The sequence below is a fragment of the Mesobacillus sp. MER 48 genome, assembly GCF_023714225.1.
GTDB lineage: Bacteria > Bacillota > Bacilli > Bacillales > Cytobacillaceae > Mesobacillus > Mesobacillus oceanisediminis_A.
The window spans coordinates 1-57,509 of record NZ_JAMAUR010000010.1; the positions used below are offsets into that span (position 1 = coordinate 1).

Annotated in this window: 57 protein-coding genes, 9 tRNA genes and 2 riboswitches (1 of these 68 running past the window's edge); of the genes, 12 read left to right on the plus strand and 54 right to left on the minus strand. The window is 44.0% G+C overall.

Features of this window, described 5'->3' with window-relative positions; genetic code table 11:
* Window positions 1–47: 47 nt before the first annotated feature.
* The 10 genes from M3593_RS21300 to M3593_RS21345 form a co-directional block, all read right to left on the minus strand.
* Window positions 48–124, minus strand: a tRNA-Arg gene (locus tag M3593_RS21300).
* A 63-nt stretch (window positions 125–187) separates the two neighbouring features.
* Window positions 188–273, minus strand: a tRNA-Leu gene (locus M3593_RS21305).
* A 58-nt stretch (window positions 274–331) separates the two neighbouring features.
* Window positions 332–416, minus strand: a tRNA-Leu gene (locus tag M3593_RS21310).
* Window positions 417–479: 63 nt separating this feature from the next.
* Window positions 480–555 (minus strand) — tRNA-Lys (locus M3593_RS21315).
* A gap of 157 nt (window positions 556–712) precedes the next feature.
* Window positions 713–787 (minus strand) — tRNA-Gln (locus M3593_RS21320).
* Window positions 788–794: 7 nt separating this feature from the next.
* Window positions 795–870: transfer RNA gene (locus M3593_RS21325), tRNA-Asp, on the minus strand.
* A 29-nt stretch (window positions 871–899) separates the two neighbouring features.
* A tRNA-Glu gene (locus tag M3593_RS21330) sits at window positions 900–974 on the minus strand.
* A gap of 15 nt (window positions 975–989) precedes the next feature.
* Window positions 990–1,080 (minus strand) — tRNA-Ser (locus M3593_RS21335).
* 18 nt (window positions 1,081–1,098) lie between these two features.
* Window positions 1,099–1,173, minus strand: a tRNA-Asn gene (locus tag M3593_RS21340).
* A 130-nt stretch (window positions 1,174–1,303) separates the two neighbouring features.
* The gene (locus M3593_RS21345) at window positions 1,304–1,780 is read right to left on the minus strand and encodes a SprT family protein (RefSeq protein ID WP_251544788.1); all 477 of its coding nucleotides are present in this window, start codon (window positions 1,778–1,780) and stop codon (window positions 1,304–1,306) included.
* A 93-nt stretch (window positions 1,781–1,873) separates the two neighbouring features.
* On the opposite strand from M3593_RS21345, the gene cmpA reads away from it, so the two are divergent.
* Entirely contained in the window at window positions 1,874–1,984 is a 111-nt protein-coding gene (gene cmpA / locus M3593_RS21350) for a cortex morphogenetic protein CmpA (protein ID WP_139378277.1), read from the plus strand.
* 36 nt (window positions 1,985–2,020) lie between these two features.
* Here the strand turns inward: cmpA and M3593_RS21355 are convergent, their stop codons facing one another.
* The 14 genes from M3593_RS21355 to acpS form a co-directional block, all read right to left on the minus strand.
* The gene (locus M3593_RS21355; RefSeq protein WP_483308940.1) at window positions 2,021–4,216 is read right to left on the minus strand and encodes a Tex family protein; all 2,196 of its coding nucleotides are present in this window, start codon (window positions 4,214–4,216) and stop codon (window positions 2,021–2,023) included.
* A 122-nt stretch (window positions 4,217–4,338) separates the two neighbouring features.
* Window positions 4,339–4,935, minus strand: a complete 597-nt coding sequence (locus tag M3593_RS21360) for a PP2C family serine/threonine-protein phosphatase (protein ID WP_251544790.1) — start codon at window positions 4,933–4,935, stop codon at window positions 4,339–4,341.
* Window positions 4,932–5,726, minus strand: a complete 795-nt coding sequence (gene sigB, locus M3593_RS21365) for an RNA polymerase sigma factor SigB (RefSeq protein ID WP_144481156.1) — start codon at window positions 5,724–5,726, stop codon at window positions 4,932–4,934. Before sigB ends, M3593_RS21360 begins: the two co-directional genes overlap by 4 nt.
* Entirely contained in the window at window positions 5,704–6,177 is a 474-nt protein-coding gene (gene rsbW / locus M3593_RS21370; protein WP_079504369.1) for an anti-sigma B factor RsbW, read from the minus strand. The genes sigB and rsbW overlap by 23 nt, the downstream gene beginning before the upstream one ends.
* Window positions 6,174–6,506, minus strand: coding sequence for an anti-sigma factor antagonist (locus M3593_RS21375; protein ID WP_251544791.1), 333 nt, complete (start codon window positions 6,504–6,506; stop codon window positions 6,174–6,176). Before M3593_RS21375 ends, rsbW begins: the two co-directional genes overlap by 4 nt.
* Before the next feature lie 58 nt (window positions 6,507–6,564).
* Window positions 6,565–7,575, minus strand: coding sequence for a PP2C family protein-serine/threonine phosphatase (locus M3593_RS21380; protein ID WP_144481160.1), 1,011 nt, complete (start codon window positions 7,573–7,575; stop codon window positions 6,565–6,567).
* A gap of 11 nt (window positions 7,576–7,586) precedes the next feature.
* Window positions 7,587–7,988: an anti-sigma regulatory factor gene (locus tag M3593_RS21385; RefSeq protein WP_144481162.1), complete on the minus strand. Its 402-nt coding sequence runs from the start codon at window positions 7,986–7,988 to the stop codon at window positions 7,587–7,589.
* Window positions 7,989–7,992: 4 nt separating this feature from the next.
* On the minus strand, window positions 7,993–8,349 hold the full coding sequence (locus M3593_RS21390; RefSeq protein ID WP_041967776.1) for an STAS domain-containing protein: 357 nt from the start codon (window positions 8,347–8,349) through the stop codon (window positions 7,993–7,995).
* Window positions 8,346–9,179 carry an RsbT co-antagonist protein RsbRA gene (locus tag M3593_RS21395; RefSeq protein WP_144481164.1) on the minus strand — a complete coding sequence of 278 codons (834 nt, stop codon included), beginning with the start codon at window positions 9,177–9,179 and terminating at the stop codon, window positions 8,346–8,348. Before M3593_RS21395 ends, M3593_RS21390 begins: the two co-directional genes overlap by 4 nt.
* Window positions 9,180–9,657: 478 nt before the next feature.
* Window positions 9,658–10,008 carry a type II toxin-antitoxin system endoribonuclease NdoA gene (ndoA, locus tag M3593_RS21400; RefSeq protein WP_041967053.1) on the minus strand — a complete coding sequence of 117 codons (351 nt, stop codon included), beginning with the start codon at window positions 10,006–10,008 and terminating at the stop codon, window positions 9,658–9,660.
* Between the two features lie 4 nt (window positions 10,009–10,012).
* Window positions 10,013–10,294 (minus strand): CopG family ribbon-helix-helix protein, encoded by a 282-nt coding sequence (locus M3593_RS21405; RefSeq protein ID WP_031308192.1) that lies wholly within the window; start codon window positions 10,292–10,294, stop codon window positions 10,013–10,015.
* Between the two features lie 193 nt (window positions 10,295–10,487).
* The gene (gene alr, locus M3593_RS21410) at window positions 10,488–11,645 is read right to left on the minus strand and encodes an alanine racemase (RefSeq protein ID WP_251544792.1); all 1,158 of its coding nucleotides are present in this window, start codon (window positions 11,643–11,645) and stop codon (window positions 10,488–10,490) included.
* 307 nt (window positions 11,646–11,952) lie between these two features.
* On the minus strand, window positions 11,953–12,966 hold the full coding sequence (locus M3593_RS21415) for a LolA family protein (RefSeq protein ID WP_144481168.1): 1,014 nt from the start codon (window positions 12,964–12,966) through the stop codon (window positions 11,953–11,955).
* Window positions 12,967–13,157: 191 nt separating this feature from the next.
* A complete protein-coding gene (gene acpS, locus M3593_RS21420) occupies window positions 13,158–13,511 on the minus strand; it encodes a holo-ACP synthase (RefSeq protein ID WP_251544793.1) in 354 nt (117 codons plus the stop codon).
* A 147-nt stretch (window positions 13,512–13,658) separates the two neighbouring features.
* Here acpS and M3593_RS21425 point away from each other — a divergent pair, with 147 nt between their 5' ends.
* Window positions 13,659–14,243, plus strand: a complete 585-nt coding sequence (locus tag M3593_RS21425) for a rhomboid family intramembrane serine protease (RefSeq protein WP_144481172.1) — start codon at window positions 13,659–13,661, stop codon at window positions 14,241–14,243.
* A gap of 154 nt (window positions 14,244–14,397) precedes the next feature.
* Here the strand turns inward: M3593_RS21425 and M3593_RS21430 are convergent, their stop codons facing one another.
* The 14 genes from M3593_RS21430 to M3593_RS21495 all read right to left on the minus strand — a co-directional run bounded on the left by M3593_RS21430 (window position 14,398) and on the right by M3593_RS21495 (window position 31,308).
* A complete protein-coding gene (locus M3593_RS21430; RefSeq protein ID WP_251544794.1) occupies window positions 14,398–15,846 on the minus strand; it encodes a PH domain-containing protein in 1,449 nt (482 codons plus the stop codon).
* Window positions 15,839–16,321, minus strand: a complete 483-nt coding sequence (locus M3593_RS21435) for a PH domain-containing protein (protein WP_251544795.1) — start codon at window positions 16,319–16,321, stop codon at window positions 15,839–15,841. The genes M3593_RS21430 and M3593_RS21435 overlap by 8 nt, the downstream gene beginning before the upstream one ends.
* 184 nt (window positions 16,322–16,505) lie before the next feature.
* Window positions 16,506–17,471 carry a UV DNA damage repair endonuclease UvsE gene (gene uvsE / locus M3593_RS21440; protein ID WP_251544796.1) on the minus strand — a complete coding sequence of 322 codons (966 nt, stop codon included), beginning with the start codon at window positions 17,469–17,471 and terminating at the stop codon, window positions 16,506–16,508.
* Between the two features lie 460 nt (window positions 17,472–17,931).
* On the minus strand, window positions 17,932–19,410 hold the full coding sequence (gene cshA / locus M3593_RS21445; RefSeq protein WP_285848157.1) for a degradosome RNA helicase CshA: 1,479 nt from the start codon (window positions 19,408–19,410) through the stop codon (window positions 17,932–17,934).
* Between the two features lie 329 nt (window positions 19,411–19,739).
* The gene (locus M3593_RS21450; protein ID WP_144481180.1) at window positions 19,740–20,450 is read right to left on the minus strand and encodes an alpha/beta hydrolase; all 711 of its coding nucleotides are present in this window, start codon (window positions 20,448–20,450) and stop codon (window positions 19,740–19,742) included.
* 133 nt (window positions 20,451–20,583) lie between these two features.
* The gene (locus M3593_RS21455) at window positions 20,584–21,963 is read right to left on the minus strand and encodes a UDP-N-acetylmuramoyl-tripeptide--D-alanyl-D-alanine ligase (protein WP_251544797.1); all 1,380 of its coding nucleotides are present in this window, start codon (window positions 21,961–21,963) and stop codon (window positions 20,584–20,586) included.
* 72 nt (window positions 21,964–22,035) lie between these two features.
* Window positions 22,036–23,118 (minus strand): D-alanine--D-alanine ligase, encoded by a 1,083-nt coding sequence (locus tag M3593_RS21460; RefSeq protein ID WP_251544798.1) that lies wholly within the window; start codon window positions 23,116–23,118, stop codon window positions 22,036–22,038.
* Between the two features lie 506 nt (window positions 23,119–23,624).
* A complete protein-coding gene (locus tag M3593_RS21465; RefSeq protein WP_144481186.1) occupies window positions 23,625–24,044 on the minus strand; it encodes a universal stress protein in 420 nt (139 codons plus the stop codon).
* Between the two features lie 77 nt (window positions 24,045–24,121).
* Complete coding sequence (locus M3593_RS21470) at window positions 24,122–25,594, minus strand: SulP family inorganic anion transporter (protein ID WP_251544799.1); 1,473 nt, start codon at window positions 25,592–25,594, stop codon at window positions 24,122–24,124.
* A gap of 712 nt (window positions 25,595–26,306) precedes the next feature.
* Window positions 26,307–26,690 carry a VOC family protein gene (locus M3593_RS21475; protein ID WP_251544800.1) on the minus strand — a complete coding sequence of 128 codons (384 nt, stop codon included), beginning with the start codon at window positions 26,688–26,690 and terminating at the stop codon, window positions 26,307–26,309.
* A 5-nt stretch (window positions 26,691–26,695) separates the two neighbouring features.
* On the minus strand, window positions 26,696–28,174 hold the full coding sequence (locus M3593_RS21480) for a heme ABC transporter ATP-binding protein (RefSeq protein WP_251544801.1): 1,479 nt from the start codon (window positions 28,172–28,174) through the stop codon (window positions 26,696–26,698).
* Window positions 28,171–29,232, minus strand: a complete 1,062-nt coding sequence (locus tag M3593_RS21485; protein WP_251544802.1) for a FecCD family ABC transporter permease — start codon at window positions 29,230–29,232, stop codon at window positions 28,171–28,173. The genes M3593_RS21480 and M3593_RS21485 overlap by 4 nt, the downstream gene beginning before the upstream one ends.
* Window positions 29,198–30,154 (minus strand): ABC transporter substrate-binding protein, encoded by a 957-nt coding sequence (locus tag M3593_RS21490; RefSeq protein ID WP_251544803.1) that lies wholly within the window; start codon window positions 30,152–30,154, stop codon window positions 29,198–29,200. The genes M3593_RS21485 and M3593_RS21490 overlap by 35 nt, the downstream gene beginning before the upstream one ends.
* Window positions 30,155–30,283: 129 nt before the next feature.
* Window positions 30,284–30,465: riboswitch (cobalamin riboswitch) on the minus strand.
* A 66-nt stretch (window positions 30,466–30,531) separates the two neighbouring features.
* A complete protein-coding gene (locus M3593_RS21495; RefSeq protein WP_144481198.1) occupies window positions 30,532–31,308 on the minus strand; it encodes a hypothetical protein in 777 nt (258 codons plus the stop codon).
* A gap of 331 nt (window positions 31,309–31,639) precedes the next feature.
* Here M3593_RS21495 and M3593_RS21500 point away from each other — a divergent pair, with 331 nt between their 5' ends.
* Together M3593_RS21500 and M3593_RS21505 are read left to right on the plus strand one after the other, a co-directional pair.
* Window positions 31,640–32,827, plus strand: a complete 1,188-nt coding sequence (locus M3593_RS21500) for an FtsW/RodA/SpoVE family cell cycle protein (RefSeq protein ID WP_251544804.1) — start codon at window positions 31,640–31,642, stop codon at window positions 32,825–32,827.
* Window positions 32,824–33,669, plus strand: a complete 846-nt coding sequence (locus M3593_RS21505) for a GNAT family N-acetyltransferase (RefSeq protein ID WP_251544805.1) — start codon at window positions 32,824–32,826, stop codon at window positions 33,667–33,669. Before M3593_RS21500 ends, M3593_RS21505 begins: the two co-directional genes overlap by 4 nt.
* 206 nt (window positions 33,670–33,875) lie before the next feature.
* Here the strand turns inward: M3593_RS21505 and M3593_RS21510 are convergent, their stop codons facing one another.
* Both M3593_RS21510 and M3593_RS21515 read right to left on the minus strand, forming a co-directional pair.
* Complete coding sequence (locus M3593_RS21510; RefSeq protein ID WP_251544806.1) at window positions 33,876–34,445, minus strand: GNAT family N-acetyltransferase; 570 nt, start codon at window positions 34,443–34,445, stop codon at window positions 33,876–33,878.
* A 272-nt stretch (window positions 34,446–34,717) separates the two neighbouring features.
* Entirely contained in the window at window positions 34,718–35,578 is an 861-nt protein-coding gene (locus M3593_RS21515) for a sulfite exporter TauE/SafE family protein (RefSeq protein WP_251544807.1), read from the minus strand.
* Between the two features lie 136 nt (window positions 35,579–35,714).
* On the opposite strand from M3593_RS21515, the gene M3593_RS21520 reads away from it, so the two are divergent.
* Window positions 35,715–36,293 (plus strand): YqaA family protein, encoded by a 579-nt coding sequence (locus M3593_RS21520; protein ID WP_251544808.1) that lies wholly within the window; start codon window positions 35,715–35,717, stop codon window positions 36,291–36,293.
* Window positions 36,294–36,369: 76 nt separating this feature from the next.
* On the opposite strand, the gene M3593_RS21525 is transcribed toward M3593_RS21520, so the two are convergent.
* Entirely contained in the window at window positions 36,370–36,780 is a 411-nt protein-coding gene (locus M3593_RS21525) for a hypothetical protein (protein WP_144481209.1), read from the minus strand.
* A 385-nt stretch (window positions 36,781–37,165) separates the two neighbouring features.
* Between M3593_RS21525 and M3593_RS21530 the strand changes: the two genes are divergently transcribed.
* Window positions 37,166–37,978 carry a metallophosphoesterase gene (locus M3593_RS21530; protein ID WP_251544809.1) on the plus strand — a complete coding sequence of 271 codons (813 nt, stop codon included), beginning with the start codon at window positions 37,166–37,168 and terminating at the stop codon, window positions 37,976–37,978.
* A gap of 555 nt (window positions 37,979–38,533) precedes the next feature.
* Here the strand turns inward: M3593_RS21530 and ftsZ are convergent.
* The 6 genes from ftsZ to M3593_RS21560 all read right to left on the minus strand — a co-directional run bounded on the left by ftsZ (window position 38,534) and on the right by M3593_RS21560 (window position 42,942).
* Window positions 38,534–39,796: a cell division protein FtsZ gene (ftsZ, locus tag M3593_RS21535; protein ID WP_251544810.1), complete on the minus strand. Its 1,263-nt coding sequence runs from the start codon at window positions 39,794–39,796 to the stop codon at window positions 38,534–38,536.
* Between the two features lie 456 nt (window positions 39,797–40,252).
* The gene (locus M3593_RS21540; RefSeq protein WP_251544811.1) at window positions 40,253–40,486 is read right to left on the minus strand and encodes a hypothetical protein; all 234 of its coding nucleotides are present in this window, start codon (window positions 40,484–40,486) and stop codon (window positions 40,253–40,255) included.
* Between the two features lie 194 nt (window positions 40,487–40,680).
* Window positions 40,681–41,130 carry a hypothetical protein gene (locus M3593_RS21545; RefSeq protein ID WP_251544812.1) on the minus strand — a complete coding sequence of 150 codons (450 nt, stop codon included), beginning with the start codon at window positions 41,128–41,130 and terminating at the stop codon, window positions 40,681–40,683.
* Window positions 41,131–41,192: 62 nt separating this feature from the next.
* Window positions 41,193–41,723, minus strand: a complete 531-nt coding sequence (locus tag M3593_RS21550; RefSeq protein WP_144481214.1) for a GNAT family N-acetyltransferase — start codon at window positions 41,721–41,723, stop codon at window positions 41,193–41,195.
* 45 nt (window positions 41,724–41,768) lie between these two features.
* The gene (locus tag M3593_RS21555; RefSeq protein WP_251544813.1) at window positions 41,769–42,278 is read right to left on the minus strand and encodes a hypothetical protein; all 510 of its coding nucleotides are present in this window, start codon (window positions 42,276–42,278) and stop codon (window positions 41,769–41,771) included.
* A 130-nt stretch (window positions 42,279–42,408) separates the two neighbouring features.
* Entirely contained in the window at window positions 42,409–42,942 is a 534-nt protein-coding gene (locus M3593_RS21560; protein WP_251544814.1) for a hypothetical protein, read from the minus strand.
* Window positions 42,943–43,199: 257 nt separating this feature from the next.
* Here M3593_RS21560 and M3593_RS21565 point away from each other — a divergent pair, with 257 nt between their 5' ends.
* The gene (locus tag M3593_RS21565) at window positions 43,200–44,933 is read left to right on the plus strand and encodes a mechanosensitive ion channel (RefSeq protein ID WP_144481217.1); all 1,734 of its coding nucleotides are present in this window, start codon (window positions 43,200–43,202) and stop codon (window positions 44,931–44,933) included.
* Between the two features lie 235 nt (window positions 44,934–45,168).
* Window positions 45,169–45,684: a CarD family transcriptional regulator gene (locus M3593_RS21570; RefSeq protein WP_144481218.1), complete on the plus strand. Its 516-nt coding sequence runs from the start codon at window positions 45,169–45,171 to the stop codon at window positions 45,682–45,684.
* A gap of 48 nt (window positions 45,685–45,732) precedes the next feature.
* Here the strand turns inward: M3593_RS21570 and gyrB are convergent, their stop codons facing one another.
* The 7 genes from gyrB to M3593_RS21605 form a co-directional block, all read right to left on the minus strand.
* A complete protein-coding gene (gyrB, locus tag M3593_RS21575) occupies window positions 45,733–47,652 on the minus strand; it encodes a DNA topoisomerase (ATP-hydrolyzing) subunit B (protein ID WP_251544815.1) in 1,920 nt (639 codons plus the stop codon).
* Window positions 47,653–47,777: 125 nt separating this feature from the next.
* Window positions 47,778–48,218, minus strand: coding sequence for a MarR family winged helix-turn-helix transcriptional regulator (locus tag M3593_RS21580; RefSeq protein ID WP_251544816.1), 441 nt, complete (start codon window positions 48,216–48,218; stop codon window positions 47,778–47,780).
* 150 nt (window positions 48,219–48,368) lie between these two features.
* Window positions 48,369–48,566 (minus strand): hypothetical protein, encoded by a 198-nt coding sequence (locus M3593_RS21585; RefSeq protein WP_144481221.1) that lies wholly within the window; start codon window positions 48,564–48,566, stop codon window positions 48,369–48,371.
* 80 nt (window positions 48,567–48,646) lie between these two features.
* The gene (locus M3593_RS21590; protein ID WP_144481222.1) at window positions 48,647–49,288 is read right to left on the minus strand and encodes an L-fuculose-phosphate aldolase; all 642 of its coding nucleotides are present in this window, start codon (window positions 49,286–49,288) and stop codon (window positions 48,647–48,649) included.
* A gap of 228 nt (window positions 49,289–49,516) precedes the next feature.
* Complete coding sequence (gene mtnK / locus M3593_RS21595; RefSeq protein ID WP_251544817.1) at window positions 49,517–50,737, minus strand: S-methyl-5-thioribose kinase; 1,221 nt, start codon at window positions 50,735–50,737, stop codon at window positions 49,517–49,519.
* A gap of 143 nt (window positions 50,738–50,880) precedes the next feature.
* On the minus strand, window positions 50,881–52,116 hold the full coding sequence (locus tag M3593_RS21600) for an ATP-binding protein (protein ID WP_251544818.1): 1,236 nt from the start codon (window positions 52,114–52,116) through the stop codon (window positions 50,881–50,883).
* Between the two features lie 391 nt (window positions 52,117–52,507).
* Entirely contained in the window at window positions 52,508–52,708 is a 201-nt protein-coding gene (locus tag M3593_RS21605; protein ID WP_023626356.1) for a cold-shock protein, read from the minus strand.
* Window positions 52,709–53,427: 719 nt separating this feature from the next.
* On the opposite strand from M3593_RS21605, the gene M3593_RS21610 reads away from it, so the two are divergent.
* The 4 genes from M3593_RS21610 to M3593_RS21625 all read left to right on the plus strand — a co-directional run.
* Window positions 53,428–54,489 carry a M14 family zinc carboxypeptidase gene (locus M3593_RS21610; protein ID WP_144481225.1) on the plus strand — a complete coding sequence of 354 codons (1,062 nt, stop codon included), beginning with the start codon at window positions 53,428–53,430 and terminating at the stop codon, window positions 54,487–54,489.
* A gap of 134 nt (window positions 54,490–54,623) precedes the next feature.
* The gene (locus tag M3593_RS21615; RefSeq protein ID WP_251544819.1) at window positions 54,624–56,414 is read left to right on the plus strand and encodes a CocE/NonD family hydrolase; all 1,791 of its coding nucleotides are present in this window, start codon (window positions 54,624–54,626) and stop codon (window positions 56,412–56,414) included.
* A 157-nt stretch (window positions 56,415–56,571) separates the two neighbouring features.
* Window positions 56,572–57,009 (plus strand): protein-tyrosine phosphatase family protein, encoded by a 438-nt coding sequence (locus M3593_RS21620; RefSeq protein WP_251544820.1) that lies wholly within the window; start codon window positions 56,572–56,574, stop codon window positions 57,007–57,009.
* A 67-nt stretch (window positions 57,010–57,076) separates the two neighbouring features.
* Window positions 57,077–57,138, plus strand: a riboswitch (Fluoride riboswitch).
* Window positions 57,139–57,198: 60 nt separating this feature from the next.
* Window positions 57,199–57,509, plus strand: partial view of a fluoride efflux transporter FluC gene (locus M3593_RS21625; protein ID WP_251544821.1) — the 5' portion only. 67 nt of this gene lie beyond the right edge of the window; the window shows 311 of its 378 coding nt (coding positions 1–311); the start codon lies at window positions 57,199–57,201; its stop codon lies off the right edge, out of view.

Below are 57,509 nucleotides of genomic sequence, written 5' to 3' on the forward strand. Positions count from 1 at the left end.
AAGTGCTCTACCAAGCTGAGCTACTCCCCGATAAAGAGAAAATATAATGGCGCGCCCGAAAGGAGTCGAACCCATAACCTTCTGATCCGTAGTCAGACGCTCTATCCAATTGAGCTACGGGCGCATAATGTTTTAATAGCAACTTATATATATTAACACAATCGTTTAAGTGTGTCAATATCTTTTTTGGTGCGGCCGAGAGGACTTGAACCTCCACGGGGTTGCCCCCACTAGGCCCTCAACCTAGCGCGTCTGCCATTCCGCCACGACCGCATAACATGACAGGTTTATATCTTAACTGATTCAAACGCATTAATCAACAGGTAATTAATGGTGCGGGTGAAGGGAGTCGAACCCCCACGCCTTGCGGCGCCAGATCCTAAGTCTGGTGCGTCTGCCAATTCCGCCACACCCGCGTATTAATATCATCCCGCCTAAGCAGAATCCAGAGAAAGTTTTTTCAACTGTTGTAAAAAAACTGGTGAGCCATGAAGGACTCGAACCTTCGACCCTCTGATTAAAAGTCAGATGCTCTACCGACTGAGCTAATGGCTCATTTTTGAAGTGGAACAAATATTGTATCCACCCATTTATTTTCCCTCATCGCATCTGATGCTCAAAAGACCTTCGGTCTTTCTCGCAGATTGCCAGGGAAGAAAACTCAATGCAGCGAGCAATCTGCTCTGCCGACTGAGCTAATGGCTCAAAAAAATGGCTGGGCTAGCTGGATTCGAACCAACGCATGACGGAGTCAAAGTCCGTTGCCTTACCGCTTGGCTATAGCCCAATGAAAATGGCGGTCCCGACCGGGATCGAACCGGCGATCTCCTGCGTGACAGGCAGGCATGTTAACCGCTACACCACGGGACCATTGAAGATATTTTTTGTTTTTTTGTAAATGGTGACCCCTACGGGATTCGAACCCGTGTTACCGCCGTGAAAGGGCGGTGTCTTAACCGCTTGACCAAGGGGCCATATATGAAATGTTCTGGCGGAGAAGGAGGGATTTGAACCCTCGCGCCGGTTACCCGACCTACACCCTTAGCAGGGGCGCCTCTTCAGCCTCTTGAGTACTTCCCCATACCTCGAAAAAATTAATGGCTCCGCAGGTAGGATTCGAACCTACGACCGCTCGGTTAACAGCCGAGTGCTCTACCACTGAGCTACTGCGGAATAGCAGCATTTCTTCTTGCGTTATTTCATGATGACGTCTTATCGACTCTTACTATTATAGGGAGCAGCCCAGCAAAAGTCAACCATGTTTTTAATATTTTTCGAACCCGAGCTTGAATGCCTGGAAACCTTAATCTACAACTATTTCTTTGACCTTGACCAGCTTTCCCCTGCATTTTCCGCAAACATATTTTGAAGTGTTAATGGATCTTTTCCTGCGATAGTCCAACTTACATTTGCTGCATTGATAAATCAGGAACTTTTGGCTCTTTGATTTTCGTTTCTTTTCCTCAGGCAGAGTGGAACAAAATCTGGGTGCATCTACTTGTTTGAGCAATTTCCTAAAATCATTGTCTCGATGCTTATAGCCTTTCCCTTCCAGGTGAAGATGGTAATGGCAAAGCTCATGCTTGATAATACCGATAAGCTCCCCTTCTCCAAGCTGTTCGAAATACTTTTTGTTAATTTCGATATTGTGGCTATTCAGCATGTACCTGCCCCCGGTGGTTCGAAGTCGGGAATTGAAAAAGGCTTTATGCCTGAACGGCTTTCGGAAATAGTCATCTGAGATTTTACTAACAAGATTTTGCAATTCTTGGTCTGTCATTTAAGAACTCCTGCCTTTTCAGAAACCTGACAACCCATTATAGCATATATTAATGTTACCTTTTACCGTATTTATCTTAAGGAGGTATTGTTTATGCCAGTCTGGTTCCAGAATCAAATGAAACGAGCCTTCTATGAAAAAAATCGTTATCAAATCAAACTCTTAAATCAATGTTGGTTTTTTTATAGAAAGAAACAGGAGTAATGAAAAAGACTGCAGATACGACTGCAGTCTTCTTTATTATGCTTGATCGGGCTTTAGCATCGTCAAAGCGACACGGCCTTTTTTCTGGTCTACACTGTCTACCCATACTGTTACTACATCGCCTACCGAGACAATATCCAATGGGTGTTTTACAAAGCGGTTGCTTAGTTTGGAGATATGGACAAGGCCATCCTGTTTAACGCCGATATCCACAAAAGCTCCGAAATCCACTACATTTCTTACAGTCCCCTGAAGCTCCATCCCTGGTTTTAGATCCTCCAGCTTTAGAACATCTTTCTTTAGAAGCGGAGCTGGAAGTTCATCACGCGGGTCTCTTTCCGGACGGACGAGAGCGTCAATGATGTCCTTAAGCGTCAGTTTACCGATTCCAAGCTGGTCAGCTGTCTGATCGATATTGATTTGCCCTAAAGCATCCTTCAGTGCGGATGTCCCTAGATCAGACGTTTTAAATCCGAGACTGTCAAGCAGCTGCTTTACCTCGCCATAGCTTTCCGGGTGGATGCCAGTGCGGTCAAGCGGTTCTTTTCCGTCAATGACACGAAGGAATCCAATTGCCTGTTCATAGGTCTTGGCTCCAAGGCGCGGGATTTTTTTAAGCTGTGCCCGGCTCGTGAACTTCCCTTCCTCTTCTCGCTTCTTGATGATGTTATTGGCAACCGTCTTTGATAGTCCTGATACATATTGCAACAATGATGATGAGGCTGTGTTTACGTTAACACCCACCTGGTTAACTGCCGTTTCTACAACGAATGTCAGGGATTCGGATAGTTTCTTCTGGCTTACATCATGCTGGTATTGACCGACACCAACAGATTTAGGATCGATTTTCACGAGTTCTGCCAGGGGATCTTGCAATCTGCGTGCGATCGAAACGGCACTTCTTTCCTCTACTTGATAGTTCGGGAACTCTTCACGGGCAAGGTCAGATGCGGAGTAGACACTTGCGCCTGCTTCATTGACGATTAGATAGAAAATTTCTCGATCCAGTTCCTTTAGAATATCTGATACGAATTGCTCCGTCTCCCTTGAAGCTGTACCGTTGCCGATGGCCACCATTTCTACATCGTAATCTTTCAGGACTTTAATGAATTTGTCCCGTGCTTCGGTACTTTTAGCACTCGATGTATGCGGATAGATTACACCGATCGATAAAACTTTTCCGGTCTCATCGACAGCAGCCAATTTGCAGCCTGTCCGGAACGCAGGGTCTACTCCAAGAACGACCTTTCCTTTTAAAGGAGGCTGAAGGAGCAGTTTGCGCAGGTTTTCGGAAAAGATATGGATCGCCTGCTCTTCTGCTTTTTCCGTGAGCTCATTCCTGATTTCACGTTCAATTGATGGCTGGATCAAGCGTTTGTAGGCATCCTCAATCGCTTCTGTTACCGAAGTTGTTGTTACAGAATGATTTTTGGAAATCCACTTACGCTGCAGATAACTCATGATCATCTCTGTTTTCGGCTTGATTGACACCCTTAAAAGGTCTTCTTTCTCACCTCGGTTGAGCGCAAGAATCCTGTGAGGGACTACTTTACTGACCGGTTCGGAGTATTCGTAGTACATCTCATAAACATTTTTCTCATCTTGCTCTTCGTTTTTTACGGCAGATTCAATAGAGCCTGTCTTAAAGGTTTCGCTTCTAATCCATTTACGGCTTTCTGCATCGTCGGAAATGATTTCGGCAATGATATCCTTCGCGCCTGCAATCGCGTCCTCAACGGATTCAACGCCTTTTTCTTCTGATAAAAACTCCCCGGCCTTACCTTCAAGACTGCCGCTAACAGGGAATTCCAGCATCCATTGAGCAAGAGGCTCAAGGCCTTTCTCTTTGGCGGCGGTTGCTTTCGTCCTTCTTTTTTGCTTGTACGGACGGTAAAGGTCTTCTACTTCCTGAAGCTTGATCGATTTTTCTATGTTCGCTTTAAGTTCGTCTGTCAGCTTTCCCTGTTCCTCGATCAGCCTGATGACTTCTTCTTTACGCTGTTCCAAGTTCTGTATGTATTGCCATCTTTCAACGATGTCGCGAATTTGCACTTCATCAAGGGCGCCAGTCATTTCTTTCCGATATCGGGCGATGAACGGGACCGTGTTCCCTTCAGCGATCAATGAAATCACACTTTGCACCTGTTTCGCTGCTAACGATTGCTCTTTGGCAATGATTTTTACATATTGGTCTTGCTTATCTATTGTTTGAGTCAAGAGACAATCCTCCATTATCATATTGGTATTTCTTGATACCTTAATAGTGTACCAAAACCGGGGTGAGGTTTACAGTTTCGCTTCTGCCCGGAAGGATAATAAAAGGCATCTATATAAAACAAAAAGAAGTCCACCGGCTATAGTAGACTTCCCACAATAAAAGTTGCATCATCCATTGAGTTTGCGTATTCCCTTTTGATTTGTTCCGCGACGGCTGCTACGGACCGGTATCCCTTCAAAAGTGTTTTTGCGCCATGGATATCAAACCCATCTGAGTAGATCAGGAATTTTGAATCTGGCTCGTAAACAAATCGTTGGGTGTGGAATACTTGCGGCTTCCCTGAAAGATAACCTGTAACCGGCAAAGGATACGTCAATTTGCCGTTTGGCGCATAGAGGAAAAAGCGGATATTCCCGACGCAGCTGTACACGAATTGACGGCTTTCGAAGTATACCTTGAAGATCGATACAGCAGCCCCGCGTTTTTGCACCAGAATGTTGTTGCAGTATTTCATGAGTGTATCAACATCTTCATGATGGTGCTGTTCGACTACTGAAACGACCGCCGCAGATGCTTCATGCGCGTATTGCCCTGACCCGAGTCCATCTGCTACTACACAGACAAAATATTCATCGGTGGCTGTATAATAGTAACTGTCACCGCACTCTAATTTACCTTCTTTGATTGTCTGGTAAGCATAAAGTTCTATTTTGTCCTTGAACTGTTGGATCATGTAATATACTCCGAGTTGTTGTTTTCCGCATGAATCGCTTCTTGAAGCTTTTTGATTGCCCTTCTTTGAAGTCTTGATACATGCATCTGTGAAATACCGAGCTTGTCACCAGCCTCTTTCTGGCTCAGGTTATCAAGATAGGTATATTGGATAATTAACTTTTCGCGCTCGCTCAGTACATGAAGTACTTTTTCGAGAACCATTCTCTGGTTGATTTTTTCATAGCCTTCATCAATATTTCCGACGATGTCCAACAGGGTGACTGTTCCGCCGTCAGAATCGGCTTCAATAGAATGGTCAACGGATAAAGCCTGGTAGCTTTTCCCCATCTCCATCGCTTCCAACACTTCTTCTTCGGAAACCTGAAGTGCTTCTGCGATTTCATCCACTCGAGGAGAGCGGTGCAGCTGGGTGGTCAAATCTTCTACAGTTGTCTTGATTTTAGGACCAAGTTCTTTTATCCTGCGCGGTACGTGAACACTCCACGTTTTATCTCTTAAGAATCTTTTGATTTCACCAATGATGGTCGGCACGGCAAATGCTTCAAAGCTTTTGCCGAATGTTTCATCGTAACGGCGGATTGCGCCTAAAAGACCGATCATTCCAACCTGGAAAATATCCTCGTGGAATGACCTTCCCTTCGAGTACTTTCTCGCGATGGTTTCGACAAGGTTTTGATAATGAAGAACCAGCTCATTCTGGGCGTCTGCATCCTCATGTAGCTGGTAGGCTTTGATTAATTCATTAATCTCTTCTTTTGGCCTCTGCTTAGGTTGAGATTGTCTCTGCATCTCTCTCCACCTGCTCTCCTTCTCGGTACTTGGTCATAAAGACCGTGACGCCCTCTTTGTGATGGATCCGAACCTCGTCCATCAAGGTTTCGATCAGATACAGTCCCAAGCCTCCTTCGCGAAGGAATTCCACAGAACTATTCTGGTCATAAGGACCGAGGCCCTGGCGCGCTGAGTGGAAGTCAAAGCTTTGTCCATTATCTGCAACCATCACTTCAAGCTTGTCTTCATACAATCCGAAACCAATGATAACTTCGCCATTCTCATTGTTTTTATATGCATGCTGCACAGCGTTGGTACATGCTTCGCTGGTCGCAATTTTTAAATCTTCAATTTCGTCATAGGAGAAACCCATGCGGCTTGCAATACCAGAAAGGGTCAAACGAATGACACCTACAAATTCCGGTTTAGCCGGGATTTTCATCTCAATATAGTCAAATGACTGGTTCATTGCACTCCACCCTCTATCTGGCTGTTTATATCGATAATGTCGGCCAAGCCGGTGATTTCGAAAAGTCTCTGCAAACGTTCGGACAAGCCGACGATCTTGAACTCGCCGTTATGTGCACGGACGTTCTTGAATACTCCTACAAATACTCCAAGCCCAGTACTATCCATATAATTGACCTCTGAAAGGTCAACAACCATCTTTACACCTTCTTTTTCAGATAAAGGGAAAAGCTTTTCACGAAGCTGTGGAGCTGTATATGCATCAATTTCACCGTTTACTTTAACTGCTAACTTAGATTCTGTTTCTTTAACATCTATCGAAATATTCATAAATGACCCACCCTTTACAATTCAATTGCTCTTTTGATTTACCCGTTTCGGGTTCTGATTAAACATCTCTTTTCAAAATGATCAAAGTAAAATCATCCCGCAATTGGAAATGCTGAAGTTTTTCAAGTTCCCTAAAGATATTATTGACAATTTCCTGAGCATTTAAGTGAATATATTTATTTATATATCCGATTAATGTTTCCTTTTCGATGAAACCCTCTTCCGTCCTGCACTCAGTCACTCCGTCAGACATCAGGATCACCATATCCCCAGGAAGTATTTCTTTTTCGTACTGGGTATACTTTGTCCGTTTGTCCACTCCTAACAGCAAGCCTCTTGCGACCAACTCTGAGAATTCCTTCTTTTTGGAATCATAATAGAAGCCAGGCTCATGCCCTGCGGAAGCATAATAGAAGATGTTGTTGGAAGGATTGAACATTCCATAAAACATTGTGATGAACATGCTTGGGTCAACGTTCTGTTCAACGACTCTGTTCAGGTTTTCCAGGATGCTGCTCGGATCAAGCCGGTTTTCTGGCAGGCTGTCCATCGCATACTTAATCATGGACATACAAAGCGCTGCCGGAATCCCTTTTCCGATTACATCAGCGATCGCAACACTGATATTGTCATTCTCATCCTGGACAAAATGGAAATAGTCACCATTCATATGCTTTGCAGGGACGCTGATTGCGCCGATATCGATACCGGGAACGGTAGGGATATTCGTGCCAAGCAGGGTTTGCTGGACATTAGCGGCAATTTCCATTTCGGACCTTAATTCCTCCTGCTGGTGCCTTAAGCTTTGATGCTCACGGTAAGCAATACCATAACCAATCATCACTTCGAGGAGAATGTCAAAGGAATGCATAATATCCTCTGGTAGTTCAGGATACATTTCAAGAAGCAAGCTTTTATGCAGGCTGATGATTTCTTCCGGTGCGATTTTGTGCTCTATCGACTTCCGGCTGAATTTCTGTCCTGCATATAATGCTTGTTCGGATTGCTCTTTTATATAATTGTCAAGAATATCCCGATACTTTGATTCCATCATTTCTCGGAAATCCATACTGTTTCCCCCTAACGGAGCCATTTAGTTGCTTTGATCTGTGTTCCTTGTCCAGGAGTAGAGTCTATGTCGAATTCGTCCATAAGACGCTTAACCCCGGGAAGGCCAGCTCCAAGTCCTCCTGATGTTGAATAACCATCTTCCATGACCTGGCGTATTTCTTTAATACCTGGGCCGCTATCTACTGCATTGATTCGCAATCCCGCTTTTCCGCCGTCATACAGTTTATCGATGCAAATCTGTCCTTTTCCGGCGTACAAGTAAATATTCCTGGCCAATTCACTGATGGCTGTGGTGATTCTTGCTTGGTCAACCGTGCCGAAACCAAGCTCTTTCGCTACATTCCTGCCAAGCTGGCGCGCGGCCACGATGTCCCATTCATTGATAATCGTTACGCAGGATTGGATGTCCATTCAGCTATTCCCCCAATTCCTGTTGTAATTTCTCCAAACCTTTTTCTAAATCTAATGCAGTTAGGACATCATCAAGTCCGATTCCTAATTCAATTAGCGTTATCGCTACAGCAGGCTGGATTCCTGTTATGACTACAATCGCACCCATAAGCTTGGACATGTTGATGACATCTCCAAGGACTTTGGCGATAAAAGAGTCGATGAAATCGATTGAGGTTAAATCAATGACGACACCATTGGCACTTGTCTCATGAATTTTATGGAGCAAGTCCTCTTGAAATTGAAGAGCAGTTTGGTCATCAAGCTCCCATTGAATGGAGACCAACAGACAATCATCCAGCTTTAGGATAGGTATTCTCACTTTGCTCCCTCCAGTGAAACGATTTTTTTATTTGTCAGCTCAAGAGCTGCTTCTATTCCTTTTTTCAAGTTATTCTTCGTTGTAAATTGGTTCAGGTCAATGCCCAGGTTGACGATGGTCTGGGCTATTTCCGGACGGATTCCGACCAGCATGCACTTGGCACCAATAAGCCTGACAGCATCCGCTGCCTGGATAATATGGTGGGCAACCATCGTATCTACGACAGGAACACCTGTAATATCTATAAGAACTACCTCAGAACGGTGTTTAACCGCACCTTTTAGCAGGTTTTCCATGATTTGTTTTGCACGCTCTGTATCGATGGTACCAACAAGCGGCATCACCGTAATTCCTTCAAATACAGGAATAAGCGGAGCCGAAAGTTCCTGAAGGGCAATTTTCTGAAGGGAAACCGTTCTTTCCCATGTAGACGAGTATACACTGACAATCTCATTGTTCATTGGAGTTGCCCAGCGGTCAAACTCAAAGATGATTTCCATCTGATTCTCAGGCGTTACGACTTCTTCCCTCTGCATCCCTTCAAAAACAATCAAATTAAAGGTATGAAGGCCTTTGGTGACAAACGTCAATGGCCAGCCAAGCCTGACCACCTTTTCAGCAAAATCCGTCAGCCTTTCCTTATATTCCTCACTCGTACCTTTAAAATTAGATATGATCAAATCGATAAATTCCTTGCTCGTTGATTGGAATACACGATCTGATACTAAACGGACCACCCGATCATCCGCTTCTTCTTTCGTCCTATCTATCCATTGATCCAGGATGTCTTGTTTATGACCCTGAATATAATTTGATATTATTTTATTCATTCCATCCTCCCCATTCTATCACAACAAAATTTTACATTACCCCAATCCGCCCAAATGTAAACCATTTTTAAAACTGTAATTAAATTTTCACAAAATCCTGATTATATATCTCCATTTAATGATAACAGTTTTCTTTCGTCAAATAAAATCAACTTGTCGACACCATTCATGGAATATCGCATAGTTATTATTCCTATTTTTGCTGAATTAAATTTTAGCGTGGGTAAATTTTGTGTTTATGCCTGTGTGGCGATTGGGAGATTGGTGACTCTTCGGCTTGCTTCGGACAGCTTTCCTGCTTTTCTTGCCGCACCTCTAAAACAACCCCCGCCAATTAAAAAAGAGACAAGCGCTTTGCTTGCCTCCCACACAGAAAACATCCGTTTTTATTTTTTGGGGGTTATGTAAAAGGCCTGCTGGCAGGCCAGGTGTTCCGGTTACAAAAAAACGCTCTTTTTATTCAAGAGCGTGCTGTTGATCAGAATTCAATAAGACCTAAACTTACCTGAAGGGCTTCATCCACTTTTTCCATCATTTCGTCATCGAGATGGGTAATTTTATCGGTTAGGCGCTGTTTGTCAATTGTGCGTATTTGTTCCAATAATATGACCGAATCTCTTTCAAAACCGTACCGCTTCGCATCAATTTCTACATGAGTTGGAAGCTTGGCTTTTTGGATCTGTGCCGTGATCGCTGCGATAATGACTGTGGGACTGAACCGATTCCCGATGTCGTTTTGGATGACCAGGACAGGGCGCACTCCGCCTTGTTCCGAACCAACAACTGGGGATAGGTCTGCAAAATAGACGTCACCACGTTTGACAATCAAAGGATCATCCTCCGCTGACTAGACGTTCAACTGTGTGTTCTGCCTCGTATTCTGCTTGAAATGCTTCTGATGCAATGGTTAGATTAATCTTGGCCATTTCCATATAGCCACGTCTCATGGATTCACGAATTTGTCTCTTTTTCTTCTCACGCAAAAACATTTTTGTTGCCTGATAAATAAATTCGCTGCGGTTTACGTTTTCTTGCTTAACAAATCCATCTAGTTCACTCAACAGATGCTGCGGTAACTTTACCAAAATCTCAGTTGTTGCGCTGGATTCAGACACAAACATACACCTCCACCATCATCACTACATACCATTATTAAGTTCGTTATCTCTCTACCATTTCTAATATTATCACTATTTATGCCAGATGCAAAGGTAAATCAGCAATTCTTCTGTATTATCCGCCAAAAAATTAGTATTTTATGCATGGTATTAGCGGGATTACACAGCTTTGTTAATTATTGGATGTGTTTTATAGCAATGAATTGTTCAAATCGACGACTTTGCCATTTTGCCTGTACAATCTTGGCACCCTGGAGGAAATGATGCACGGGACTTCATAATTAATGGTTTCCAGCTTGCTTGCAATCTCATTGATGGAAATCGATTCTTGTTCCTGGCTCCCGATCAGGGTAGCGACCGTTCCAACGGGAACCTCATTCGGAAGTCTTACCATGCATTGATCCATGCATATACGGCCAATGATCGGCGACCTTTGGCCATCGACCAGCACTTCCTGCCCCTGGAGCCTTCTTATCCATCCATCAGCATACCCAATCGGCAGCGTCCCTACCCAAATTTCCTCAGGTGCTTCATACGTAGCACCGTAGCTGACTTTTTCACCTTTTTCCAGTTTCTTTACATGCACAATCCTCGAGTGGAGAGTGAACGCCTCCTGGAGCTCCACCGGCAATTCAGGAGCGATTTCCATTGATGGCGCCAGTCCGTACATCACGATTCCTATTCTTACGGCATTAAAGCGGGCATCGGGGTGCATAAGGGCGGCTGCACTGTTGCTGCTATGGACGATTGGCGGCAGCTGGTCCAGGGCTGACAGCATTCCCTTGAACGATGCCAGCTGCCTGTTGAAATACGTATCATCCAATTCGTCCGCTGTTGCATAATGTGTGTAAATGCCATGAAGCTGCAGGCGCGGGTCTTCTGTTATAAGCCTTTCCACAGCCTTCAGCTCTTCCACCGTACGGATTCCAATCCGGCCCATTCCTGTATCTATTTTTATATGAAGCAAAAGGGCGGCATCCTTTTTCAATACTTCCTTCGCTTTTTCCAGCCATTCTTTCTGAAAAACAGTAAGGATGATTCCTTCCTCGGCTGCGATATTCACGTCTCCCGGCCTGCTGGCACCAAGGACAAGGATCGGTGCAGTGATCCCCTTTTTCCGCAATGCGAGTGCCTCGTCCATGAATGCTACCGCAAGCATTGACGCTCCTGCTTCCAATGCCGCCTCAGCCACTTGCAAATCCCCGTGTCCATATGCATTGGCCTTCACAACTGCAATAAGTTCAACATCCTCAGACAAATGACCTGAGATTTCCTTTACGTTGTTTTTGATCCGATCCAGGTCCACTTCTGCCCAAGTATCACGGTAAAAAAATCCTTGCTCTTCCACCGAAAACTCCACTTCCTTCAATCCGAGCTTAATTTATATTGTTTAATTATCAAACTGAAAGAACTCAATGTCAAATGGATATATACGGATTTTTCAAGGAGGAACTACTTCTCGGGAGTGAACTGGTTTTAGAAGAGGATATCGATTTATTCCTGAAAAACTAAATATATTCCTTAAAAACACAATTATATTCCTTAGAAAATGGTTTTTATTCCTTAAACGTCAGATTATATTCCTTAAAAACAGATTTTATTCCCAAGCCCATAAAAAAACAGGCCCAGGTTACTCTGAGCCTGCTTGACGATTCTTATTTTTCCATATCGGCCAATACCGATTTGGCGACCATTTCCATCTCTTCAGGTGATAAGTCTGTGGATGCCAGCATATAATCGACTCCGAGATGTGTCCATGAAATCGATGTTTCGTTCATAGCACCAACCGTGAATCCAAGGTCGACAGGCTTTCCAGTCATATTGATGGCCGAGGACATCGCAGGCATGGCATTCGCTTTCTCCTGGATGAGCGTGAATGACTTGTCGCCGTCGTATGTCAAGACAACTCGCTTGCCATCCTCTGTCTTGATTTCCTTTTCATCGATCAGCGTCACGCCCGGGATTTCGGCGACTGGATATTTCACTGTAAATTCCTTGTCTTCCACATCAGCCATAACCGGTACCTCAAGCTGAGCACCTGTCATGTTCTTTTTCATGTCAAACGCATCTTTATCAAAGCTTGCGTCGAATTTCACATCAGAGAATTCTACCGTCACCAGCGCATTGCGGTCCGGATCCATCACCTTCACGCTTACTGGCGCAAGACTCTTCTTTTTCAGCTTGATTTCCTGGATTGGAAGCATCTTGTTGTTCTGGTATCTTGTTTTCGTCTCGAACACGTAATGTTCCTTGGTAGCCGAGAATTTCGCTTGCTTATCCTCGAGGATATCTGTGATTAAAGATTCGTACAGATAAGCCTGGCTGCTGTTCTTCGGCCAGTCGCTCTGGAAACGGAAGCTCTTGTTCAGCGCAGGTGTCAGAACAAAGACTCCCTCATCATTCCTGAGGATCATCTGACTTTGGTCCTTCTGGGCATTCTTCAAATTCACACGGTAAAATGACGGATCTTTGTGCCAAATCTCCACATCATACACTTGCGGCTCGGTACCCATCTGCAATGTCATCTTTGCCTTAGCTTTGTAACTCTTTAAATCATTGAGCGTTCCGTCCAAGTCCTTAACCACAGATTCCTGTGATTTTGTACCGCAGGCAGCCAGAGCAAAAATAACCATGAGCCCGGCGAGAAGCAGCAATAACCTTTTCTTCATTCTTCCAACCCCTTTTAGTCTCATTTAAACGTGTAAAGGGAAAGAAAGGACAGGAATAAGACACTGGCTGCAAAATTGCTTGAGTAGTCTTCGTGCAGCCATATTCTCGCCGCCCTAGCCTTGTCTCCCTTACTGCATTATGAATATATGAGACAACCTGGGCGAATATGCCCCCGGGATTGACAAGCATTTTAAATTTTTTCGATGACTACCTGCGCAATGGCGTAATGCTCGCTGTGAGAGATCGACAGGTGAATTCCTTCCATATAAGGCTTTGTGATAACCGGGCGTCCATGCGGGTCGTTTTCGATTTCAATATCCATGAAAGACAATTCCCTGCCGATGCCAGTCCCTTTTGCTTTTGAAAAAGCTTCCTTAGCTGCCCATCGTCCTGCAAGGAACTCAATTGCCCTCCGTTCCTTATATTGACGATAAACTTCTCTTTCTTTCTCGGTTAACACTCTATCAGGAAAACGCGGCTGCGACTCCACCAGTTTGCGGATCCGCCCGATTTCCACAATATCGATTCCTGTTCCGATGATCATTTTTACAGCTCCCTTCTAAAAAAGCTTCATTCAGCATACAAAATAGTGTACAACTTTTGCCAATTAGGGCTATCCTTTAAAATAGGATTATCATTAAACCAGAGCGATTTGATTAAGCCTCACGATATCAGTAACCAGGAGGTTTCCATGTTTACAAGGACTGAAAACTTGCGTGACTACATCCGCTTTTACCCGGTCATTACCTTCATCATATTCATTCATATCTTATTATACTTGCTGACAGCATTGCCAATTTTTCCGAGCAAATACCTGTTTGAACGTTTGGCAGGAGTGAACCTGTATGTTGTCAACGGAGAATACTGGCGGATCGTCACCCCCATCTTCATGCATGCCGGCTTTGCGCACATGCTGTTCAACAGCTTTTCGCTTGTCTTGTTCGGACCGGCGCTGGAGCAGCTGCTCGGCAGAACAAAGTTCATCCTGGTATATCTTGTTACAGGGATTGCCGCGAACCTCGCCACCCTGTTGCTTGAACCGCTGACTTATACACATGTCGGCTCAAGCGGCGCAATTTTTGGCCTGTTCGGTTTCTATATTTCTATCATTATGTTCCGGAAAGCGATGATGTCGCGCGAGAACTCGCAGACAATCATGACCATTGCCATCATCGCCGTCATCATGACCTTCGTCCAGTCGAACATCAACATTACCGCCCATATTTTCGGAATGCTGTCGGGCTTCCTGATTGGCGCGGCGGCCTACAGAAGGTAAAAAAAGCGCCCAGCAGGCGCTTTTTTCGTATCTTTCAATATGTGTGCTTTATGTTTCATGCAAATACCAGGGTTTTGTCCTCACTCTGGCATTTCGAGTGAAACAACATCCGACCTGTCAATCTGGAATTTCATGCGAAACAACATTCGACCTGTCAATCTGGCATTTCATGCGAATACCAGTTATAAATTTTATCAGCGTGCCGCTTTTCGAGATCGATGACTTTGCCTCCGGCACCGCCATGTCCGGACATGACAATCGCTTCTACAGTGGCAAGCTTCTTTTTCTTCTGAAAAGAGCTTTGTTTGACACTGAAGGATTGGATTTTATTTTTCCTCATATATACAGTGTTTTTGGCCATGTTCCGATAACGGAATGTCAGCATCCCTTCGTCAAGACTCCAGCCTGCATCCTTGTAATTGAGGTATGACCAGATGGCCGAGAGAGCGAGCAGAATAAGCGCTCCGTATCCCCACGGCCTAAAAAACCAGATGGCCAGTGCGATGACCGGCAGGACGAACAGCCAGCCTTTCAACAAATATCTCCGGTATGCCCGCGGAGGTGCGGGCGATAGATTGACGCGGAAATGGTAATCCGTCAAATACGGTTCAAGCAGGCCGGGGATTTTTCTTTTTTTCACAATCGGCAGTATGAGGACCTTTGAGCTTTCCTGGTCAAGCGCCGATCCGCCCGCACTTTCAACGAATGCCGACGCATATCCAAGCGGCTGCCTGATTAGGTTCTCGCTGATCCGGACTGCCTGGATACGATTCAACGGGATCGTAAACTGCCTCTTCTCCAATAACCCCCGGGTTATGACAAGATCATTGTCGACTTTCCTCACGGTAAAATTAGCGTATTTCAGCATCGTCCCAAGAAGTGCGATGAGCCAAGCCAGCAGAAACCCGATGAAAACGACAACACTGATAAAAATAACGCCGTTTTGGACAAAGTTTTCCACTCCATCAAAAATCTGTTCATAAGGAATGAATTCTTCAAACTGGAACACGAACGCCAGCACCGCGGAGATGACAACCCCTACTCCGCCTGAAGTCGTTGCCAGCATCAACAACTCAGGAACTGATATTTTATAAAGTACCTCTTCACTTGAAGACAGGTCCTCTTCTCCTTGCTGGATTTGCCCATGCTTCTTGATGGAGACCAGGTAATCATGGATTTCCTGGGCATCCTGCTTCGTGATGGCCGTGAGTACCGCTTCGCCATCCTGCAGGCCCATCCCGCCGGAGCCCGCTGTCTCTACTTTTACCTTCACAAGCCCGAAAAGCCGCTGTAAAATTCCTTCCGACAAATCAAGGCTTTGAATCCGGTCGAATGGAATGTACCGTTTTTTTCTGACAATCAGTCCATATTCAATCCTTAGTTCACCCTGCTCGATTCGATATGTAAATCTATACCATGACAGAACCCCATATACTAACACCAGTACGACTACCGCGATTGACCCAATGAAATAAAACAAGTCCCAATCCGTGCCCCTGCTGCCGAAGACGACGAAGATCAGGAATGGAATGATCATTTCTTTCAGCTGTCGGAGTGCATTGACGATCGCGGCCACTGGATGCAGTCTTTTCGGCTCAGACATCTTCATCCGCCACCCTTGCCAGCCTGGAAATGGACGTTCTCAAGCTCTCCGCTTCCTCCATATCAAGCGCTGGTATTTCATGGACCGTCGCAGCGGTTGACACCGTCACCGTCGATAAACCATATTTCCTTAACAATGGCCCCTGCAGCGTATCAACATGCTGGACCCGAATCATCGGGATCAGCGTCCTTTTCACAATAAAAACTCCATATTGAAGCTCGATCTCCTGTTCCCTGACTTCGTAACGCCAGCGTTTCCAGCGCAGCTTCGGCAATAAAAAAATGAACAAATAGCTATATACAACTGCCACGGAAATAGCAGCTCCAATTATCCAATTCGGAAAATCAAAAATCATCGTAATGGCGATCAGACCGCCAGCTAATATCCAAACCAACAGGGAGTGAAGACCAGCGGCAATTTTCCAGACAGTCAAAGCCCGCTCGGAAATCCGCTTTTGCGGCTCAGAAATCGTCATAAGTTATCCTCCCATTATTACCAATTAATAGCACCTTCCTAAGTATACAACAACTCCCCACTCCTGGGGCACTAAATTAGCAAGGAATGTGCTGGGAATGAGATTCACTAAGGGGCCATCCGACGAGTGAATGGCAAATGAAGAGCCCATTCGACAGGAGCCTGGTTCTCATGGAATTTATCGACTATTTCAGGAGGAAGCTGCTGCCGTCTATGACTTCGATTTCCGGGATTTGTTTTAAATCCTCTGCCAGCTTAAACAGGGCCAGATCTTTCTTTTTCGCTTCGATCATACAGTGGATTTCAGGAACGGAGCCTTTTATTCCGTTCAGGAAGTCCATGAACATCTTTACATCGACATATTCGGCGTGTGCGCGGAACTCTTTTTCCGAACGAGGGCTTGATATATGCATCTTCACAGGGAGCATGGATTGTTCCCATGTCCCGACGACACGCTCCCATTGCGCTTCCCAGTTTATATCCTCATGATGGGCGAGATGGTGATGGTAATCGAACACGAGCGGGATCCCCAATTTTTCGCAAAGATATAGCGTGTCATGCAGAGTGAACGAAGTATCATCATTTTCAAGCATGATCATGCTTTGCAGCCGGGTAGAGACCAGCCCCCAGTTATGGATGAATTGTTCAAGGGCTTTCTCCCTGTTCTCATACACGCCGCCTACATGGAGGACACAGCGATGCACAGGGTTGATCCCCATCCCCTTCAATAACGCATGGTGCATCGCCAGCGTCTTGACCGAGTTGTTGAGCGTATCGGTCTTCAATGTATTCAGAAGGACAAAATGATCCGGATGAAAATCAACCCTCATTGGATTCTCATGTAAAAAATCAGCAATTTCCTTGAGTGGCTGTTTTAACGCCCGCATATACTTCCAATCGGAAAGCTCCTCATGATTGGCAAGCGGAATCAGCCGGGAGCTAAGCCGGAAAAAGTGAATCTCATTCGCCTTGCTGTGCCTTAAAAGGCGGAGGCAGTTTTCAAGATTGGAAACCGCGATTCTTTCAAGCTTATTGATCGCCGCTTCACGGTCCTTGATTCCCTGGAATTGCTTGAAAGTCATCGTCTGTGACGGCGAAGCATTCTTCAACTCCTCGCTCATCGCCACATATCCCAGCCTCACAATCGTCATCAGATTCACCCCACTCTTTTTTCAGTAGTATGCCCAACTAACATGAGCGGCAAGTTCTAATTTTGCGGTTCATATGCGGCCGATATCCAGATTCAGGACGAAGAGTTAAGCTAGTTTGGCGGACTGTTGGTCGATATATTTGGAAATGTGGTCGATAAAATGGCAAATGTGGTCGATATATTTCAAAATGTGGTCGATATAATCGGAAATGTGATTGATATATTCTGAAAGGTGGTCGAATAATTAAAATATCCCGATCTGTTGCGGAGATTTCATGGGGTGCAACCCAATATGGGGTCGGTAAATCCTAAAAAGTGATTATTACTTTTCTAAAATCCTCTTAAAAACAGCAGGATTCATACAATAAAGTGAACACTTCACTAAAAAAAACACTCACTTTTCAAAAATCGCATAAAAAAATCCCCGGCTGGGTAAACCAACCGGGGATTTCGTGTTTATTTTAGCGTGATGATCTTGATTTGTAGCTGCCGCCTTCTCTGCTGCCGCCACCGCCTGTGCGTTTTGTTCCAGAACGTGGCTTGTAAGGCTTCTTGCGGCCATCGCCTCTGTTATCGTAACGTCTGCGGTCGCCTCCTTGAGGCTTTTTGTCTCTTCTGTTTGGAAGAGGCTTTTCCTCAGTAAGCTTAACAGGAGTTGTATCAGGCTCTTTAGTGAGCATTTTCAATACGGATGCAACGACTGTTTGAGCATCATGGTCTTTTAATAGCTCATCTGCAGCCTGGCGGTAGTATTGAAGGTTGTTTGACTCGATTGTTTGTGTAATCTTTTCAATAACAGCTCTTTGCTGGCCTTCAAGCGCCTGGTCCAGGGTTGGAGCAGTCATTTTTTCCATACGGCGTTTAGTTGTTTTTTCCACTACATGAAGGTATGAAGTCTCTCTATGTGTGACAAACGTGATCGCCATACCCTCTTTACCTGCACGGCCAGTACGTCCGATACGGTGTACATAGCTTTCAGGGTCCTGAGGGATATCGAAGTTGTATACATGCGTTACGCCAGAGATATCAAGTCCACGCGCTGCAACATCTGTTGCAACAAGGACGTCGATTGAACCTTCCTTGAACTTTCTTAATACGGACATACGCTTAGCCTGTGTCAGGTCTCCGTGGATGCCTTCAGCTGTGTAGCCGCGAAGGTTCAATGCTTCAGAAAGCTCATCAACACGGCGCTTTGTGCGTCCGAAGATGATTGCCAGTTCCGGTGACTGGATGTCAAGAAGACGAGTAAGGACGTCGAACTTGTTCTTTTCCTGAACCTCAACATAGTATTGCTCGATCAAAGGAACAGTCATTTCCTTTGCTTTAACTTTAACAACTTCAGGGTCCTTCATGAAGCGCTCAGCGATCTTGCGGATCGGTCCCGGCATTGTTGCCGAGAACAATAATGTCTGGCGTTCGTTAGGGATTTGCGCAAGGATGGCTTCGATATCTTCGATGAAGCCCATGTTCAGCATTTCATCTGCTTCGTCAAGGATGACTGTTTCGACATTATCCAGACGGATTGTCTTTCTGTTGATATGGTCAAGCAGACGTCCTGGTGTTCCGACGATGATATGCGGACCTTTTTTCAGTGCGCGAATCTGGCGGTTGATGTCCTGTCCGCCGTAGATAGCAAGTACGCCGACTCTTTTGCCAGCACCAATTTTATATAATTCCTCGGAAACCTGGATAGCCAATTCACGGGTTGGCGCGATGATAATTCCCTGGATGTTATGGTTTTCTTTCTTGATTTTTTCCACTAGAGGAATACCGAAAGCCGCAGTCTTACCAGTACCTGTCTGTGCCTGGCCGATCACGTCTTTATTTTGAAGGCTGATTGGAATCGTCTCTGCCTGAATCGGAGTTGCTTCCTCAAAACCCATATTCTTTACAGCTTTTAATGTTGCGGGGCTAATCCCCATGTCTTGGAACATTGTCAACTTTGCTCATTCTCCTTTATGTTCACATTTATCCCGCACCGGTTCTTCCGATGCTTCGTTTATTTAAGTGGCTGTTTAAGGATCCAAATCATTTCTGATTCTGGTTAGTTTATCGTACCTTTACGGCAAAATAGGTGTTAGCACCTTGTGTTTTAAGCAGGGCTGAATCAGCAGTCGCTTGCGTATGCTGAAGCACAGAACCTGAAATATTAGCAAAAAAAGACATTCTCCAGCACGGGAGTATGTCCGCTTAAAGGATTTTCTCAGTTAGACACTCAATATTCATCATACCATCTTTAGTCAGGAAAAGCAATTTTCGAGACGAAGCTTCAGCTGCTGATTCCCTCTCTCGGTTTGGAGGTCAAAAAATCATATACTTCATCAAAAAGGTGTTCTTTTTCGTCGCAGTGGCAAATCAGATGTTTGGAGTTCTTATAAAAAATCAGCCGTTTTTCCTTTGCGCCGATGTTTTCATAAAGATAACGGGCGCTCTTGGGAGGGACGATGCCATCGCTCTCGCCCTGGGCGATCAAGGTAGGCACCTTGACATCGTTGAGAATAGGCTTGATTTGGTTTACAAGCCTGCGAAACTGCAAGGTTGCGGTCATGGGTGTTTCTTTGATTTTTCTCGTGTAACGCCTGAACAACTCATTTTCCTTCAATTTTCCTTTTACAGTATCTCTCATCATTTCCCTGATGTCGAATGCAAGCTGCTTTGGATTCACATAATAGGCAGCGGCACTAAGCAGGACCAGTTTATCGACCGGATAGGCTGAGGCCAGATAGCTGGCAATCAGACCGCCCATCGAAAACCCGACTACATATACGGTATCACACTCATTCAATAGAGCTTTCAGTTCCCTTTCAGCATGGTCAATCCACTCGTTATGCTTTATTCCCTTCAAACTTAGCTCATCGCCATGTCCAGGAAGGGTGGGAACAACTATTTTCCAGTCAGTCCGCGCTTTTAATGACTGGGCTAAAGGCTCAACTTCATAAGGAGCTCCGGTAAATCCATGGATCAGCAGACAACCTATCATAACCATCACCCATTAGTTTTTCTCGTATTTAATCTTTCCCCATTTTAAATGATTTAACCCAGAATTTCCTCGATAAAGCATTACAAATCAACACCAAAAAGATGTCCCGGTTAAAGGACATCTTTTTTGCTGGTTATTTTTGAAGCGCCTGGACGACTTCCTCAAGCGCCATACCGCGTGATGCTTTTACCAAAACGATTGTTTCATCGGTTACATAATTTTTCAGTTCTTCACTCAATTGCTGTTTATCATCGAAAGCAAAGACCCTGTTTTCACCAAGGACTTCTTTTGCACCTCTGGCGATCGATTCGCTCAGCTTGCCGTATGTGAACACGTAGTCCACCTTATCGGCATCAAGGGAAGTCCCCACTTTATAATGGTATTCTTCCTCCAGCGGCCCTAACTCGAGCATGTCACCGAGTACAAGGATTTTGCGGTTGTAGCCAGACAAATTGGCAACAAGGTCAATCGCCGCATTCATGGATGTCGGACTCGCGTTATAGGCGTCATTGATGATTTTTTCGCCGTGAGCTCCCTCTGAAAGCTCCATCCTCATGTTTGTCAGCTTCAAGCTGGCAAAGCCGTCGTTCATTTTTTCAAAAGGAACGCCCAGGAACTCTGCGGCAAGCATGGCTGCCAAGGCGTTCAGGATATTATGGTTTCCGAGGACCGGCAAATAGAACGTGTCACTGACAATGTTCGTTGTGAACTTGTTGCCATTCTCCATAGGCTCGATATCAACCGGATACAAATCATTCTCCCGGCTTGCCCCGAATGTTTTAAGTACGCCATTTCCCTTATAGTCCTGCAGTCTTTCCTGCAGTAGCGGTTCATCTCCGTGAAAAATGATCAGACCATTTTCCTGAAGGCCAGTGATGATTTCCAGTTTCGCATCAGCAATGGCTTCTCTTGAACCAAGATCAAGCAGGTGGGATTCTCCGATATTTGTGATGATCACTGCATCCGGACGACCCAATTTAGTTAAAAAATCAATCTCACCCTTGCTGCTCATCCCCATTTCAAGCACGGCAACCTCTGTATCTTCCCGAAGACGCAAAAGCGTCAGCGGAAGTCCAAGATGATTGTTGAAGTTCCCTTCTGTTTTTTGAACCTTGTATTTTTGGGCAAGCAGATTTGCTGTCATATCCTTTGTTGTCGTTTTGCCGTTGCTGCCTGTAATCCCGACAACCTTGATATCAAGTGAATCCCGGTAGTTTCTTGCAAGTTCCTGAAGAGCAGTCGTCGTGTCTTCGACGATGATGACTGGAAGGTCCTCCGGAGGATTCGGCACATCTTTTTGCCAGAGGGCCGCAGATGCTCCGCCATTCTGGATGACATCCACTACAAATTTATGTCCGTCTGTCCGCACACCTTTAAAAGGAACAAATAGATTCCCTGCTTCAATTTTGCGAGTGTCAATCGAAACACCCTTGACCTCGATATCAGCAAATTTGCTTACATCATTCAGCCCGCCTGCCATTTTCGCGATTTGTGCTAAGGTTTTTTGGATCATACAGATTTCCTCCCATGAAAAGAGAGAACACGGCCATTTGTTCCTCCGTGTCCCCCTGGATATTAAGCATTTTTAGAATGTATATTTGATCTTCTGCTTTTCAGCGTGGCGCTCGATTCCCAGGTTCACCAGCTTTTCGATCAGCTGCGGGTATTCGACACCTGCGTGCTTCCATAAAAGCGGGAACATGCTGTATGGAGTGAATCCAGGCATTGTATTGACTTCATTGATCAAAAACTGACCATCCTTTGTCAGGAAAAAGTCAGCACGAACGAGGCCCGAGCAATCAAGCGCTTTGAAAGCTGTGATTGCCATTTCCTTAATATCTGCATATTGCTGCTCAGTGATTTCTGCGGGAATGATCATTGCCGTATCGCCATCTTCGTACTTCGCCTTGTAGTCATAGAAGTCTTTCTTAGGGACAATTTCACCTACAACCGAGCATTCAGGCTCATCGTTCCCCAGGACGCCAATTTCGATTTCCCGTGCGACAACACCCTGTTCTACGATGATTTTACGGTCAAATTGGAACGCCTCTTTGAACGCCTCTTCAAGCTCTTGCTTATTGGACGCCTTGCTGATTCCCACGCTCGATCCGAGGTTCGCTGGTTTTACAAAGCAAGGGTAACCAAGTCTTTCTTCGACTAGACCGTATACCTTCTCGCTGTCCTTTTCCCATTCGCTGCGAAGGGCTGACACATAATCCACCTGCGGCAATCCCGCCTGAGCGAAAATATTCTTCATGATGACTTTATCCATCCCTGCCGATGAGGCAAGAACACCATTTCCGACATAAGGAAGGTTCAATAGTTCAAGCAAACCCTGAACCGTGCCATCCTCACCGTTTGGTCCATGCAGCAATGGGAAGATGACATCAAGCGTCTTGCCCTCTTCCTTTCCGCCAGCCTGGAATAAAGCCTGAGTAAACGAAGGGGTTGGCAGATTCGAGCCATCCGCGAATTCAAGCTGTTTGACGTTCTCAGCAGGCGCGTTCAGCTGCGGTCCCTTGACCCACTCCCCTTCCTCCGTTATGTATATAGGATAAATCTCGTAGTTTTCAAAATCCAATGCCTTCGTCACAGCCAAAGCTGTCTGCATCGATACTTTATGTTCAGCCGATTTGCCGCCGTACAGCAGCCCGATTCTTGTCTTCATAAAAATAGACCTCCAATAAAATTCAATCCGCTTATTATTTTACCACTTTATTTTTTAATTAAGGAATTGTTATCAATATTTAATATTTGCTCTCCAGCTATACTATTTCCTGTTTTACATGCATGAAACCTGCGGGAAACACAAAATTAGCAATAGGCATCCGTTCCTGATCCAAATGCCTAATGTACTATATGACTTAACTAAGAACATCGTGAAAGGACAACACAGGTAAGGGTCATTTTTTAAAAAGGTTCTTGTTGATGGAGGCACCGCTAATTGGCCGGTTGTTTTACTGGCAAAAAACCGTCGAAATTTCCAATTCGCTATAAAAACGGGAAAGTCGCTATAAAAAATTGATTTTCGCTATATAAATGGAAAAGTCGCTATAAAAACTGATTTTTCGCTATATAAATTGATTCTCGCTCCAATTTCCGATTCTGAAACGGAATCAAACATCTGTTTTATTTTTTTTAAAGAAAAAACGCTCAGGATTCCCTGAACGCTGGTTATTTTACAATTAAAACCGGCGCTTTCACCCGTTTTGCGACTTTATGGCTGACACTGCCTAGGACCATTTCCTGCAGGCCATTCAAACCGCGGCTGCCGACGACCACGATATCAAACTGGTACTTGTTTGCATAATCAACAATCGCAGGTCCAGGTTCTCCGAGCAATTTTTCAAACTTGTAGTCCAGGTTTTCTTCTTCAAGCATATTGGTTACAGGCTGAAGCCTAGCTTTCCTTTTCTCCTCGACCACTGTCTGGTCCGCATTATGAAGGACATCCTCTTTGGAAGTTTGTCCATCAACAACATAAACTACAGTTATTTCACTGTCACCGTTAAGCTTCGCCAATTCTGCCGCTTTTTTCGCAGCTCGCACTGAATGATCGGAACCATCTGAAGCGAGCAAGATTCTATTAAACATCTCATTCCCCTCCATTTCCATAATCTAATATATAAAGAAAGCACGCTGATTCGTCAACGTGCTTTTTCAAACTTATTTTAGTGTCCCGTAAGCTTTGAGCCTTCTCGTTTGTGAACAGCCAATTTGTCAATCAAGTGGGAGCTTGGTTCATTCAAGCCTTGCAAACGGACCACGTTACCGTTCTCTCTCAATTTGATGATGATTTTATCAATAGCCGCAACCGCTGAATCATCCCACACATGGGCATGAGTCAGATCGATGACGACTTCTTTTGCTGTTTCTTTCAAATCGAATGATTCAAGCAGATCTGTAACGGACGCGAAGAATACTTGTCCTGTAACAAAATACGTACGGCGTTCAGCGGCAACATCAAGTGTTGAAGTAACTTTTACCTTTGAAATCTTTGCGACAAAGAAAATCGCACTTAAAATGATTCCGGCAAATACACCTTTTGAAAGGTCATGCGTAAACACTGTTGTTACAGTGGTGACAACCATGACGATTGAGTCTGTAACAGGAGTCTTTGCCATGCCTTTAATGGATGACCAGTCAAATGTTCCGATAGATACCATGAACATGACTCCTACAAGGGCAGCCATTGGAATTTGGACAACGATATTTCCTAACACAAGAATCAGGAACATAAGGAATGTACCGGCAACGAGCGCAGACAGTCTGCCTCTGCCGCCAGATTTTACATTGATGACGGATTGGCCGATCATTGCGCAGCCTGCCATGCCGCCGAATAATCCGGCAACGATATTCGCAATTCCCTGGCCGCGGCTTTCTTTGTTTTTATCACTTGAAGTATCTGTCATGTCATCGACGATTGAAGCCGTCAGTAAGGACTCAAGCAAACCAACGATCGACAAAGCCAATGAATATGGGAAGATGATTTTTAATGTTTCGAGATTGAATGGTACATCAGGAATCAAGAAAGTTGGCAATGCAGCCGTCAGATTCCCCATGTCGCCAACTGTTCTCACATCACTTTTCGTCATCAGAGCAATTACTGTAATGACGATAATCGCTACAAGTGGTGATGGAACTGCTTTTGTGATGCGCGGAAAAAGATAGATGATTGCGAGCGCGCCCGCTACCATTGCATACATAACCCATGTAGCATCTACAAATTGCTCAAGCTGTGCCATGAAAATCAGAATCGCAAGTGCATTCACGAAACCGACCATAACGGAACGCGGAATGAACTTCATGAATCTTGCCAATTTAAACACACCAAACAGAATCTGCAGGACACCTGTCAAAATTGTAGCTGCCATCAAATATTGCAAACCATGGTCAGCAACAAGTGTCACCATCAGCAGCGCCATCGCACCGGTCGCGGCTGAAATCATGCCAGGACGGCCGCCGACAATCGCGATTGTCACAGCAATAGCGAATGAAGCGTAAAGTCCTACCATCGGGTCAACACCAGCAATAATCGAAAAGGCGATCGCTTCAGGAATCAAAGCAAGCGCAACGACAATCCCTGAAAGGATGTCCCCTTTCACGTTGCCAAACCATTGTTCTTTAATTGTATTAGTATTCAAGTAAACACCCCTTAATTTTTATTTTATGGCTTCCTACTCTCAAGCAAGCCGGGTCCGATAAAAACAGAATTCATCATAACATATTTATTAAAGCTATCAACCATTGTTGTAAGCGCTATTTTTTATGTATTTCTTCAAATATTGACTGATATCTCCGTTTTTCACATAGATAAAGTAAAAACCTTAAAATGTAAATCGGCCTTCTACCTTGCTTGTTTAAAGCTTTTTAAAACGGAACTTTGTTATGAGATTCCAGGACATTTTTACATGAAGATATCCCTCCTTGTGACCGTGATTCCAACTTTTTTCCGTTTTCGGGCACATGTTGAGCCTACTTGTTACCGAAGTTCCAGCTTTTCTCCGTTTTCGGGCACATGTTGAGCCTACTTGTTACCGAAGTTCCAGCTTTTCTCCGTTTTCGGGCACATGTTGAGCCTACTTGTTACCGAAGTTCCAGCTTTTCTCCGTTTTCGGGCACATGTTGAGCCTACTTGTTACCGAAGTTCTAGCTTTTCTCCGTTTTCGGGCACATGTTGAGCCTACTTGTTACCGAATTTCTAGCTTTTCTCCGTTTTCGGGCACATGTTGAGCCTACTTGTTACCGAAGTTCCGGTTTCTCTCGGTTTTCGGGCACAAGTGGCCTTAATAACTGTAATTCTTAACTCAATAAACGATCAAAGTCCTGCAGCTCAGTGAGCTGCAGGACTTTTTTTCAACCAATCGGTGTGCATATTTCAATATAATGTCCATCCGGGTCTTCTGCGTAGGCAACGACCTGGCCCCATGGTTTTTCGGTTGGTTCGAGCAGGATCAGGACTCCGGCGGTGCGCAGTTTTTCTACGGCGCCCTGGACATCTTCTGTTGTGAAGCCTAACTCGAAGGTGTGTTCATTCCTGATTCCATCCGGGATTGGAAGCTTGGTAATTTCACGGCCGCTTTCCCTTGTGTTCATTGAAAGCACTGTGCTGCCTGTTTCATATTCGATATAGGTGCCAAATTCGTTTCGAAGTTTCAGGCCCAGCAGCTCGCCATAAAAATGCTTTGTTTTCTCCAGATCGGAAACATATAAAATCACGTATCCCATTTTCATTTCCATCGTCATCACCTCTTTAGTTTTACATTCGAGGTGGATTGGCCAGATTCCTTCATTAAAGTTTTCCCAGCTCGATAATTCTGGATCGCTTCCTTCGTGCAGGCATAAATCCCCTCGCTGATCAGTTTGCCTAGCGGCGAAGCTGTCCCTGCGTAGGAAATCTCTTCCCCCTGCTGGGTTGCGGCGATACAAATGCTGTCAGTTGAAATGCCGATGTTCTGTCCGGCAATCAACAGGGTGTTTCCTTCCAGCTCCTGCAGGGCGCTCATTTTTGCCTCAGCTGCAGTCATTGCGCTCTGGATAAACGCTTCTTCAGAGATTCGGCCATTAATGAACAGCCATGTATTGATATTCCTTGGGCTCTCGCGATGCGTATTGCCTGCCGAGACCATAATGAAGATCGATAATCCGTCAGCTTCGAAAAAACGGCGTGATGCGGTTTCCGCAGGAACAGCCGTCATCATCGCAACAGTCTCGCTCGGCAGAAAACCATTCGCCTGCAGATACTCAGCCATTTCTGCTTTATGGTCGCTGCAATTATAGTCCATTGGGACAACACGGTGTACAAAGGAATTGTGCCAGCCAATTCCTGCACCCGTTATTCCTGAAGACATTGTCCTTAATTTCATCGGTGACTTTAGTGTAATCCGGTCGAGACTGAATTCAAGAAACCTGGCATCTATTTTAAAATTGGCAGCTTCATTGCCGTCTGATTCGGGAACAAGCAGCAGCTGTGGCCGGGCGATTTCCGGGTGCGGGTGGTTTTTGATCTGTGTCTTATAAACAGCCTTGATTCGCTCTTCTTTTAAAACCTCAGAAGGAGTATCGACAATCAGCACCTCACCGTTATCCAGCAGCAGCAGCCTGTCACAATATAGCGAGGCAAGATTCAAATCATGGAAAATCGAGACGACTGTCAACTGCTCCTCTAAAGCCCATTTTTTCAGCAAGTCCAACAGCTCTTTTTGGAAGCTGAGATCAAGGTGATTCGTCGGCTCATCAAGCAGCAGAATCATCGGCTGCTGTGCCAGTGCCTGCGCAAGATAGACCCGCTGCCTTTCGCCGCCGGATAGTTCAACGATCGATTTCTCCTGGAGATGGGTGATCCCTGTCTGGTCCATCACCTTGAGGACAATCTCTTCATCCTCATCACTCCAGCTGTGGAACCACCCTTTCTGGTGCGCATAACGGCCAAGCGAAACGGTCTCTTTCACACTATACGGGAAGGCCTGGTCAGAATGCTGCGGCAGGACTGCCATCATCCTCGCAAGCTGCTTCGGTGTATACTGGGTCAATGGCCGGCTATCCAGCTCGATGGCACCTTCCCGGAATTCCAAAGCGCCGCTGATCATTTTTAACAGCGTGGTTTTCCCGCTTCCGTTTGGTCCAAGAATTCCGAACAACTCACCCTTGCCAACCTCAAAGGAGATTTCCTTCAGCACCTCGCCGCCCGCATATCCGCCTGTCAAATTCTTCACTGTGATCATCGGCCAGCACTTCTTTCCCTGCGATTTTTCATTAAAATTAACGCAAAAACCGGTGCTCCGATTAATGCCGTGATTACGCCAATCGGCAATTCCGAGGGTGCGATGATAGTCCGGGATATTAAATCAGCAAGAATCAGGAATCCACCGCCAATCAGCACCGATAACGGCAGCAAATGACGATGGTCAGGTCCCCAGACAGTCCTGGTCAGATGCGGAATGACGAGACCAACGAAACCAATCGTCCCCGATACAGCAACCGCTGAACCTGTTAAAAGGGAACCCGACAGCAAAATCAAAAGCTTCCGACGCTCGACATTGACGCCGAGATGCTGAGCCCGTTCCTCGCCAAAGGACATCGCATTCAGTTCCCTTGTATTTGCCAGTAAAATCACCAGACCAATCATAAAGAAAGGAAAAATGATTTTTATATACTCCCAGCCGCGCATCGATACGCTGCCGAGCAGCCAGCCAATGATTTGCCTCAGCTCTTCGCCTGAGAGAGCAATCATAAGCGAAATGAACGACCCTAGAAAGGAGCTTAAAATGATTCCCGTCAAAATAATGGTTTCCACCCTGAGCAGCCTGTCGACTTTCCGGGCAAAAAACAGCACAAACAACACAGTGGCGAATGCGAACAGAATGCTGAGCACCGGCAAGGTGAAGGCACCGATCAGCGGCAGTGAGAGGCCAAAAAACAGCGTAACGACCGCACCAATGGAGGCACCTGAAGAAATCCCGAGCGTATAGGGATCTGCCAGCGGATTTCGCAACAGGCCCTGAAACGCGGCACCGGCAATCGCTAGTGACGCGCCAACCAGTCCTGCCAGCAGCACGCGGGGCAGCCTGATTTCCATAACAATACTTGCATGCATCGGATCGATTCCCTCTCCCTGAAAACGGAAAATGTCAGCACCAATGATTTTGATGATAGCGGGTACAGGAATGGAAACCGTTCCGATCGATATTCCCAGCAGCATTGAGATGATCAAAAATGCTGCAGCAAAAACATATGCTAATCCTTTATTATTTAAAAACGTCCGGGTAAATGGCTTTTGCAAGTACCTCCGCTCCTTCAGCGAGCCTTGGGCCAGAACGGGTAACAAGATCGGAGTGGACATCGAATACCTGCTGGTCCTTGACCGCTTTTACATTGTTCCAGCCCTTCCGCGCAAGCACCTGCTCAACTGGCTTCTCCGTATAATATCCATAGGTTGTCACAATGACATCCGGATTACGCTCAACCATGACTTCCGGGTCGACTTTCGGCCAGCCTTCCATGTCACCGGCAGCGTTCTTCGCACCAATCAACTCAAGCATTTCATTGATAAACGTATGATTGCCGGCGGTGTAGATTTCCGGTTCAGGCGAGACCTCAACAAATACAGTCTTTTGCTCTTCTGGCTTAATGGATTCCGCTTTCTTCTTCAGTTCTGTGAAGCTGTTTTTCATCGAATCTACTAGCTCGGCTGCTTTTTCAGTCTCACCAATCGATTTTCCAATCATCTCGATTGACTGATACACTTCTTCAAATGACTGCGCATCATTCACCACGACAACCGCAATTCCTGCGTCCTTTAGTTGCTGCAGACCTTCTTTGGCCGTGTCTGCGGTGGACCCAGGGGCAAGGACAAGATCCGGCTTCAGCGAGATCATTTTTTCAATATTAAACTCGATTCCGCCGACTTTTTCCTTAGACATTGCTTCTTCTGGATAATTGTCGAAATCTGTGACGCCGACAATTGCGTCCCCGCTGTCAAGCGCATAAACGATTTCCGTGTTGCTCGGAATCAGGGAAATGATCTTTTCAGGCTTTTCTTCAATGACAACTTCTTCATCAAACGCATCTTTTACCGTGACAGGAAATCCTGTCTTCTGTTCCTGCGCGTTTTTTTCGCCTTCCTTTTTTTCTGGCTGTGCACCAGTAGCGCAGCCAGCCAGGATCATGGCAGCCGCCACCCATATCAACAATAATTTCTTCATTTACTTCTCCTCCGTTTTTTCGATATAAATAAAAAACATCTCCACCTGAAGGGGAGATGTCCGAGTAAGCAAATGTTTTTATCAAAAAAGACATAAAGCCTGTCGGCACCTCCCTATCCTCGTAGGTTTGCTTGGTGCAATGGACAGGCAGGTCTCCTGGCTCATGGTCAATGCTCGCTGCGCCTTCCCATACATTTGTACAGTGGCATGTTGCAGCTTGCTCCCATTTACAGTGGCGGGACCGCGTTGGATTTTCACCAACTTCCCTATTAAGTCTTGTTATAAAAGACACCTGTTCAGATCGTTATGTAATTTTCCGCTCCAACTCATTATACACGAATTGCCAAAAGCTGCTGCAAAAATTTTGTTTTTTCGACTTATTGTGCAAGCAAGCTCCATTCCTTCAACTTTTTATCGAAAACAAGCCTGCCGTCAGGATTGCTCCGGCTTGCTTCTTTATATTCATCCTGCATATCATCCATGTTGGCAAAATCTCCGATAATCCAGATCGGTATTTCAATCTTGTTGCGGTTCTGCTGGATATTCTTCAGCGAAAACACAGCCCCTTCCTTCAAGGCTGGTATCAGTGATTTCAGGATTTCCTTGCTTACAGATGGATAGGACTTCTTTTTCCGGATTCCAAGCAGCGTTTTTTCCGGTTTCATTTCTCCGAGTTTTCCTGACAGGACATTGCCAAGCATGCGGAAAAAGTCATTGAAATTGCGGTAATAGATCTTATTGAACCAGCCGTCCTCATTGGACAGGTACACAAAACGATTATTAAGCTGATTGTAAAAAGGCAGCTTCAAATGATGCTTGATATGCCCGAGATAAAGAAGTTCGGCAATTTCCTGGGCCGTCAGCACATTCAGTGCTTCCACTTCCTCAAAATCAATCCAGCAAAAATCTCCATATGCATGTACATTGGCTCCTACCAGCTTTTCGGCACTATCTCCTGGTACATACTCAAATAAAGTATGCCTGTTGAATTCGCCATCCTCATAGCGATGCTTCAACAGCAAAAGATGGTTAAATGGATCAGGCAGCGACCTCGAAAATTCATGGAATTCGATTCCGTGCGAAAGTACATAATGGTCCCGTTCGTTCATGTGGAGATATAATAAATCCCTGCTATAAGGATGGTTCTTTTTCAACAGCAAAACCTCCCGGAAAATTCTAAGCTGCAGAATGCCAGCGGCTCCGTACAAATGACGCTTCTTCCATTCTAACAAAAACGGTGGAAAATATCTTATTTTGAATCCTCAAAAACATAATTATTATCCACCTTTCCGGTTAAAAGAATCCCTTTTCAAAAGAAACTAAACCCTCCTGTCATTCGTCTAATACTTATAGGGACATATTACCTGCTCAGGGATTGTGAGGATAATATTCGTCTGCTAGCATAAAATGGTAATACATTCTCGTACAGGCGAAAGATACCTGGTAAACGATATTGTAAAAATGATTTTGGACAGGGTGTAGCAAATGGATAAATCCACAAAAAAATTCGACCGCTTTGATTGGACGTTAACACTTCTCTTAATGCTGTTTTTTCTGACCAGCTGTCTCGCCATTTATAGCGCCCAGAAGACCGGGCAATATGTTGGCCAGAACTTTTTATATAAGCAAATATTCTGGTATGTCGTCGGTTCAGGTATCATTGCAGTAGTAATGATGTTCGACAGTGAACAATACCGCAAGCTCTCCTGGTATTTATACGGCTTCGGAGTTTTCCTGCTCGTCTTCCTGTTTTTCGCTCCTGCCAGCATTGCCGAAGAAAGAAACGGGGCCAAAAGCTGGTTTTTCATCGAGCCATTCGGTTCAATCCAGCCTTCTGAATTCATGAAAGTCTTTTTGATTCTTGCCTTGAGCAGCGCCATCTATACCCACCATAAAAATCATCCTAGAAAGACACTCCAAACAGATTTCCTGCTGTTCATCAAGCTTGGCCTTATCACCGCCTTACCGTTAGGGATGATCATGATGCAGCCTGACCTCGGAACTTCCCTGGTCGTGATTGCGATTTTCACAGGAATCATCCTAGTTTCAGGCATTACGTGGAAAATCATCCTGCCTCTCTATGGCGGTGGAGCTGTACTTGGGGCCGGCATTCTGTATCTCGTCATCTGGAAGCCTGAGATCCTGAAAAAATACCTGGGGGTAAAAACGTATCAGTTTGGGCGCATCTATGCCTGGCTTGATCCGGAGAGCTACCCGGAATATGGCTACCATCTGCTAAAATCCCTCAGTGCGATTGGCTCTGGCATGCTGACTGGAAAAGGTCTCAATGGCAGTGAAGTCTATATTCCTGAAAGCCATACAGACTTTATTTTCAGTGTCATTGGCGAGGAATTCGGCTTTGTCGGCGGCAGTTTTGTCATTAGCCTGTACTTTCTGCTTATCTACCATCTGACAAAAACGGCACTGGATACGAATGACCCTTTCAATACCTATATTAGTGCAGGTGTCATTAGCATGATTACTTTCCACGTCTTCCAAAACGTCGGAATGACTATCCAGCTGCTGCCGATAACGGGAATCCCGCTGCCTTTCATCAGTTATGGGGGAAGCTCGCTTATGGGCAATATGCTGGCGATGGGGCTGATTTATGGAATCCGGTTCCATCATAAAACCTATATGTTTGCCTCAAGTGACAGGAGTTTTGATCTATGAAGCTAGTAAGCAATTATCGTGATAATAATGTTTTGAGGAAAAGTTTCATCCAGCTTGCCTCCGACATTTTCGGACTTGATTTTACCAACTGGCATGAAAAAGGGTATTGGGGAAGTCGATATATTCCGTTTTCCTATACGGATGGCGGTCGGGTGGTTGCGAATGTATCGGTCAATGAGCTTGAGTTGATCATAGCTGGAAAAAGCCGCAAAGCCCTGCAAATTGGTACTGTAATGACGCACCCTGATTATCGCCATAAAGGGTTGTCAGCAAGTCTGATGAACCATGTGCTGGCCGAATATGAGGGAAAGTATGATTACATGTATCTGTTCGCCAATGACAGCGTGCTTGATTTTTACCCGAAGTTCGGTTTTGAACGGGTTGAGGAGCACCAGTTTTCAACGATAATTCCTTCTAATACAGACCGGGCAGGATTAAGGAAACTGGAGATTCCGGCAGATCTTAAGCAGATTGAAAAAATTGTTTATGGGAGAGCGCCAGTTTCCCAGGCCTTTGCGACTGCAAACTCTGGCGGCATCACCATGTACCATATCCTGAATGTTTTTCCCGACCATCTTTATTATGCTGAGAAAGAGGACGCGATTGTCATTTTCACGGAAGAGAACGGTCAGGTCCAACTGTATGATGTAATCAGCACCTCGCCGGTGAATATCACCAATATCCTTCCTGTAGGGGAAGTTGTCTTTCATTACACACCTGACTACAAGGATTTGGACTTTCGATCACTTCCTTTTAAACGGGACGGAGAATTATTTGTAAAAATTGGCATCGGACAAGAGTTCCCGCGTTTTTTCAAGCACCCTCTCACATCGGAGGCATAAATGAAAAAAGGCTGAGACCAAGCTTACGGATTTGGTTTTGAAGTAGAAAACATCAAATATCAGTCTGAAGACTGGCAGCCACTTATGGATTGACTTGTTAAAATGTCTGCAGGTTTATATGCTGAAGCCATAAAAAAGAGACCGTTATAGAACTATCGGTCCCTTTGTATCCATATATTATCTCACCAACTAACGCTCACCTTTTGTCACTTCACATTTTTAAAATAATCTTCCTGAAGGAGCCCATATACAGCACAATCCTTATAATGATTCTTGGCATTTCGAATCATGTGCTTAAAGGTTCCTTCTTGTTCCATTCCCACTTTACGCATTATTTTTCCAGAGGCTGGATTATCAGTATTATGTGCTGCTGATATTTTGTGAATGTTCATATGTCTAAAGCCAAATTCAATGACAGCTCTTAATGCCTCAGTTCCATACCCCTTGTTCCACCAGGTGTAACCGATTGAATAACCTACTTCACAATTCTCAGTCATACTATCAAAATTGAAGAGGTCAATAGCTCCAATCAATTCACCACTTGCTTTCAGTTCTATACCCCAATAACAGAAATCCTGGGTATCATATTTACTTACGATTTCTGTTACCCTCTCAATAGTTTCTGCTAAAGACTTGTGTGCACCTTTTATAAGATTATCCATTACTCGATCATCTGAAAGCCAATGATCAAATATACTTTGAGCATCAGAAAGTTCAATCTTCCGAAGAACTAATCGATCCGTTTCTAATCTGGATGTACCATAATAATTAATCATTTTCTCACCCGCCTGACCAAATCATATCAATCACTAATATTTTCTTCACCTTACTCTGAAAACCCTTCTTCACCTAAACTGCTAACGTTTAAGTGTATAACTTCACAAAATAACTTAAACAATTCCATAAACGCAAAAAACGCACAGCGAGTCAATTTTTGCTGAGCGTTTTCAAGTGGGAAATTACATAGATTTTGTTTGCTGATTAAGTTGCAAATTGGTGTGTGCATTTAGTTTTTCTACTCCTAAACCGAATCCATTAAGACCAAGCATCAGCCTTTTTCCATTGCCTTTGCCCTGATTTTACCTATGGCCCTTACAAAGAAGTACACAATGAAGATTCCCATGAGTACAAGCCCGGTTTTGTTCAGGTCAACCAGCTTCAGAACAGCTCCTGCCAGCGTGACAATGTACAGCATCCCTAACATCGCATTCATTTCTTTGTTTTCAAAATATGCAGTCATTCTGGCACCGAATTGAGCGCCGACTAACGCACCGGCAATCAGCATCAAACCAATGAAGTAATCGATTTGTGTGTTGACCGCATAGGAAATGAAACCAACTGAGACGATGAGCAGCACTGCAAACAAACTCGTTCCGACTGCTTTTTTAGGATTGAATCCCAGCGAGGTGATGATAAGCGGGACAATGATGAAGCCGCCTCCTACTCCAAGCGATGCCGAAACAAAGCCGCCGACGAACCCAACTGCTAAAAGCTTTGGTACCGAAAAATGAGCGGGTGCGGGATTCTCTCCGTCTTTCTTTTTGCCCTGGCGAATCATTTTTATCGCAAAATAAGCGAGCAGCACAATATAAAGGAACGGAATGACAATGTCATCCCAGCCCCGCGCTTCAAGAGCATATACAATCGGCCGGGCCAGCTGTGTCGCGACAATCCCGCTTAGCCCCATGATCAGTCCCTCTTTCCAGAGGATATTTTTCATGCGGATGTGAGCGGCAATCCCTGACATTGATGTGCCCACCGTGAAAAACAAGCTCGTCGTGATCGCTTCAAGCGGCGAAAAACCAATCAATAGTAAGATCGGTGTCAGGATAAAACCTCCCCCAACTCCGAAGAAACCCGACATTACGCTGATCAATCCGCCCAGCAGCAGAAAAGGTATATATTCCATAGACAACATCCCTTTTATAGACTATTTCCTTTTTTAGGATACCATTAATAATTGGCTCTTGCAGAATTATAAATGGTATACTTCTAATTAGGCTCAATTGACACTTACTATAACAATTCAAAGGAGATACTGTTTAATGTCTGAATGGATTCACTCGATTGAAGAATGGCTGCTTGAATTTGGTTCATGGGGATTATTCTTCGTCTCTTTCCTGGAATCTTCTTTTTTCCCGATTCCTCCCGATGTTTTGCTGATTCCGATGGGGATCTCCAACCCTGACAAGGCTCTCTGGTATGCCTTCATCACCACAACCGGTTCCGTGCTCGGTGCCCTGCTTGGCTGGTATATCGGCAAAAAAGTCGGCCGTCCCATCCTTCGATATTTTATAAAAGAAGAGAAAATTGTCCTGGTCGAACGCTATTTCGAGAAATACGGTGCAATGGCCATCCTGATTGCCGGCTTTACACCTATTCCATATAAAGTCTTCACGATTTTTTCCGGAATCTCAAACGTCAAGATTCCTACACTCATCATCTGGTCCATCATCGGCCGCGGCCTGCGCTTCTTCCTTGAAGCAGCCATCATTGTTGCACTGGGCGACAAAGCCATGCCGTTCATCGAAGAAAACTTCGCAATGCTGACAATTGCCCTCGGAGCTGTCGTGATTATTGGATATTTGATTTATATGTATCTAAAAAGATCGAAGAAATCATAAAGGTTCATAAAAAATGCTTGGAGCCTAGATGGGCTTCAAGCATTTTTTATAGTTGATCGTTAGTTGTAGAAAGCCATCATTTTTCGAATCTAACTAACGTTTTTTCTGGTATTTCAATCTGGTCAATATCAAAGTTATTGATTTGGAAGATGATCTCACCCTCTCGCTTATCCTTTTCTTCTCCAATCCAACAACTATACAGTTCAAAATAATCCCCTTTTACAAGATAGTTGTTCATTCTATTACAAAGTTCTAACAGCTTTACTTTTGATTCAGCACATGTTTCTTGGTCCATATATTCCGAAATCTCAATTCCCCAGTGACTTGATACCTCGTAAACATAAGGGGTAGTCAACTGATATTTCTTTACATTTTGGAGTTCTCTTTCTCCTGCAAAACAACTTCCAATGTAAAAAAAACCACCTGAAGATCCATCATCGTTTATTGATAATTCTATATTGCAGCCAATGTAGGAAGCTAAACTCATTCTCAATCAATCCCTTGGTAACCTTTTTAAACTACTCTACACCGTTTATTTAAAAAGAATGAGGAAAATTTTCGGTCGCACATTGGGCATAGCTTGCACCCGATACTAAACTTAATTTATAAAGGACAGTATTTATTTTTTTGTCTATTAGACGTTCTGAGTTTTCAGACGGTCCTATTTTCAGGCAACCTTGCCGCTGCAATAATTGGAACCATTTACAACACATCTTCTTTTACCAAATCAATTTTACGAAAATAAAGACCCTCTAGAAAGTATACAAACTAAATTGAAATTTGGGAGGATTATTACTCTGTTTTAGAGAAATGGTTCTCGTTAGGACCAATATAGTAGGGCATTTTAGGCGATAACTTAATTTTGGCTGGGAGTGATTGATTTGAAAATTGCCATTTTGTCTGATATTCATGAAGGTTTAAACCGGAAAAATACCGGTACTGATATTATGACTGTGCTAAAAAGATGGATTGAAGCCCATTTACCTGATGTGTTCATTTTAAGCGGTGATATGACCGCAGGCCCTAAAAAAACCCTTGATCTTTTAAATCAATTACAAAGTGATTTTCCACAAACCAGGGTTTTATTTGTGCATGGAAACCACGATATTTATTATGAGGATTCAAAAACCTCTTACGAAATACTGCTTGAGTTTCCAGGTAATCTTGGAAGTGGACCAATTGAGTTAAACAATGATTGGGTGATTATCGGCGATGGGGGCTGGTATGATTATACTTTTGGAGTAAAGGGTTATACGAGAGAACAATTTGCACTCGGGAAGTTTAATAAATTCACTTGGCCAGACAAGCTATATGCAAATTGGCCCGGTCAGGATCAGGATGAAACTGAGCGTTATTGTGAAAAGTTAGAGGGGTGGCTAAGTGCGTATAGCGGGAAAAATATTATCATGGTCACACATTTCGTCCCTTTTCCCAAGTTTGTTATATATAAGGACGACCCTAGCTGGGACTTTTTCAATGCCATGATGGGCAGTTCACGTTTCGGGGAATTAGCAGTGAAATATGGCGTGAAAAAATATATTTTTGGCCATATTCATAGACGATATCACGAACAGTATAAAGGAATGGAAATCATCTGTAACCCGTTAGGCTACTACCCTCACGAATGGGACTGTGAATCAGTGGAGGAAGAGATTTTTTCAAGAGTTAAAGTTATAGAAATTTAAGAAAGATGAAAATGTATTGATCTGTCCATAATGATTCTTAATTCAGTCATTCTAATCCAGTCAATAGATTACTGAATAATGGCTTTTTAAGCACAGTAAGCCACAATCCTATTTGACTGCTGCAACACCTAATGCATAATGATTGAAAAGTAGTCCTTTACTAACTCAGATTGTAGTTCCTCGCAATTAATTATAAGAATTATTTCTGAGTGCTTACCTTTCAGTAGTCGTTTCTTTTTCTTCAAAATTACTTCCGTTTATAGTCTGATAGAAAATCCAAAAACAAAACTAAAATGGGGGCCTATATATTGAGGACTTTCGCTACGGCGAGGTCTGCATGCATGCTTTCGAAGAATTTACAGGGTAGTGATTGGTTTTTATAATTCAATGGTATGTATAACCGGCCAGACCTAACTAGACAATATCCGTAGAAGGAAGCCGGCCCAGAGTTTCTTTTCGGGTCATTATTCAATCTACCTTTTATATCTAACGTTAAAATGGCGGAATCATATTAAAAGGCCAAATCTCATAGGATTTGGCCTTTTCTTTGTGGATTTACCGTCTTCTGCTTCGCTTTCGCAAAAACGATGGAATCTCAAGCGAGTCATCTGGCTGCTTGGTACCCCGATCGTAATTCGCGGGCTCCTCGTAGGCAGGCGGATTACTGTAGTTGCCCGATTGGCCATAGTTTCCGGACTGGCCGTAACTGCCGGTTTGGCTGTGGTTTTGAGCTTGGCCGTAATTTCCCGTTTCTGCATAGGCAATACGCTCTCGCTGTCTCGATTGAGAGTTGTATTTCTCACGTGAATTGGCAATCATGTCTCCAGGACGGCGTGATGTGTTCGTTGGCTGTGCTTCCTCAATATCATGATCGAAGCCGGTCGCAATGACGGTCACCATGATTTCATTTGTCAGGTTTTCATTGATGACCGACCCAAAAATCATGTTAAGCTGGTCATCTGTTGCCGCTGCCACAATGTCGGCGGCTTCCTGTACTTCATACAAACTAAGGTTCATGCCGCCTGTGATGTTCATCAGCACTCCTTTCGCGCCATTGATGCTTGTTTCTAGCAATGGGGAGGAAATGGCCTTTTTGGCAGCATCGGCAGCACGGTTTTCGCCTGAAGCGACACCGATGCCCATTAGCGCCGTTCCTTTGTTTGACATGATCGTTTTCACGTCAGCAAAGTCGAGGTTGATCAAGCCTGGCACGGCGATCAAATCTGAAATGCCCTGGACACCCTGCCTGAGAACATTGTCTGCCTCACGGAAGGCTTCAATCATCGGCGTTTTCTTGTCGACGATTTGCAGCAACCGCTCGTTTGGAATGATGATTAACGTATTGACGGCTTTCTTCATCTCTTCAATTCCGGCTGCCGCATTTTGTGCCCGCTTGCGGCCTTCAAAAGTGAACGGACGAGTCACCACTCCAATTGTAAGTGCACCAAGTTCACGCGCTATATGGGCAATCTCCGGCGCAGCTCCGGTCCCTGTTCCGCCTCCCATTCCGGCAGTTACGAACACCATGTCCGCACCTTCCAGAGCATCCCTGATTTGCTTCCTGCTTTCTTCAACAGCCTTTCTGCCGATTTCAGGATTGGCACCGGCCCCCAGGCCCCTGGTCAGCGAACCGCCGATTTGCATAGTGACCTCTGCTTTTGACATGTTGAGAGCCTGCGCATCTGTATTCACAGAAATGAACTCTACTCCCTGCACACCGTCCTCAATCATCCTATTCACGGCATTATTTCCGCCGCCGCCTACACCAATTACTTTTATAGTCGCAAATTGATCGATATTAGTATCGAATTCTAGCATATATAGTCCCCCTAATTAGCTTCTGATATTGCCCCCTATTTCTCACTATACCTATAAAATTCTCCACTGGCTTGGAAATTCCGTCTTTTCCTGCGATTTGTTAAACAAATGTAAACCTACAGTAATAAAGTGTCATTCTTGGTGTAAGTGATGCACCAGGCATTCGGTAAGAGTTTAGGAATAAATCTGTGAAGAAATACACTTAAATTATCCTGCTTATCGAGTAAAATACGAGCTGCTAAAAAGAAGTTTTCTTCACAAACTTCTTAGGTATAAAAATAAAATGCGATGCCCTTTAAAGCATCGCAACATTTTACCAAAAAAGTTCTACCTTAATTCTAACTTAGTTGATTCCACTTTTAGAGTCTCTCTATTTGTAAATAGTGATTTTAATTTTACCTCCCTTGATTATGACAGTTTTAGGATCTTGAACCTAAAACAATTATCTATTTTCCCTCAGTTTTTTCGTTCATTACCCCTTTTAAAATTCCCAGTTATCTTCGCCATTACGATTTGCTCTTCCGTTGAATTTTCAGCAGCATTTATTCTCTTTAGGAACTTCTCCGCTTCTGTACCTTTTAAGATCTTTACCTTCCGACCATAATAATCCAAAAAGACTGTATTATCTTTTGTCACTCGAAAACTAAAAGGTTCGTCACCTAAACGATTTCTTCTATCGATATTATTCATTTAAACTTTTATCATCCTTATACAAATTTAGTATTTAAGAATTTAAGCTTAATTGCCGAATTTAGATCAGATTTTCTCAAATATAGAAAGCCCACATTTCTTCTTAAACATTCCTGCCTGGTATGAATTCAACAAAAAAGTACTTACTCACATTTAATCCACGCACTCGTTATTTTTCTAAGAATGCTTTTTTCTTACTCAAATGACTCGGCAGTATCAATCATTTTTTCCTTGGTCCCATTTTCTTCTGAATAGGATGTCAAAATGTAATGGTAATCACCATCAGTCCAATGAAGCGAGGATCCAGGTCCTTTTATATAGAAACCGTTATCTCCGTTAACCATAACAGCCTCTTTGTTTTGAAGATTTTTGTATTCAACCGGGGGTGGTTGAATAGTCAATGAAAATTGCATTCCCCCTTCTTTTCCCTTGAAAATGATCTCGAATATATCTGTTTCATGAGGAGGGGTAACTCTTTCGTACCCTACTATGGTCATAGGAAATTTAGTCGGAAGCTTTGGCGCGATTCCTTCCTCTTTTAATTCCTCTTTTAGTGTCGTGTGGTCAAACCTTTCCTCTTTCTGACTGCATCCCAATACGATAAAGGGGACTAATAAAAATAACAAAGATAATACCCTTTTCATGGACATACCCCTTTCAAATACCTTAAGGATATTTATTTACTCAAAATCCCAATTAGAGTAGTTTATTTAATGTATTCGATCAACCAACAATCCCGATATTCCCCTTCATGGAGTTCACGTTTTGGGAGTAGTTTTACTTTTTTGAAACCAGATTTTTCATAACATCTTAAAGCCCTCTCATTCCTAACTTGAGGGTCCATAACTAATCGGTCAGCTTTTTTATGATTAATTAGGAATTCAACCATAGAGGTAACAAGTAATGTGCCGATTCCTTTATTCCAATATTCTGCTTCACCTATGAATTGATCGATCCCATAAATATTTCCATTTAAGTATCCATATACATTTTTAGTGTCACTATCTAAATTATAATATTGGATATATCCAATTTCCTTACCATCAAATTCTACAATACATTTAACTGTATCATCTTCAGGATTGTAAAAAACATCATTTACTTTCCCTATATCAAATGGGTTATCTCTTCCTTCATAAAATTCAAGAACAGACGGGTCTGAAAGCCACTTGGATAATATATAATTATCCTTTACTTCTAATTTACGTACTTTTAAATGACCGTTTTGGAAAAGCATAAAAATTACCCCTCTTATTAAATTTTCCTGCTGGTTCAACCAATGTTATTTCAACGGGGTTTCATCTTTATTATTTAATGCCTCTGCCTGGCTCATAAAGTAATCCATATTGGCACTTATAGTCAACTTCAATCCTAATCCAACTTCACGAAGTGTTTTCCGTAAGTCTTCAAAGTTCTGTTTATCCTCTTCTGTTAATTCTGTAAAGCTATACAATTCATCATGTGGATATTGATTTAATTTGGAATACAAATGTCCAAGGACTTCCTTATCATTTTCCGAGAGCGTTCCTAATTGTTCTCCAGTAGTGATTCCAAGCCAGATACCATTTAATACATCGTCTAATTTGGCTGTAACCAGGTTTGGTTCAGGCCATTCATCATCCATTTGGTGGGCAATCAGGCCTTCCAACTCTACTAAGTTATTTTGGACCTCTGTAACAAGAACTTGCTCCTTCACGAAGTTCATCTTCATCATTCCCCAACCAACAATCATGACGAGTATTAGGTTTAACCCTATCGAAATACTGAGAAGTAATTTTCTTCTACCGCCCAATCAGACTCCTCCTTAACTATTGGAAAGACGTCGTTCCCATCCTTGAACGTCTTCACTCATTACTCCCATAACAAAAGCCGCCAAAACGGCAGCCGATCTTCAACATTGCAACGGTTAGCAAAAGTGCTTCCTATTTTCTTAATTCTTCAGACAAACCGTCATCATTTCCGTATTCGAACCTGGCGATTTTCCCTTCTTCTTTCGGGGAGAAAGAAACTTTTCCTTTTACATTCGCGGTATTTTCTTTACCGCTTTTCTTATAACCGACGATGGCAACGAAGGTATAAAGATTTTGATTATCCTTGTTTTGCTTGATCGTGACGTCCTTAAGGGTTAATTCATATTCATTTTCGTAAGCGAAGGTCTGGTATTGAGTACCCATTGCGGTTGCTATGAAGAAATCGAGCCCGGATTCTGTAAAGTAGGGGCCATAAACTTCTTCTACATACTGATCAAATTCTTTGTTTTCTTCTTTATTATTTACAACAGTCTTATATTTAGGATTCCACATTAGGTCCATATATTCCTCGTCTGGACCGGTAAACTGGTGTTCAAGAACTTTGGTGATTGCTTCTTTCTTACCCTCTTCCGATTTCGAACATGCTGCCATGAAAAGCCCCGAAACCATCAATAAGAGGATGATGAACCTCGTTTTTTTCATCATACCCAATCCCCCTTTATAGAAGTAATACGCTTCGAAAAGACAAAAGTTTCAGATTATTCATTTTTGGGCGGCTGTTATTTATAGGAGTCAATGTGCTTCGGTTAGTTTAGGCCATTAGTAATTGGGTAGATTAAAGTATGTTTGCTTGCTAACTAAGGACTGGATTCATAGGTGTTTAGCTGTATCTTGTTTCAGATTAATCCTTACACATTAAACAGCCCGCCATGGACGTCCTAATACAATAAGGAGTGAGAAATTTGAATAATACTTTTTACAATGGCTGGGATAGCATTCTTGGCAAATTGCCGAACGTGCTGATTGCACTTGCTGTTCTCCTGGTCGGATGGCTGGTTGCCAAGATCATCGAAAAGGCGGTTTATAAGGGACTGCAGAAAACCAGCCTCGATAACAAGCTTTTTTCGAATGTGAACAATAAGAAATATTCTGCTGAAAAAATCATCAGCAAGATTGTCTATGTACTGATTCTTGTTTTTGTCTTCATCATGTTCCTGAATATACTGGATTTATATGTTTTGACTGAGCCGCTTGTTGGGATGTTCTCAACGATTGCCGCGGCGATTCCAAATATCCTGAAAGCAGGCTTGATCCTGTTATTTGCATGGCTGATCGCATCAGCATTGAAATTCTTGATTCAAAAAGGCGGCAAGAAGCTTGGTGTCCATGAGAAATTAAGCAAGTACAAGCTTACGGAGGACAACCAGCAAACGACAAACGCTGTAGATACGGTCGCGAACATCGTATTCTACCTAGTTTTGCTGATGGCTTTGCCAGCCGTATTGTCTGCACTGAATCTTCGCGGAGTTTCTGAGCCATTTGAAAATATGATCGAGGGAATCCTCTCCTTCATTCCTAAATTATTCGCGGCAGCGCTGATTCTTTTAGTTGGCTACTTTGTTGCCAAAATCGTCCGCGATATCCTGACGAACTTTTTGCAAAGCATTGGCACAGAAAAATTAGTCCAGCGTTTTGGACTGTCCCGTTTATTCGAAGGCACAAGCCTTTCACGCGTGATTGGCACAGTTGCTTTTGTACTGATTTTGATCCCTACCGTCATCGCTGCTCTTGAGCGTCTTGATGTGAAAGGAATTTCTCAACCGGCAATCGCGATGCTCAATGACATCCTGACGATGATCCCGAATATCGTTGTTGCCATCATCCTTGTCATGATTGGACTATGGCTCGGAAAATGGCTGAAAAAATTCACGGCTGATTTGTTAAGAAGAATTGGCTTCGACTCTTATTTTAAAGGTATGGGTCTGGCAAGCACCACAGGCCGTCCCAACTCATTAAGCCTGTCCGAAGTAGTCGGCTATATCGTACAGGTCATCGTTGTCCTGTTGTTTGTGGCTGAAGCATTGAATGTAGTCAAACTTGATTTCTTCGTCGACCTTGCACGCGGTGTGATTGCGTATCTGCCGCATGTCATCGCAGCGATTGTCATCCTTGGTGTTGGCCTGTGGCTTGGCAGCCTTGTGAAGCGAGTGCTCAGCAGCATCCTTCAGGGTGATTCTTCCAATGTGCTGGCAACGGTCGCAAAATATGCGATTATCACCATCACCGTCTTTATGGCGCTGGATCAGCTTGGAGTCGCACCAGCAATTGTAAATGCGGCGTTCATCCTGACGCTTGGCGGACTGGCACTGGCATTCGGTCTAGCATTCGGGCTTGGCGGCAAAAACTTTGCTTCCAAGTACCTGACAAAGCTTGATGATAAAATTGAAAGAACCAGCATCGACCAGGAAGCGGTCCAGCAGCAGAAAATAAAAAAGAACAACCCGAACCCTGCGACACCGCCAAACTTGAATAACCTGAACCAGAGTCCTGGTACAACCAACATGACTGACCAGAACTCAGGTTATCCGCCAAATTTGAATAACCAAAACCCTGGAACTCCCCCGAACTTGAACAACCATGGCGGAAACAATAACCCAATGGACCCTGATAATGATAACAATCCGTTGAAGCCATAAAAATAAGCAAAAAAAGCTCAGGAATTGAACTGCATCACGTTTAGACTTAATCGGGATGCAGTTCAACATTCTCTGAGCGTTATTTATGTATTTTGCTTTGAAACAGCCTGCAGCATATGGAGTTAGCGGGTTTAATTCTTTATTCACAAATCACCTCTAACGTCAACCTCGTTGACAAAACTAATCATAAGTGTTATTATAAACTTGGTTGACAATTTTATGTAGGGGTGAGCAAATGTTTAGTATAGGAGATATGGTGATCTATTCAGCACATGGCATTTGTAAAATTGATGATATCTGTGAAAAAACAGTGTTAGGTGTGACAAGACCGTACTATGTATTACACCCAATGAATGACAATCATCAATTGACTCTAAGTGTTCCAGTTCATAGTGATAAAGTAGCCCTTCATGAAATGGTCCAAAAAGAAGATGCCCGGGAGATTCTTGATTCCTTTAGGTATGCAGGAATTGACTGGAATGACAAACCCAATATACGACATAATTTATATTCTAAAGTTGTAAGCAACGGAGACAGAATCGAGATTGCAGGACTCATCAATACCCTCATGCGAAAAAAAATCGAAGCCGAGCAGAATGAAAAAAAGCTTTACGAACAGGACAGAAAAATATTGGATACTATACAAAGCATCCTTTTCAAAGAAATAGCCATTGCTCTGGATACCACTGTTGAAAGAATACATGAGCATGTCACAGGGCTGTTGAAGGAAAGTAATCAGGTAGTTAACTAAGGGACGGTCTTATGCTTCCAAAAGGAAGCATAAGATTCGTTCCATTTTTTATACATCCAGATTCCTTACATATACAGCATTTTCCTCAATAAATTGGCGTCGGGGTTCAACCTTATCCCCCATCAATAAGTCACATACCTCATCGGCCTCCCTGGCATCATCCAATGTGACTTGAAGCAACGTCCTAGTTTCCGGGTTCATGGTCGTTTCCCATAATTGTTCCGGGTTCATTTCTCCCAGTCCCTTGTACCGCTGCAAATTCGGTTTTGGTGTGCCTGGCAGTGACGCCAATGTGCTTTCCAGTTCAGCATCATTGTAAGCGTACTGTATATTCTTCCCCTGCTGGATTTTATATAATGGAGGCTGGGCAATATAGATATAGCCCTTTTCCAGTACAGTTCTCATAAATCGATAGAAAAATGTCAGCATGAGGATTCGGATATGCGCTCCGTCCACGTCTGCATCAGTCATGATGACAATTTTATGGTACCGTGCCCTTGAGATATCAAAGTTTTCCCCAATTCCTCCGCCGATTGCCTTGATCATTGTCCCAATTTCGGCATTTTGGAATATCCGGTCCATCGCGGCTTTTTCAACGTTCAGGATTTTCCCCCTGAGTGGCAGGACAGCCTGGAAATGGCGGTCACGTCCTCCCTTTGCAGACCCGCCAGCAGAGTTTCCTTCCACAATGTACAATTCACTAATGGATGGATCTTTGGAAGTACAGTCTGCAAGCTTACCCGGAAGTGTTGAAATTTCCAAAGCGCTTTTTCTTCTCGTCAATTCACGCGCACGCTTGGCAGCAATTCTCGCTTTTGAAGCAAGTGAACATTTCTCGGCGATTCTTTTTGCGATTGCAGGATTCTCCAGCAAAAACAGTTCAAGCCTCTCTGAAAGGATTGTATCGGTTGCTGATTTCACTTCAGAGTTGCCAAGTTTTGTTTTGGTTTGTCCTTCGAATTGCGGGTCTGGGTGCTTAACCGAAATGACAGCAGTCAGTCCTTCCCTGACGTCCTCCCCGGAAAAATTAGCTTCATTCTCTTTTAAGTTTCCGTTTTTCCTTGCGTACTCGTTCATCGTTCGGGTTAAAGCTGTTTTGAATCCCACTTCATGGGTTCCACCTTCATGTGTATGAATATTATTGGCGAATGAATATAGCATCTCCGCATACCCTTCGTTATACTGAAGGGCAATTTCCAAGGATATCCCTTTATGTTCACCTTCTATAAAAATCGGTTCATGAATTACGGTCTGCTTTTCATTTAAATGCTCAACATAAGACCTAATTCCACCCTCATAGTAATATTCATTCTTTCGCTGTTCACCGCGCTTATCAGAAATCGTGGTCATAATCCCCTTATTCAGGAAAGCCAGCTCACGAAGTCTTGATGAGAGAATGTCATAATCATACTCAAGCGTTTCTGTAAAAATTTCACCATCCGGTACAAAGTGAATGGTAGTGCCGGTATGGTTTGTTTCCCCTACTGTTTTTAATTCCCCTTGAGGGACCCCGCGGACAAAACTCTGGTAATGGATCTTTCCCTCCCGGTGGACATATACCTCGAGTAATGAAGATAAGGCATTGACGACAGATGCCCCGACACCGTGCAATCCCCCAGATACTTTATACCCGCCCCCGCCGAATTTGCCGCCAGCATGGAGTACGGTCAAAATGACTTCGACGGCCGGTTTTCCTTCCTTCTCATGAATTCCAACCGGGATACCCCGGCCATTATCCGTAACCTTAATACTATTATCTTCTTCAATCGTGACGTGGATCTCATCACAATATCCTGCAAGGGCTTCATCCACGCTATTATCCACAATCTCCCAGACCAGATGATGCAATCCCCTCCCGGATGTTGAGCCAATGTACATTCCGGGCCGCTTCCGGACAGCTTCAAGCCCTTCCAATACCTGTATCTGATTGGCGTCATACGCCTGCTCTTGAACTCCTGCTTGTGTCATGCAAATGTAATCCCCTTCACGTTCCCTATCGTACATAATAGGATTAATTGTCAATAAAGTTGACAATTAAAGTGTATTAAAAAACCCTCTTATTGTCAACTTGATTGACAATAAGAGGGTTACTTTTAATCATCCAGATTCCAATCCATCTTCAAAATTTCTTTAAGGAGCCTCACTTGCTCAGACCCGATTTTTTCTGTTATTTTCTTTTCCAGGCCAGCCTTGAGCATTTCATTTTTTTCATAGCATTCTTCGCCAAGAGTGGTTAGCCTTATCCATTTTTCCTTTTTGTTATTTTCCAGGTTGTTGACTTCGACTAATCCTTTTTCAGCAAGGTTTTTGATGAATTTATGTATGGCCTGACGGGAAATTTCAACATTTTTATTAATATAAGAAATGGTTGGCTGCTTTTTATAAATCCTCGCCATGATATACCATTCAGAATTTGAAATATAAATATCACTCTGGTTGTTCCAGGCTTTCTCTGAGATTTTACGAAGAAGCGTATGACGCTCACTCAATAGATCAACCAGGTCTAAATTTACTAATTCAGAGTTTACACTCAATGGACTCACCTCAATCCCTTTTCTTCTCCACTACTATACAACAATTGCGGTCAGGGACAAACATTTTTTTACCGGTGATTGAATCAGCCTTTTCCTCCTAAAAAAAACAGCCCAATTCATTTGGACTGCTGCGGGTATGTATTTATGTAGTTAACTGAAATTGTCGATGAAAAAGATGACGAGAAAAACGATGAAGGCATAAAAACTAAGATGCAGCAGCACAGTAGTGAAAAAATCCTTCAATTTATCAAATGAAAAAGGTTCACTCTTTCTTGTCCTTGCTCTCATAGCCAGCCTGTCCCCCTTAGCAAAACTACCCATTAAGTCCATTTTTTTCTTTTTAATCATAGCATAATCCAGCTTGTTTGTGGCTGATAATTTACAAAGCAGCAATTTAAATCCAAAAGAATAACCCTCTAAGAAGAGGGTTATCTTTGGCCATATGTTTTGAATTTCTCTGACAATCGAGCCATTTCTTCATCTGAAAGCAATGTTGGCTCACCTATCGCTTTGGCCTGGTAAAAAATCTGGGCACTGAATTCGATTTCTTCCGCGACAGTGAATGCTGTTTCGATATTATGCGCTCCGGCAATCAATCCATGATTCGCAAGCAGGACCGCCCTTCTGTCCACCATGCCCTCAAAGGCCTTTTCCGCCAGCTCTTTCGTCCCGAATGTTGCGTAAGGAGCACATCTTACATTCGGGCCGGCAAACGCCACCAAGTAGGATACCGGCGGAATATCCCAGCCCAGGGCCGAGATTGTTTTGGCATATGGCGAGTGGGTGTGGACAAGCGCGCCTATATCTTCGCGGCGCTGGTAAAAAACCAGATGCATATCCAGCTCGCTCGATGGCTTCTTGCTCCCATCAACAACCTCGCCATCCAGATTAATGACCACGACGTCTTCAGGCTTCGTTTCGAAGTAATCAATCCCGCTTGGACTGATGGCAACCAGCTGCTTTTCCCGGTTGAAAATGCTGATATTACCGCCAGTTCCCTTTGTGAGCCCACTTGTGATGATTTTCTTGCCGTACTCTACGACTTTCATCCGTTCTTCCAGAAGCAACATATTCTGCGCCTCTCTTTCCCTAAGGCTGTTTTCGTAATGATTGTTGTTAAAATCCTAAAGCCGATTTTAACGTATGATTAGGCATTTTGCTGGTCGGTATCTAGTTTGCAAGCTCTTTTCTCGTCTAAATCGTCCATTTAGCGAAGTTACCTAGGTCATTCAATGCATTTTTACAGCAAATAGCTACAAAGTTTTAGAAAAGAGCCTTCCCTAAAGATTACGGTCTTATTATCGCATATTATGGCTTGATGCTGAATCCTTTAATACTTGTAAAAACTGTTCACCTGTTTTGCAGGCAGCTGAATTCAGGATGAACTGCTTCGCCGCTGTCAGGCAGATTCTCTCGGCTGTTACGCGCTGATGTTCATCGGCAATGGAAGTTAAATCCTTCACTTTTGCCAATCCCGCAATACGGCGGATCATCTCCATTCCCGTAACTGCCGCTGTATCCTGGAGAACAGCGTCCAGGTACCAGCGGTCGAAACCCTGCTCCTTGGCCATGATTTCCGTCACGTTTTCCTTCCAGCTGGTTAGGAATTTCTCGGTAAATAGATCGACTGTATCCTTGATCGTCTGCTCCAGCCATTCGCTAAACTTCTCGTCAGCATTCGTCACATATGCCCTTGTCCACGCAAACATCAGGTTGGCAATCACGTTTCCTGCGTCATATCCCATTGGCCCGTAGAACGCGAACTCCGGATCGATTACTTTTGTAGAATCTTCTTTTACAAAAACAGAACCAGAATGAAGGTCGCCATGAACAAGTGCCTGGGCATTGGTCATGAACGCAAACTTCAGCTTGGCTGCTTCGAAGCGTAATTGATCGTCACCATAGATGTTCTCCTCAATCCACTCCTTATTGGCAGGAAACAAATCATTACGGCTGTTATGGTCTGTAAAAGGTTCTGAGTATACGAGGTCCTCAGAAATTTCGCATAATTCCGGATTGATATAATCCTGAACAAGTGCCTTCTTCGCTTTATGCTCCATGACTACATCGGAAGTCAGCAATAGTGTATTCACCATGAATGTCGTCAGGTCATCCGCAAGCCTGGGAAACATTCTTCCCTCATTGAGAGCCGTACGCAGGATTGTATGATCAGAAAGATCCTCCATCACACAGCAATTCATTACATCATCATACAGGTACACATCAGGCACCAATCCCGGAGCCAGCTCACCCTCAAGCTTCAGCACATTCGACTCGATCCGGATGCGGTTGGTTGACAGCTTGAACTCGTCGGAAATCCTCGCCGTATCCCCAGCCTGTTTGACAATCAGTGATTTCCCGGTCTGTTCATCGCGAACACGGAACACATAGTTCAAATTTCCATCGCCTATTTCATCACAGCTTAAATTCGCTTCTCTATCAAAAAAGTCGGTCTTTGCTTTTACATAAGGAATGACCTCATCTGCATTCATCAGAAAATACGTATTAAAATTTGTCATGATGTCCATTACCCCTTCCCGTGGAACAATTATAGAAATCTTTTAAAAATTATTATAGCTTAAGATTGTATTTCGGGGCACTAAAATCCATCTGGAATCATAAAAAGAAGACAGCTTTCCTGCCTTCTTTACAAGAGATTTTATTACCCGCAAGGCAGAAGGATTGTGAAGGTCGTGCCCTTGCCTTCTTCACTCTCGACATTAATTTTGCCTCTCATTCTTTGGACGATATCATAGGAGATCATCATCCCAAGGCCGGTGCCTTTTTCCTTTGTTGAGTAATAAGGGTGACCGATCCGGGCGAGTTGCTCCTTTGTCATGCCGATGCCCTCATCACGGAACTCGATCCTTACATTGTCCTTGTCAACCTTGGCGATGATGAAAATACTTCCGCCCGAAGGCATTGCTTCAATCCCGTTTTTCAGGATATTGATGAATACCTGCCTGAGTTCATGCGCATCTCCCTTGATGCAGAGATTCTTATCGATTGCTTCTACCAATTCTGTATTGCCGAGATGGGAATAGGATCTCATGAACGCAGTCGTTTCTTTCAAAATGGCACTCAGGTCGATTTGATCCATCGATCCTGTATTTGGTTTGGCCAGCGCCAGGAAATTATTGATGATTGTCTGGGTTCGGTCAAGCTCCTGAAGAGAAATGGTAATGAAGAGATTCTGGTCGTCACTCAGGTTCCTTTCTCCCTGCAGGACTTGCATGAAGCCTCTGATTGTCGTCATCGGGTTACGGATTTCATGGGCAACCGATGCAGCAAGCTGACTGATGGCCGAGAATTTCTCCGCCTTGTGAAGTTCATGCATAAGCTTGAGCTGTAAATTGGTCATTTCAATGATATATATGAATAGCGATAAGGCAATGAATGAAACGAGCGAAAAGACAACCAAATACATGTAGTCGCCTGCATGGCCAGATTTAATCAATGCAGCAAGCCTTGTAGCGGTAACTAAACCATAGACAAAGAGCCCAAACGCGATTCTCCGATTGACCGTCGATGTTTTATAAGGCTTCTCAATCGCAAAAAACAGAATGATGATAACCCCGTAATTGACGGCTACAATCGGCAGTCTTTCTATCTCAACCAGGCTTTGTAACAGCAGCAGCACCATTGCAATTAAAAGCCCATCCGTCCTGCTTAAATAAAAGAAGGCAATAAAGACAGGAATCAGCTTAAAATCGAACTCCATGCCGCCATGGAACCTGACAGGCAATGCCATTGTGACTAACAGCGTCGCCAAGATTGCCATTTTAAAGATTTGTTTCTTATATACCGAGCGCTTCTGCATCCACAAAAAGTTATACATGAAGCCGAGTGAGAGTATGATGAAAAAATGCAAGATCAAATCTTTAATGAAATCTATCATTTTATCCCCCGGAATTCTTATGATTAAGAATAATGACCTATATCTATTATCCACCTGACTTAACGATTCTTCAACGGAAAATTCTGAAATTATTAGGTTTCTTCCAAAATTTTAAAATAAACTTTTTTCACAGTGCCTCTAAATCTTATGCTATAATGAAAACAACCATTGCTTTACCAAAGTAAAAACCCCACTCGTTTCGAGTGGGGTTTTTTGCAATGTTTATTAGCTCTGTTATCGTCCATTGGTGATTTTTGTATAGACAGGACAATTCATAACTTTTCCGTTTAGTTTTCAACACTGTCAGATCAACAGTCTAGTTCACCAGAATCAAATATAAAAAAACAAGCCCTGATCAAATCAGGACTTGTTTGTATGGGCTAATCCGTTATTATAGTTTTGTAACGTTAGCTGCTTGTGGTCCACGAGCACCTTGCTCAACGTCGAAAGATACTTCTTGGCCTTCTTCAAGAGTCTTGAAGCCTTCGCCTTGGATAGCTGAGAAGTGTACGAATACGTCTTCTCCACCTTCACGCTCGATGAATCCGAAACCTTTTTCTGCATTGAACCATTTTACTTTACCGTTTTCCATTTTTGTTGCCTCCCAGTGTGATATCCACACAATTTGTTACTATTCTTGTCTCAGTGATATCCAGGCGAATCAAGCAGTGCATGTTCTTTCCTTGCATACCGAACAAAAATAATTCTCCCTTAGAATAACAGAATTAAAGGCATAGTGCAAGCGTTAAGGGAGTTGGGAAAATTAGGAGTGCCAAAAAAACGGTTATGGATTAACAAATGGGGATCATGAAAATGTGATATAATAAAGGTAACATGAAAGGGCGTGGCTAATTGAAAAGCGCAAGCAACCTTTATAAATCTGGTCAATCTGTCAGTATCAAAGAAACCGGCGAAACAGTGACAATCATGAAGTCTCAATATGTGAAAAACATGAAAAGATATTCATACACTGTCAAAGAACATCCCAGCACTTTTTATTTTGAGGAGGAGCTGGAGAAAAGCTAGAAGCTGGTTTCCTTGCTTCTTTTTTTTTGATTATACGCTCCATGTCAACTCCTAAGCGTGCGCCTTTTAGCACGCTTTTTTCATCACGATTTCCTCTCCAATCACATCCTGATCGATCACTAATTACTTTTTTCCTATTAAACCCTTATTAGGCAAAAATAAACTCTATCTAAACTACTTATTTAGCAACTCGAAATTTGTCTATTAAATAGGCATCTTACTCTATTAACTGTTTTTATAATATTCCGTAAAATAGAGTTGAATCTATTAATAGGAGGAATGACAATGACTTTGAAGAAGAAGGTTCTTTCCGTATCCTTATCAAGCATGATGGCATTAGGCGCCGTGACTGCAATAGCTCTGCCGGCAGGTGCTGTCGGTAATGGGCCGAATACCGGCAATGGATCCATCCAGACATCGATTTTGCATACATATGAGAGTTTAGTTGATTACCTGAAGACCCAGGATGCCAAGCAGGAGGCAATGGAACTGGAGGTGATTGGCCAGACGGTGAAAGGCCGTGATATTTACATGGCTAAGTATATCTCCAATCCTGAAAACCCAACCATCTTGTTCCTGACCCAGCAGCATGGGAATGAGCAGCTGACAACCGAGGGAGCGATGGAATTCATCAAACATCTAGGTACTGCTAAAACGGGCGGTGTACTTGAGAATGTGAATGTTCTTGTCATCCCAATGCTCAATGCAGATGGCGCAATGGGCGATGTCGACTTCTCACTTGAAGACTATCTTGCTGATGGCGACCGCCACCTGACTCGCTATAATGCGAACAAGATTGACCTTAACCGTGAGCATGATAAGGTAACCAGCGAAATGCAGCCTGAAGCCCGTGCGCTTCATGAAAATGTTTTTGCTAAATATGATATCGATTACATGATCGACCTCCATCACCAGGGTACCCTCAGCGAAACAGAAGGCGAGCTTGTTTCAGGTTCCATTTTGTATCCTACGAACGAAGCCGTGAAGCCAGAGGTACTAGAAGGCTCGAAAAAGCTCGGCTCAATCGTATACAATACCCTTGAGGAAAAAGGCTGGGGACATATCGGGAAGTATGTCGGCGGCAACGGAGCGAACATCGGCCGTAATGGCGCGGCTGTCCGCTATGATATTTCAACACTCCTGTTCGAAATGCGCGGAATGTCCGATCATTATTACGAGCCTTATGCATTAGGGCAAAAGAGCAATGGCTATCTGATCAAGCAGACGATCACCACACTTGATGCAACGGTAAAAGCCATTGCTGATGGCTCGATCGAGACAGCTGATACGAGCTTCTGGGATACGCTTCCTGAGCAGTCAAACAGACAGAGTGAGGAAGACGAATAAACTTTTCAACAGTGTGGCCCCTCGGGGATCACACTGTTTTATTTTGTCATCGAACAGAACACGACATTTATAGGGATAGGAGCGGTGCCTGTGGTTTCGTATGATAAAAGTAAACCTTTACAGGAGGCCAGCTGATGAAACTCATTCATTTTGCCATTGCTGTCATTATGTTGTTCGGCCTTTTCACAGGACCCGTCTCTTCCCAGGCTGCCGTTACAGGCTCTGAATGGGAAGACACCATCTACGAACGCCCGGAACAGTTTTCAAGTTTTACCACAGAAAAAGATGTTTTCATTACGATGAGGGATGGCGTTATTTTAGCGGCTGACGTCCACCTTCCTGATGGACCGGGACCGTTCCCCGTCATTCTTACGCAAACCCCTTATAATAAGAATGTCAGCAGTACTGAAAACCTTAATGAGTATTTTATTAAACGCGGGTATGCACATGTGGTTGTTGATGTCCGCGGAACCGGTGCCTCCCAGGGGGCCTGGGATTCATTTGGCGAAGCCGAACAGCGTGATGGCAAAGAACTCGTCGAATGGGCAGCATCCCAGCCATGGAGCAATGGCAAGGTTGGACTGTACGGCTCCTCCTACCGGGCAATCAACCAGTTGTTGACCGCAGCTCAGCATCCCGATGGCCTGGAAGCCATTTTTCCGATTGTCCCGATGGGTGATATGTACCGTGATATCCTTATGTCCGGAGGATTAATCAACACTGGCTTCATCCCACTCTGGCTCGGGCTTGTAACAGGCAGCGGCCTGCTCCCCCCTTCCTACACTTTATCGGACCCAATCATGGGAACGACCCTACTGTTGAGCCATACCGGACAAACGCTCGGCTTTCCAGTCAGCACCCTCAGCTCGGCGATTACGGGCGGGGAATTTGCATACGATGGGCCCGCCGCACAGCTGCGCTCGCCATTGGCGGTAGCAGATCAAATTAATGTTCCTGCATTTTTTACAGGCGGACTTCATGATCTGTTCCAGCGCGGCACGCCGCTCCTTTATGAAAAATTAAAAGCAAATGGCGTACAGACCAAACTTCTGATGGGCAACTGGACGCACGGCAATTATGGCAGCGGCTTGCCTGCGGACAATGTACCTGCCCTTGACCAGCTGGCCTTACGATGGTTTGACCAGTATTTGATGGGCATCAACACTCAAATCAATAAAATTCCTGATGTCACACAGTTTGTGTTAGACGAAGGGGGCTTCGAGGTCCAGCCTGGATGGCCGCATAAGAATGTCGCCGCCCAAAAATTTTACCTGCGCAGCGGCAATCTGTTGACGAAAGAGAAACCTTCCTATGCTGAGCCTTCCCGAACAATGCTTCAGCAGCCGTTGAATGGCATTTGCTCGGGAAGCACGAACCAGTGGATGGCCGGGATTCCGGATGCCCTTCCTTGTACGAAGGATAATCGCCTGACGGAAATTACGGAGCTCACCTATACGACACCCCCGGCAAATGCTGATCTTCGCGTGTCCGGTCCAATTGCCGCGAAAATTTTTGCGAGTACAACCGCGAGAGACCTTGTACTGTCTGTGCGTTTAACGGATGTAGCGCCGGACGGAACTTCGAACGAGATTACTGCAGGCTGGCTCGCCGCCTCGCACAGGGCAGTCGACGACAGCAAAAGCCGATACCTTGATGGAGAAAACATTCAGCCATGGCACCCTTTTACGAGGACCGCAGTGCAGGAAGTCAAACCATATGAAGTGATGGAACTGGACGTTGAAATCTTCCCTAGCAACTTTGTCATCAAAGAAGGCCACAAACTCCGTGTCGCCGTCGGTCCAAGCGACTTCCCGCACTCGATGTCGCCGCTGCCTCAATTGTTGGATCAGCTCGGCGGAGTCGCGACGATTTTAAATAACTCTAAATATCCTTCCTCTATTGTTTTACCAGTGGTGGAAGAATGATTGATGATGCCCGCCTGTGGATTGGCAGTTTTTGGGTACAGATCTTTCGTAAACCTTGTTTACTTAAAATCAAGTTAATTACCGGCGGAATCTTTCTCAAGCACTAAAGACTCCCTTTCCTAATATGAATAAAATAGGTAAAGGAAGGAGAATCATATTGAGCATTACGGAAATGATTCCAGGAAGAATTTATGTTGGCGGCAGGATTTCTCCTGAGGATTGGCGCTTTATTGATCAGCATATAAACGCGATTGTAAATCTGCGAACGAAGCCTGACCGGCCGCCGTTTGATTTTTCTCATCATGTCATGATTTGGATGCCAATCACCATTAAGGTGACTCCGAGTATTACATGGGTGGAAAACCTGATGGCCCATATAAATCTATTAGTTAAACAGGGGTATTCCATCCTTATTCATGATACGTATGGATATCAGCGGCTTGGATTTGTCATTACGGCCTATTATATGCAGCGCTTCCGAATGAACCGCGAACAGGCATTGAATACAGTGCAGAAAATCAAGCCGAATATACAGCCTACCGTTAATTACATGGAGTTGCTCGCCAGGTATGAAAACCATCTTGGACTTGGTTAATTGAAAAAATTTGATAATGACACTTTTAATCTTTTTTCAAATGGTTTATAGTGTTAGTGCAGAATCCGTTTTCACAGGTGATGGAGTTCACCTTTAACCGCCTGAATGGCTAATGACTCCTGCCAGTTGTTTGATCACTGGCAGGAGTCTTTTTGTTTTGGGTAATCTAATAAACATGGAGGGATTTGGATGGTATATTTGCTTGTTGGGGCGGCAGGTTTTCTCGGAGCCTCCCTGCGTTACTTCGTTGGTGTTTTCTTTTTTCACGAAAGTACCGTTTTTCCGTTTGCTACTCTTACGGTGAATCTGTTGGGAAGCTTTTTGCTGGCCTGGCTGACAACAGGTCTATTTATCCGTATTTCCTTGCCTTCACATATTAAAACAGCGTTGGGAACAGGCTTTGTCGGTTCCTTTACAACGTTTTCAACTTTGAGCGTGGAAACTGTCAATCTGCTTCTTCATGGAAAGCTTGTGCTTGCATTTTTATATATTGTGGCGAG

What these genes read in the sequence shown, in the direction of transcription:
- M3593_RS21615 (WP_251544819.1), top strand. Translation starts at nt 54,624, where the DNA reads ATGAAACTCATTCATTTTGCCATTGCTGTCATTATGTTGTTCGGCCTT.
- M3593_RS21435 (WP_251544795.1), bottom strand. Translation starts at nt 16,321, where the DNA reads ATGACGATTTCTGAGCCGCAAAAGCGGATTTCCGAGCGGGCTTTGACT.
- M3593_RS21455 (WP_251544797.1), bottom strand. Translation starts at nt 21,963, where the DNA reads ATGATCCAAAAAACCTTAGCACAAATCGCGAAAATGGCAGGCGGGCTG.
- M3593_RS21515 (WP_251544807.1), bottom strand. Translation starts at nt 35,578, where the DNA reads ATGGAATATATACCTTTTCTGCTGCTGGGCGGATTGATCAGCGTAATG.
- M3593_RS21540 (WP_251544811.1), bottom strand. Translation starts at nt 40,486, where the DNA reads ATGAATAATATCGATAGAAGAAATCGTTTAGGTGACGAACCTTTTAGT.
- M3593_RS21450 (WP_144481180.1), bottom strand. Translation starts at nt 20,450, where the DNA reads ATGATAGGTTGTCTGCTGATCCATGGATTTACCGGAGCTCCTTATGAA.
- M3593_RS21585 (WP_144481221.1), bottom strand. Translation starts at nt 48,566, where the DNA reads ATGATTAAAAAGAAAAAAATGGACTTAATGGGTAGTTTTGCTAAGGGG.
- M3593_RS21490 (WP_251544803.1), bottom strand. Translation starts at nt 30,154, where the DNA reads ATGAAGAAATTATTGTTGATATGGGTGGCGGCTGCCATGATCCTGGCT.
- M3593_RS21385 (WP_144481162.1), bottom strand. Translation starts at nt 7,988, where the DNA reads ATGGACATCCAATCCTGCGTAACGATTATCAATGAATGGGACATCGTG.
- M3593_RS21500 (WP_251544804.1), top strand. Translation starts at nt 31,640, where the DNA reads ATGGATAAATCCACAAAAAAATTCGACCGCTTTGATTGGACGTTAACA.
- M3593_RS21460 (WP_251544798.1), bottom strand. Translation starts at nt 23,118, where the DNA reads ATGAAGACAAGAATCGGGCTGCTGTACGGCGGCAAATCGGCTGAACAT.
- rsbW (WP_079504369.1), bottom strand. Translation starts at nt 6,177, where the DNA reads ATGAACCAGTCATTTGACTATATTGAGATGAAAATCCCGGCTAAACCG.
- M3593_RS21360 (WP_251544790.1), bottom strand. Translation starts at nt 4,935, where the DNA reads ATGATCCAACAGTTCAAGGACAAAATAGAACTTTATGCTTACCAGACA.
- gyrB (WP_251544815.1), bottom strand. Translation starts at nt 47,652, where the DNA reads ATGACACAAGCAGGAGTTCAAGAGCAGGCGTATGACGCCAATCAGATA.
- M3593_RS21560 (WP_251544814.1), bottom strand. Translation starts at nt 42,942, where the DNA reads ATGATGAAAAAAACGAGGTTCATCATCCTCTTATTGATGGTTTCGGGG.
- M3593_RS21480 (WP_251544801.1), bottom strand. Translation starts at nt 28,174, where the DNA reads ATGATCACAGTGAAGAATTTGACAGGCGGATATGCGGGCGGCGAGGTG.
- M3593_RS21520 (WP_251544808.1), top strand. Translation starts at nt 35,715, where the DNA reads ATGTCTGAATGGATTCACTCGATTGAAGAATGGCTGCTTGAATTTGGT.
- uvsE (WP_251544796.1), bottom strand. Translation starts at nt 17,471, where the DNA reads ATGACGATTGTGAGGCTGGGATATGTGGCGATGAGCGAGGAGTTGAAG.
- mtnK (WP_251544817.1), bottom strand. Translation starts at nt 50,737, where the DNA reads ATGACAAATTTTAATACGTATTTTCTGATGAATGCAGATGAGGTCATT.
- M3593_RS21570 (WP_144481218.1), top strand. Translation starts at nt 45,169, where the DNA reads ATGTTTAGTATAGGAGATATGGTGATCTATTCAGCACATGGCATTTGT.
- M3593_RS21590 (WP_144481222.1), bottom strand. Translation starts at nt 49,288, where the DNA reads ATGTTGCTTCTGGAAGAACGGATGAAAGTCGTAGAGTACGGCAAGAAA.
- M3593_RS21415 (WP_144481168.1), bottom strand. Translation starts at nt 12,966, where the DNA reads ATGAAGAAAAGGTTATTGCTGCTTCTCGCCGGGCTCATGGTTATTTTT.
- M3593_RS21505 (WP_251544805.1), top strand. Translation starts at nt 32,824, where the DNA reads ATGAAGCTAGTAAGCAATTATCGTGATAATAATGTTTTGAGGAAAAGT.
- M3593_RS21380 (WP_144481160.1), bottom strand. Translation starts at nt 7,575, where the DNA reads ATGGATTTCCGAGAAATGATGGAATCAAAGTATCGGGATATTCTTGAC.
- M3593_RS21525 (WP_144481209.1), bottom strand. Translation starts at nt 36,780, where the DNA reads ATGAGTTTAGCTTCCTACATTGGCTGCAATATAGAATTATCAATAAAC.
- M3593_RS21545 (WP_251544812.1), bottom strand. Translation starts at nt 41,130, where the DNA reads ATGAAAAGGGTATTATCTTTGTTATTTTTATTAGTCCCCTTTATCGTA.
- M3593_RS21550 (WP_144481214.1), bottom strand. Translation starts at nt 41,723, where the DNA reads ATGCTTTTCCAAAACGGTCATTTAAAAGTACGTAAATTAGAAGTAAAG.
- acpS (WP_251544793.1), bottom strand. Translation starts at nt 13,511, where the DNA reads ATGATCATCGGAACAGGAATCGATATTGTGGAAATCGGGCGGATCCGC.
- M3593_RS21425 (WP_144481172.1), top strand. Translation starts at nt 13,659, where the DNA reads ATGTTTACAAGGACTGAAAACTTGCGTGACTACATCCGCTTTTACCCG.
- M3593_RS21465 (WP_144481186.1), bottom strand. Translation starts at nt 24,044, where the DNA reads ATGTTTAATAGAATCTTGCTCGCTTCAGATGGTTCCGATCATTCAGTG.
- M3593_RS21345 (WP_251544788.1), bottom strand. Translation starts at nt 1,780, where the DNA reads ATGACAGACCAAGAATTGCAAAATCTTGTTAGTAAAATCTCAGATGAC.
- M3593_RS21610 (WP_144481225.1), top strand. Translation starts at nt 53,428, where the DNA reads ATGACTTTGAAGAAGAAGGTTCTTTCCGTATCCTTATCAAGCATGATG.
- cmpA (WP_139378277.1), top strand. Translation starts at nt 1,874, where the DNA reads ATGCCAGTCTGGTTCCAGAATCAAATGAAACGAGCCTTCTATGAAAAA.
- M3593_RS21510 (WP_251544806.1), bottom strand. Translation starts at nt 34,445, where the DNA reads ATGATTAATTATTATGGTACATCCAGATTAGAAACGGATCGATTAGTT.
- M3593_RS21395 (WP_144481164.1), bottom strand. Translation starts at nt 9,179, where the DNA reads ATGAATAAAATAATATCAAATTATATTCAGGGTCATAAACAAGACATC.
- M3593_RS21605 (WP_023626356.1), bottom strand. Translation starts at nt 52,708, where the DNA reads ATGGAAAACGGTAAAGTAAAATGGTTCAATGCAGAAAAAGGTTTCGGA.
- ftsZ (WP_251544810.1), bottom strand. Translation starts at nt 39,796, where the DNA reads ATGCTAGAATTCGATACTAATATCGATCAATTTGCGACTATAAAAGTA.
- M3593_RS21375 (WP_251544791.1), bottom strand. Translation starts at nt 6,506, where the DNA reads ATGAATATTTCGATAGATGTTAAAGAAACAGAATCTAAGTTAGCAGTT.
- sigB (WP_144481156.1), bottom strand. Translation starts at nt 5,726, where the DNA reads ATGCAGAGACAATCTCAACCTAAGCAGAGGCCAAAAGAAGAGATTAAT.
- M3593_RS21475 (WP_251544800.1), bottom strand. Translation starts at nt 26,690, where the DNA reads ATGGAAATGAAAATGGGATACGTGATTTTATATGTTTCCGATCTGGAG.
- M3593_RS21600 (WP_251544818.1), bottom strand. Translation starts at nt 52,116, where the DNA reads ATGATAGATTTCATTAAAGATTTGATCTTGCATTTTTTCATCATACTC.
- M3593_RS21430 (WP_251544794.1), bottom strand. Translation starts at nt 15,846, where the DNA reads ATGTCTGAGCCGAAAAGACTGCATCCAGTGGCCGCGATCGTCAATGCA.
- M3593_RS21355 (WP_483308940.1), bottom strand. Translation starts at nt 4,216, where the DNA reads ATGGAGGATTGTCTCTTGACTCAAACAATAGATAAGCAAGACCAATAT.